The 49277-nt window shown below is 45.5% G+C and carries 50 protein-coding genes, 5 tRNA genes and 1 riboswitch (1 of these 56 running past the window's edge); of the genes, 52 read left to right on the top strand and 3 right to left on the bottom strand.

All coding sequences use genetic code 11. The features are described from left to right. Positions 1–436: 436 nt before the first annotated feature. The 11 genes from rpmH to AAH944_RS14505 all read left to right on the top strand — a co-directional run bounded on the left by rpmH (position 437) and on the right by AAH944_RS14505 (position 9231). Positions 437–571: a 50S ribosomal protein L34 gene (rpmH, locus tag AAH944_RS14555; protein WP_081580541.1), complete on the top strand. Its 135-nt coding sequence runs from the start codon at positions 437–439 to the stop codon at positions 569–571. Between the two features lie 60 nt (positions 572–631). Continuing rightward, positions 632–976 (top strand): ribonuclease P protein component, encoded by a 345-nt coding sequence (gene rnpA / locus AAH944_RS14550; protein WP_015045014.1) that lies wholly within the window; start codon positions 632–634, stop codon positions 974–976. Further along, positions 960–1187, top strand: coding sequence for a membrane protein insertion efficiency factor YidD (gene yidD, locus AAH944_RS14545; protein WP_015045013.1), 228 nt, complete (start codon positions 960–962; stop codon positions 1185–1187). Before rnpA ends, yidD begins: the two co-directional genes overlap by 17 nt. 11 nt (positions 1188–1198) lie before the next feature. After that, positions 1199–1918, top strand: a complete 720-nt coding sequence (locus AAH944_RS14540; protein ID WP_415535476.1) for a YidC/Oxa1 family membrane protein insertase — start codon at positions 1199–1201, stop codon at positions 1916–1918. Positions 1919–1930: 12 nt separating this feature from the next. Further along, on the top strand, positions 1931–2572 hold the full coding sequence (gene jag, locus AAH944_RS14535) for an RNA-binding cell elongation regulator Jag/EloR (protein ID WP_415535475.1): 642 nt from the start codon (positions 1931–1933) through the stop codon (positions 2570–2572). 97 nt (positions 2573–2669) lie between these two features. After that, positions 2670–4049 (top strand): tRNA uridine-5-carboxymethylaminomethyl(34) synthesis GTPase MnmE, encoded by a 1380-nt coding sequence (gene mnmE, locus AAH944_RS14530; protein ID WP_415535474.1) that lies wholly within the window; start codon positions 2670–2672, stop codon positions 4047–4049. A 7-nt stretch (positions 4050–4056) separates the two neighbouring features. Further along, positions 4057–5964, top strand: a complete 1908-nt coding sequence (gene mnmG / locus AAH944_RS14525; RefSeq protein ID WP_415537899.1) for a tRNA uridine-5-carboxymethylaminomethyl(34) synthesis enzyme MnmG — start codon at positions 4057–4059, stop codon at positions 5962–5964. Further along, positions 5957–6745, top strand: a complete 789-nt coding sequence (rsmG, locus tag AAH944_RS14520) for a 16S rRNA (guanine(527)-N(7))-methyltransferase RsmG (protein ID WP_415535473.1) — start codon at positions 5957–5959, stop codon at positions 6743–6745. Before mnmG ends, rsmG begins: the two co-directional genes overlap by 8 nt. Before the next feature lie 316 nt (positions 6746–7061). After that, positions 7062–7823, top strand: coding sequence for a ParA family protein (locus AAH944_RS14515; RefSeq protein WP_015045007.1), 762 nt, complete (start codon positions 7062–7064; stop codon positions 7821–7823). Continuing rightward, positions 7816–8673, top strand: a complete 858-nt coding sequence (locus tag AAH944_RS14510) for a ParB/RepB/Spo0J family partition protein (protein WP_415535472.1) — start codon at positions 7816–7818, stop codon at positions 8671–8673. The genes AAH944_RS14515 and AAH944_RS14510 overlap by 8 nt, the downstream gene beginning before the upstream one ends. 48 nt (positions 8674–8721) lie before the next feature. Continuing rightward, a complete protein-coding gene (locus tag AAH944_RS14505) occupies positions 8722–9231 on the top strand; it encodes a DUF4446 family protein (protein ID WP_415535471.1) in 510 nt (169 codons plus the stop codon). Between the two features lie 2 nt (positions 9232–9233). Here AAH944_RS14505 and yyaC read toward each other — a convergent pair whose 3' ends face one another. Next, a complete protein-coding gene (yyaC, locus tag AAH944_RS14500; RefSeq protein ID WP_415535470.1) occupies positions 9234–9803 on the bottom strand; it encodes a spore protease YyaC in 570 nt (189 codons plus the stop codon). Positions 9804–10097: 294 nt separating this feature from the next. Between yyaC and selB the strand changes: the two genes are divergently transcribed. Further along, a complete protein-coding gene (gene selB / locus AAH944_RS14495) occupies positions 10098–12011 on the top strand; it encodes a selenocysteine-specific translation elongation factor (RefSeq protein ID WP_415535469.1) in 1914 nt (637 codons plus the stop codon). On the opposite strand, the gene AAH944_RS14490 is transcribed toward selB, so the two are convergent. Beyond that, the gene (locus AAH944_RS14490) at positions 12008–12223 is read right to left on the bottom strand and encodes a sulfurtransferase TusA family protein (protein ID WP_415535468.1); all 216 of its coding nucleotides are present in this window, start codon (positions 12221–12223) and stop codon (positions 12008–12010) included. The two genes, selB and AAH944_RS14490, sit on opposite strands and share 4 nt — an antisense overlap. A gap of 574 nt (positions 12224–12797) precedes the next feature. On the opposite strand from AAH944_RS14490, the gene AAH944_RS14485 reads away from it, so the two are divergent. From AAH944_RS14485 to AAH944_RS14365, 25 genes are all read left to right on the top strand, one after another. Next, positions 12798–12895, top strand: a tRNA-Sec gene (locus AAH944_RS14485). 22 nt (positions 12896–12917) lie between these two features. Then, positions 12918–13583 carry a CvpA family protein gene (locus AAH944_RS14480; RefSeq protein WP_415535467.1) on the top strand — a complete coding sequence of 222 codons (666 nt, stop codon included), beginning with the start codon at positions 12918–12920 and terminating at the stop codon, positions 13581–13583. Positions 13584–13601: 18 nt separating this feature from the next. After that, entirely contained in the window at positions 13602–13805 is a 204-nt protein-coding gene (locus tag AAH944_RS14475) for a DUF951 domain-containing protein (protein WP_415535466.1), read from the top strand. A 27-nt stretch (positions 13806–13832) separates the two neighbouring features. Further along, positions 13833–14933: a redox-regulated ATPase YchF gene (gene ychF / locus AAH944_RS14470; RefSeq protein ID WP_415535465.1), complete on the top strand. Its 1101-nt coding sequence runs from the start codon at positions 13833–13835 to the stop codon at positions 14931–14933. A gap of 136 nt (positions 14934–15069) precedes the next feature. After that, the gene (rpsF, locus tag AAH944_RS14465) at positions 15070–15354 is read left to right on the top strand and encodes a 30S ribosomal protein S6 (RefSeq protein ID WP_415535464.1); all 285 of its coding nucleotides are present in this window, start codon (positions 15070–15072) and stop codon (positions 15352–15354) included. Positions 15355–15372: 18 nt separating this feature from the next. Beyond that, positions 15373–15777, top strand: coding sequence for a single-stranded DNA-binding protein (locus AAH944_RS14460; protein ID WP_019224913.1), 405 nt, complete (start codon positions 15373–15375; stop codon positions 15775–15777). A 20-nt stretch (positions 15778–15797) separates the two neighbouring features. Further along, the gene (gene rpsR, locus AAH944_RS14455; RefSeq protein ID WP_015044996.1) at positions 15798–16043 is read left to right on the top strand and encodes a 30S ribosomal protein S18; all 246 of its coding nucleotides are present in this window, start codon (positions 15798–15800) and stop codon (positions 16041–16043) included. 147 nt (positions 16044–16190) lie between these two features. After that, complete coding sequence (locus AAH944_RS14450) at positions 16191–16514, top strand: MazG-like family protein (RefSeq protein WP_015044995.1); 324 nt, start codon at positions 16191–16193, stop codon at positions 16512–16514. 15 nt (positions 16515–16529) lie between these two features. After that, positions 16530–17477 carry a DUF2232 domain-containing protein gene (locus AAH944_RS14445; protein WP_415535463.1) on the top strand — a complete coding sequence of 316 codons (948 nt, stop codon included), beginning with the start codon at positions 16530–16532 and terminating at the stop codon, positions 17475–17477. Further along, on the top strand, positions 17474–17920 hold the full coding sequence (gene rplI / locus AAH944_RS14440; RefSeq protein ID WP_415535462.1) for a 50S ribosomal protein L9: 447 nt from the start codon (positions 17474–17476) through the stop codon (positions 17918–17920). The genes AAH944_RS14445 and rplI overlap by 4 nt, the downstream gene beginning before the upstream one ends. Positions 17921–17953: 33 nt before the next feature. After that, positions 17954–19870 (top strand): Lon family ATP-dependent protease, encoded by a 1917-nt coding sequence (gene lonC, locus AAH944_RS14435; protein ID WP_019224916.1) that lies wholly within the window; start codon positions 17954–17956, stop codon positions 19868–19870. A gap of 19 nt (positions 19871–19889) precedes the next feature. Beyond that, positions 19890–21218 (top strand): replicative DNA helicase, encoded by a 1329-nt coding sequence (gene dnaB / locus AAH944_RS14430; protein ID WP_415535461.1) that lies wholly within the window; start codon positions 19890–19892, stop codon positions 21216–21218. A 154-nt stretch (positions 21219–21372) separates the two neighbouring features. Then, complete coding sequence (locus AAH944_RS14425; RefSeq protein ID WP_415535460.1) at positions 21373–22656, top strand: adenylosuccinate synthase; 1284 nt, start codon at positions 21373–21375, stop codon at positions 22654–22656. Positions 22657–22785: 129 nt separating this feature from the next. Then, positions 22786–22861: transfer RNA gene (locus AAH944_RS14420), tRNA-Lys, on the top strand. Positions 22862–23120: 259 nt separating this feature from the next. Then, positions 23121–23196: transfer RNA gene (locus AAH944_RS14415), tRNA-Glu, on the top strand. Positions 23197–23241: 45 nt separating this feature from the next. Beyond that, a tRNA-Phe gene (locus AAH944_RS14410) sits at positions 23242–23317 on the top strand. 129 nt (positions 23318–23446) lie between these two features. After that, positions 23447–24727 (top strand): M14 family zinc carboxypeptidase, encoded by a 1281-nt coding sequence (locus AAH944_RS14405; protein WP_415535459.1) that lies wholly within the window; start codon positions 23447–23449, stop codon positions 24725–24727. A 246-nt stretch (positions 24728–24973) separates the two neighbouring features. Continuing rightward, positions 24974–25048 (top strand) — tRNA-Gly (locus AAH944_RS14400). Positions 25049–25201: 153 nt separating this feature from the next. Continuing rightward, positions 25202–25753 carry a hypothetical protein gene (locus AAH944_RS14395; protein WP_415535458.1) on the top strand — a complete coding sequence of 184 codons (552 nt, stop codon included), beginning with the start codon at positions 25202–25204 and terminating at the stop codon, positions 25751–25753. Between the two features lie 14 nt (positions 25754–25767). Further along, positions 25768–25908, top strand: coding sequence for a six-cysteine ranthipeptide SCIFF (gene scfA, locus AAH944_RS14390; protein ID WP_415535457.1), 141 nt, complete (start codon positions 25768–25770; stop codon positions 25906–25908). A 144-nt stretch (positions 25909–26052) separates the two neighbouring features. Beyond that, on the top strand, positions 26053–27492 hold the full coding sequence (gene scfB / locus AAH944_RS14385) for a thioether cross-link-forming SCIFF peptide maturase (protein WP_415535456.1): 1440 nt from the start codon (positions 26053–26055) through the stop codon (positions 27490–27492). A gap of 113 nt (positions 27493–27605) precedes the next feature. Further along, positions 27606–28217 carry a tetratricopeptide repeat protein gene (locus tag AAH944_RS14380; protein WP_415535455.1) on the top strand — a complete coding sequence of 204 codons (612 nt, stop codon included), beginning with the start codon at positions 27606–27608 and terminating at the stop codon, positions 28215–28217. 87 nt (positions 28218–28304) lie between these two features. Next, on the top strand, positions 28305–29093 hold the full coding sequence (locus AAH944_RS14375) for an MBL fold metallo-hydrolase (RefSeq protein WP_415535454.1): 789 nt from the start codon (positions 28305–28307) through the stop codon (positions 29091–29093). 73 nt (positions 29094–29166) lie between these two features. Then, the gene (locus tag AAH944_RS14370) at positions 29167–30336 is read left to right on the top strand and encodes a S1C family serine protease (protein ID WP_415535453.1); all 1170 of its coding nucleotides are present in this window, start codon (positions 29167–29169) and stop codon (positions 30334–30336) included. A 304-nt stretch (positions 30337–30640) separates the two neighbouring features. Then, entirely contained in the window at positions 30641–35011 is a 4371-nt protein-coding gene (locus tag AAH944_RS14365) for an acyl-CoA dehydratase activase-related protein (protein WP_415535452.1), read from the top strand. Between the two features lie 85 nt (positions 35012–35096). Here the strand turns inward: AAH944_RS14365 and AAH944_RS14360 are convergent, their stop codons facing one another. Then, on the bottom strand, positions 35097–35306 hold the full coding sequence (locus tag AAH944_RS14360) for an alpha/beta-type small acid-soluble spore protein (protein WP_119775473.1): 210 nt from the start codon (positions 35304–35306) through the stop codon (positions 35097–35099). A 145-nt stretch (positions 35307–35451) separates the two neighbouring features. Here AAH944_RS14360 and rlmH point away from each other — a divergent pair, with 145 nt between their 5' ends. The 15 genes from rlmH to hemB form a co-directional block, all read left to right on the top strand. Further along, complete coding sequence (gene rlmH, locus AAH944_RS14355; RefSeq protein ID WP_415537897.1) at positions 35452–35931, top strand: 23S rRNA (pseudouridine(1915)-N(3))-methyltransferase RlmH; 480 nt, start codon at positions 35452–35454, stop codon at positions 35929–35931. 100 nt (positions 35932–36031) lie between these two features. After that, positions 36032–36226: riboswitch (cobalamin riboswitch) on the top strand. A 131-nt stretch (positions 36227–36357) separates the two neighbouring features. Continuing rightward, positions 36358–37098 carry an energy-coupling factor ABC transporter permease gene (locus AAH944_RS14350; RefSeq protein WP_021315929.1) on the top strand — a complete coding sequence of 247 codons (741 nt, stop codon included), beginning with the start codon at positions 36358–36360 and terminating at the stop codon, positions 37096–37098. Positions 37099–37115: 17 nt separating this feature from the next. Beyond that, positions 37116–37442: an energy-coupling factor ABC transporter substrate-binding protein gene (locus tag AAH944_RS14345; protein WP_193741898.1), complete on the top strand. Its 327-nt coding sequence runs from the start codon at positions 37116–37118 to the stop codon at positions 37440–37442. After that, positions 37426–38217, top strand: a complete 792-nt coding sequence (gene cbiQ, locus AAH944_RS14340; RefSeq protein ID WP_021315931.1) for a cobalt ECF transporter T component CbiQ — start codon at positions 37426–37428, stop codon at positions 38215–38217. Before AAH944_RS14345 ends, cbiQ begins: the two co-directional genes overlap by 17 nt. Beyond that, a complete protein-coding gene (locus AAH944_RS14335) occupies positions 38217–39095 on the top strand; it encodes an ATP-binding cassette domain-containing protein (RefSeq protein WP_021315930.1) in 879 nt (292 codons plus the stop codon). The genes cbiQ and AAH944_RS14335 overlap by 1 nt, the downstream gene beginning before the upstream one ends. Positions 39096–39111: 16 nt before the next feature. Beyond that, a complete protein-coding gene (gene cbiD, locus AAH944_RS14330; RefSeq protein ID WP_415535451.1) occupies positions 39112–40311 on the top strand; it encodes a cobalt-precorrin-5B (C(1))-methyltransferase CbiD in 1200 nt (399 codons plus the stop codon). After that, positions 40308–41009 (top strand): precorrin-2 C(20)-methyltransferase, encoded by a 702-nt coding sequence (gene cobI / locus AAH944_RS14325; protein WP_415535450.1) that lies wholly within the window; start codon positions 40308–40310, stop codon positions 41007–41009. The genes cbiD and cobI overlap by 4 nt, the downstream gene beginning before the upstream one ends. Next, complete coding sequence (gene cobM, locus AAH944_RS14320; protein WP_415535449.1) at positions 41006–41791, top strand: precorrin-4 C(11)-methyltransferase; 786 nt, start codon at positions 41006–41008, stop codon at positions 41789–41791. Before cobI ends, cobM begins: the two co-directional genes overlap by 4 nt. Next, positions 41788–42846 (top strand): cobalt-precorrin 5A hydrolase, encoded by a 1059-nt coding sequence (locus AAH944_RS14315; RefSeq protein WP_415535448.1) that lies wholly within the window; start codon positions 41788–41790, stop codon positions 42844–42846. The genes cobM and AAH944_RS14315 overlap by 4 nt, the downstream gene beginning before the upstream one ends. Beyond that, positions 42836–44077, top strand: coding sequence for a glutamyl-tRNA reductase (gene hemA, locus AAH944_RS14310; RefSeq protein ID WP_415535447.1), 1242 nt, complete (start codon positions 42836–42838; stop codon positions 44075–44077). The genes AAH944_RS14315 and hemA overlap by 11 nt, the downstream gene beginning before the upstream one ends. Before the next feature lie 8 nt (positions 44078–44085). Then, the gene (cobJ, locus tag AAH944_RS14305) at positions 44086–44814 is read left to right on the top strand and encodes a precorrin-3B C(17)-methyltransferase (protein ID WP_415535446.1); all 729 of its coding nucleotides are present in this window, start codon (positions 44086–44088) and stop codon (positions 44812–44814) included. Continuing rightward, positions 44811–46142 carry a precorrin-6A reductase gene (gene cobK, locus AAH944_RS14300; protein ID WP_415535445.1) on the top strand — a complete coding sequence of 444 codons (1332 nt, stop codon included), beginning with the start codon at positions 44811–44813 and terminating at the stop codon, positions 46140–46142. Before cobJ ends, cobK begins: the two co-directional genes overlap by 4 nt. A gap of 78 nt (positions 46143–46220) precedes the next feature. Further along, complete coding sequence (gene hemC, locus AAH944_RS14295) at positions 46221–47117, top strand: hydroxymethylbilane synthase (RefSeq protein ID WP_415535444.1); 897 nt, start codon at positions 46221–46223, stop codon at positions 47115–47117. Further along, positions 47118–48617 carry a uroporphyrinogen-III C-methyltransferase gene (gene cobA, locus AAH944_RS14290; protein WP_415535443.1) on the top strand — a complete coding sequence of 500 codons (1500 nt, stop codon included), beginning with the start codon at positions 47118–47120 and terminating at the stop codon, positions 48615–48617. Positions 48618–48645: 28 nt separating this feature from the next. Beyond that, positions 48646–49277: the 5' portion of a porphobilinogen synthase gene (gene hemB / locus AAH944_RS14285; RefSeq protein ID WP_415535442.1), read on the top strand. The gene runs 355 nt beyond the window's last position; only the first 632 of its 987 coding nucleotides appear in the window; it begins with the start codon at positions 48646–48648; its stop codon lies off the right edge, out of view.

Below are 49277 nucleotides of genomic sequence, written 5' to 3'. Positions count from 1 at the left end.
AGAGAACCCCCTTATTGATAGTGCAAAAGCATCAGTAAAAAAAAGTTATTCACAAATATCAGGTTATTTGTGGATAACACCCCAGATAAAGAAGAAAAATTATACACATCCAATCATCAAACTATGGGCCGAACATGTACATTTATCATAACAACTTTTCATTTCGTTATCAACAGTTAATTCAGAGTATCCAGGAAACTTCACAAACAATCCGGAGCTTCTCCATATTGTATTCACCGAGTTATTAACCAGTTATTTTCTTGACATAATAAAAATAATTGGAGTATAATTTTCTATAGTCTGTCTTTCGTTTTTATTAGCTCTATCAGAAATACTCTAACATGTTTCCGATAGATCTAAGTGCAGCTAAGGTTGCCGCTAATAGCTTGTCTCCAGCTGAGTTTTTAATTCTTGGAATTATAAGGGGGTGTTTGCTTTGAAAAGAACATATCAGCCTAAATCCCGTCGCCATAAAAGAGTTCATGGATTCTTAGAACGGATGAAAAGTACTGGCGGTAGAAACGTTTTAAGACGTCGTCGTTTGAAAGGTCGTAAGAAGTTAGCAGTTTAGGGCCGCAGGTTTGTGGCCTTTTTTGTACTGAACGCCCTTTAGCAAAGCAAGGAGGGCCATATGCTGCTGAAGTCTTACAGATTGAAAAAAAAGGCCGATTTTCAAAGTGTCTTTACTAACGGAAAAAGTTATACCTCAAGACAAGTTGTCATATATATCTTTCGAGGACATAACAAAAAATTTGGATTTATTGCTTCCAAAAAAGTTGGCAATGCAGTGAAGCGCAACCGGGCCAAAAGGCTTATGCGTGAAGCTGTCCGTTTGAATATAGACGGATTGAAGATGGATTGTGAGATGATTTTGATTGCCCGTGCGGCAATCAATAAAGCAACCTTGCAGGAAGTTGAAAAATCTGTACTATATATTTGGAGAAAAGCGGGAATTTATGATGGAAAGAATGCGTAAAATCATGGAAACGGTTTTTGTTTCCATCATCGTTTTCTATCAACGATTTGTTTCACCTCTGAAGGGACGAACCTGCAGATTTTATCCTACATGTTCGGATTATGCGATTCAATCAGTTAAAAAGTACGGGATCATCAAAGGGATTGGTAAATCGCTCATACGAATTGCCAAATGCCACCCTTTTCATCCCGGCGGATATGACCCAGTTTAAGGAGGGTTCTTGTGGATATCGTTTATCAGGGAATGGCCGCGATCTTAAAGTGGCTGTTTGATCTCTCGTCCATGATCGGATTGCCATATTGGGGTATGGCAATTATCATCTTTACCATCATCATTAAGATTGTTCTTTACCCGTTGACCTGGAAACAGATGCAGTCCATGCGCAAAATGACGGATTTGCAGCCAAAAATGAAAGTGCTGCAGAAAAAGTATGCCAATGACAAGCAGAAGATGAATCAGAAAATCATGGAACTATATAGTGAAGAAAAGGTGAATCCTTATTCGGGGTGCTTGCCGATTTTGGTACAGCTTCCTATCTTGTGGATATTTTATAGAACGTTGGCAAATTTCCCTTACGGCAATGATGCCAGTGTCTGGTTTTTAGGTTTCAATATTACTGTAGCATACGGCTTTCAATTGTCTTATCATTTAATCTTACCGATTCTCGCTGGGGTGACGTCTTTCTTAATGACAAAGGTCTCGATGGCAACAAGCCCCAACAAGAGTCAGCCTGGTGCGAAAAAAGATACAGCTGAGGCTACTGCCGAACAGACTCAGAAAATGATGTTGTATGTCATGCCGTTCTTTATGGCTTATATCGTAATTACGCTTCCTTCTGGCTTAGGTTTTTATCTTATAACGATGAACATTGTGTCGATCCTGCAAACTGTCTATATCAATAAGAAGTTGTCGGCAGAGAAAAAAGAAGCCTCTGTTGACTGAGGAGGTACACGAATGAAGGTTGCAGATAAAACTGCAAAAACGGTTGAAGAGGCTATTGAATTGGGATTAGCCGAACTTGGCGTCAGCAGAGATCAGGTTACTGTTCAAGTGCTGGAAGAACCGGGAAAAAAAGGACTCCTTGGACTTTTTGGCAATAAAATGGCCAAAGTCAGAATCAATTTTGAGGATGATCCGGGAGCACTGGCCTGTGAATTTCTCAAAGGGTTGACTAAGGCAATGTCCGTCGATGCTGACTTCGAGGTAATTAACCGTGATGAACAGGTCAAAATAAATATTACCGGTTTAGACCTTGGCATACTGATTGGCCGCAGAGGGGATACTTTGGAATCCATACAGTTTCTAACAAATTTGGCCGTCGCAAAAAAATTGTCTAATAAGACGAGAATCGTGATTGATGTTGAGGGTTATCGGAAGCGCCGGGAAGAAACGCTGATTGTTCTTGCCAAAAGACTGGCTGAAAAGGTTAAGAAAAGCGGCAATAGAATTGTTTTAGAACCGATGAGTCCTCAAGAGCGGCGGATTATTCATACGGCCCTGCAAAATGAATTGAAAGTAACGACTTTTAGTGAAGGGGAAGAGCCTCACCGAAGAGTTGTCATTGCTTTAAAACGGAATCATATAGAAAAGGCATAATTATGTAGAAGGGGGCAACCCCTTTTACTTTTCTGTCAGAAAGGTTTATTATTTTCAGATAGAGCGCTAAGTTTTACTATTTCTGGAGTTGAGAAAAATGGATGATACGATTGTCGGCTTGGCTACACCGGCCGGAGAAGGGGCCATTCATGTTATCCGTTTAAGCGGAAAGCAAGCCCAAAAAATATTGGATGTTTGTTTTTGTCCCGTCCATCAAGACAAATGGCTGTCCGACACAACATTTACGCTTCATTTGGGGGACTTTTATGATGGTGCGATGCAGCTTGATCAAGTCCTGATCAGCAGGATGAAAGGGCCTCATTCTTTTACGGGTGAGGATGTCTATGAAATAAATTGTCATGGTGGATTGATACCGGCAAGAAGGATCATTGAAGCCTGTCTCCGGCAGGGAGCGCGCTTGGCAGAGCCCGGTGAATTCAGCAAAAGGGCTTTTTTGAATGGGAAAATGGATCTTGTTCAGGCTGAAGCGTTAATTGACTTGATTTCCTCTAGGACAGAGCTATCTGCGGACTTGGCTTTGCTTCAGCTCGGAGGGAGATTGTCCTCCAGAATTAATGAAGTCAGACAGGATATTTTGGATATCCTATCCTATATTGAAGCAACCATTGATTTTCCGGAAGATGAAATTGATGATTTGGCGCTGAAAGAACTGTCTGAAAAAATATTAAATGCTAAAGAAAATTCTTTAGAAATTTTCAAAGGAAGCAAAACCGGTAAAATTATCAGGGAAGGTCTTTCCACGGTAATTGCGGGTAGGCCGAATGTTGGAAAATCCAGTCTGCTGAATGCACTTTTGCGCGAAGAAAGAGCGATTGTTACGGATATTCCGGGAACAACCCGGGATGAGATTCATGAATATATCAAGATTGGTGAAGTACTGCTGCACCTTACCGATACTGCCGGAATCCGAGAAAGTGATGATCCGGTCGAAATGATTGGCATTGAGAGAGCCTGGAAGGCGCTTAGTATGGCAGATGTCATTCTGCTCTTGCTCGATGCCTCCGAGATCCGTTCGGGGAGGCTCACGAACGAAGAAAGAATAATTCTTGAGGAATACGCGAATAAAACGATTGTTTTGATTAATAAAATTGATCTTTTGTCTTCTTATGAATTTAATGATACTTTTCTTCCTCCTGAAGTTTTTGCGCTGCCGTTTTCTGTAAAAAACAGGATTGGGTTTGCTGAACTAGAAAAGGAAATTCTAAATAGGGTTTTTGAAGGAGAGATATCCGTCACAATTGATCCGTTATTATCGAATATCCGTCAAATTCAAGCTCTGGAAAATTGCATTCACTCTTTGGAAAAAGCCCTTGAAGCTGTCTATGCGAATGTCCCATTTGATTTGGTATCGATCGATGTCCGTTCAGCCCTCGAAGAAATCTCTTTGATTACGGGGCATCAGGTTCAGGAAGAGTTGCTTCATAATATTTTTTCCCGATTCTGTATTGGAAAGTAGGTTAATTGTGGATTATTTTGCTGGAAAATATGATGTGATTGTTGTCGGGGCGGGACATGCCGGATGTGAGGCTGCTCTCGCCTCTGCCCGTATGGGATGCGATACACTGCTGCTTACGATTAATTTAGATAAAGTTGCGCATATGCCGTGCAATCCGTCCGTAGGCGGTCCGGCGAAAGGCCATCTGGTGCGGGAGATTGATGCGCTAGGTGGTCAGATGGGAATTGTTGCCGATGAGACAGCACTTCAGGCCAGGCTGCTGAATACGGGCAAAGGGCCGGCTGTCCATGCACTAAGAGTTCAATCAGATAAAAAAGCTTATCACCATCGGATGTTAAGCAACCTATACAATCAGGCCAAGATTACCTTGATACAGGCTTTGGTCGAGCGGCTCCATTTTGATGGGGATAAACTTAAAGGTGTTGTCACGCGTACAGGCGCAGTCTTTGAGGCAGGCAGTATTGTTCTGACGGGCGGAACATACCTCAGAAGCAGGATAATAATTGGGGAAGCGCTTTATGAAGGCGGACCGGCCGGAGAGATCACCTCGGGGTCCCTGTCTGAGGATCTGAAACTACGCGGCATAGAACTTGGCCGGTTTAAAACCGGAACGCCTCCTCGGATTCTGAAGAGCTCAGTAGATTTCTCTAAGTTCGTAATTCAGCCGGGTGACAGCGAGCCAAAATATTTTTCGTTTATGCCAACTAAAAGCATGTTTTGGGGAAATACCCCGGAAAATCAGCTTCCTTGCTGGCTGGGCTACACGACGGAAACAACGCATGGCATTATCCGCAATAACCTGCACCGCGCACCGCTGTATACCGGCGTGGTGGAAGGCGTTGGCCCGAGGTATTGTCCTTCTATTGAAGATAAGGTTGTGCGTTTTGCGCAGCGGCAGGCCCATCAGCTTTTTCTTGAGCCAGAAGGCAAAGATAGTGAGGAATTATATGTTGCCGGGCTGTCAACCAGCCTGCCGGAAGAAATCCAGCATATGTTTTTCCGTAGCATTCCCGGTTTGGAAAATGTTCAGATTTTGCGTCCCGGATATGCGATTGAATACGATTATGTCAAACCGTATCAGCTCTCTCTGACGCTGGAAGTACGAAATCTCCCGGGACTCTTTACAGCGGGACAGCTTAACGGAACATCCGGGTATGAGGAAGCGGCCGGGCAGGGCTTAATGGCCGGAATCAACGCAGCGCTTAAAGCTTTACGCCGAGAACCTTTTATTTTGAAGCGTTCCGACGGATATCTCGGTGTACTAATTGATGACCTGGTCAATAAAGAGATTTGTGAGCCGTACAGGCTTTTGACCTCAAGGGCGGAATACCGTTTGCTACTGCGCCAGGACAACGCTGATCTGCGTTTGACTGAGAAGGGTAGAAAACTGGGACTAGTTGCAGATGACAGGTGGAAGATTTTTGAGCAGAAGCTGAACAATCTGGAGAAAATCTTTCAGCAATGGAAGACGATTACTTTTTCTCCCGCCAATGCAGATATTCAGGAATTGCTGATCCAGGCGGGGTCTACTCCACTCCGAAGCGGAATTAAAGCAGAGGAACTTGTGAAGAGGCCGGAAATTATACCGGATTTGCTGCCACGTTTTATGCCGGAGATGGGGGCGTATGACGCTGAAGCATTAGAAGAAGCCTCAATCCAAATTAAATACGAAGGGTACATTCAGAAACAACAGGAAGAAGTAAACCGATTTATCAAACTTGAAGAAAAAGTTCTGCCTGTTAATCTGGATTATTTGAAAATCAAAGGTCTATCCAATGAAGCCAGACAGCGGCTTAACGGCGTGCAGCCGATCAACGTCGGACAGGCATCGAGAATCAGCGGAGTGAGTCCTGCGGATATTTCGGTTTTATTGATTTATCTGGAACAAAGGCGGAGGAACATTTCTGATGAATGATCAATTTCTGAAAATGGATCTTAAGGAACCGCTTAGCGTCTTGCACGATAAGGTCCGGGATGTCTTGAGTCTGGAACTCTCCGCCGAACATCTTGAAAAATTTGAACAATATACATTACTGTTACTCCAGAGGAACGAACAAATGAACTTAACAGCTATTACCGATCCGGCAGAAATAGTGATTAAGCATTATCTGGATTCTCTGGTGTTTGTCAAGTGGATAATGCATTATTATCCCAATGGACAAATTGTTATTGCGGATCTTGGTACCGGTGCTGGATTTCCAGGTATCCCCATTAAAATACTTTTGCCGCAAATTAAAGTCGTGCTTGTCGATGCGCTAGCCAAAAGAATTCATTTTTTGCAGGAGGTCTGCGATAGCCTTGGCTTGAAGGTCGAAACCTGCCATGCACGAGCTGAAGATATTGGCCGCAGCAAGGCGTACCGGCAGCGATTTGATATTACGGTGGCCAGAGCAGTCGCGGAGCTGCCGGTACTGCTGGAATATGCAACTCCTTTGCTGAAAGTTGGCGGAAGATTTATTGCAGCGAAGGGAATCGATCCTGAAAATGAAATAACTTTGGCTAAGAACGCCTTGCGGATCCTAAACTGTGAAGTTGAGCATGTCGAAAAATATTCATTGGCGGAAGGCGCGGATAACCGTTCTCTGATTATTGTTAAAAAAATATTGAACACACCTGCTCAATATCCGCGTCAAGCTGGGAAACCGAAAAAAACTCCTCTCAGTAATCATCCTGCTGAAATGATCAAGAATGATTAAATAAGTGGTTTTTAAATATTTTATAGTATAATTTTGTAGTATAATGATATAAATAAATTTTTTTTACAGGCCAAGTTCCATGTCAACCCTAAATCTTATATAACTGTCGGCATATTTCATGTAATACTGTGTTTTCTTGTAGCTTCGTGCTGTCCATGGCATCACTGCATTAGTTCATCCGTGGACGTTAATTGCCATATGGCTGGTATGCCTTAATTTTTCGCCTTGTCTTACAAAAATCTGCTCGTCAGTATATTATTATTTTAAGGTTGACTAGGTACTAATTGATCAAGTCTGTGAGGAAGGAGATACAAGATTGGCCAGAATCATTGCTATAGCAAATCAAAAAGGAGGAGTCGCCAAAACAACGACTGCTGTGAATCTCTCCTCCAGTCTGGTTGAGAAAGGAAAAAAAGTTCTCCTCGTTGATCTTGATCCACAGGGAAATGCCACCAGCGGTTGTGGCATTATGAAACATCGGTTGTCCCGCTGTATTTATGATGTAATTATCAATGAAGAAAACATTCAAAGTGTGATCGCCGATACAGAGCTGAAAAACTTAAAGGTTGCGCCTGCCCGTATTGAACTGGCCGGTGCCGAGATTGAGCTGGTCTCCCAGCTGTACCGTGAAGGAAAGCTTGCAACTGCTTTGCAGGGAATAAAGGATGAATTTGATTTTATAATTATTGATTGTCCCCCTTCCCTGGGACTTCTTACGTTGAATGCGCTTTGTGCGGCAACAGATGTTCTGATTCCTATTCAATGTGAGTATTATGCGCTGGAAGGTTTAAGCTTGCTGGTCAATACGCTTGATAAGGTCAAACGTTCCATTAATAGAGACCTTCAAGTTATCGGCGTACTTTTGACCATGTTTGATGCGAGGACAAATTTATCGATTCAGGTCGTCGATGAGGTCAAGAAATATTTTAGAGATAAAGTCTTCAGAACCATTATCCCCCGGAATGTTCGGCTTAGTGAAGCCCCAAGCCATGGTCAGCCGATCATTCTATATGATAGCAAGTCGCGTGGTGCTGAAGTATATCGAGATTTAGCCGAGGAGGTCTTGGAACGTGTCTAAAAAAGGTTTAGGCCGAGGGCTTGGCGCTTTGATTACGGAAAGAGAAACGGAAAGCAGTGAAATTAAAGAAATAATGCTGGCGGATATTGTACCAAATCCTGGCCAGCCGAGACGGGAGTTTGACCGTGAAAAACTTCAAGAGCTTGCGGATTCCATTCAAGAACATGGATTGCTGCAGCCTATCCTTGTAAAGCCTGAAGGAAACAGATACATCATCATTGCGGGAGAGAGACGTTTTCGGGCTACACAGCTTGCAGGGACCGACCGGATTAACTGTATTGTCAGAGACTGTACTGAGCAGGAAATGACGGAAAAGGCTTTAATCGAAAATATCCAGCGTGCAGACTTATCTCCTGTAGAAGAAGGCCTCGCTTATGCACGATTAATTCAGGATTATAGACTAACTCAGGAACAGGTTGCTAAGCGCGTCGGTAAAGGCAGGCCTACTGTAGCCAACTTACTTCGGATTATCCAGCTGCCTGCTGAAGTTCTGGAACTGATTAATAAAGAAGCAATTTCTTTGGGACATGCCAAGGTGATACTTTCTTTAGACAATAAAGAGCAGCAGATTTCCCTGGCGAAACGGGCCGTTGAGGAAGTATTATCTGTAAGGGAAACGGAAATGATAGCTCAAAATAGCGAAAAAAAAGTGCAACGTGCCAAAAATGCTGTGAAGACACCGAAAAACAAGAGCTATAGTTCTTTAAATGATATTGAAGAAAAACTGCGGCACAGTTTTCAGACCAAGGTAGCTGTATCAGGAAGTGAAGAAAAAGGAAAAATTGAAATTAATTATTATTCCCGGGATGAACTTAACCGGCTTTTAGAACGTTGGGAGATTGAAGTTTAATATGTTCCACGTGGAACATATTATTACATTCTTTAGGGGGGATCATTGTTGTTTTCTGTTTTAGAACCCGAGATGATTGTCGTCTTGGCAGTATCGGTTGTAGCCTTGATCGTTACCGTGATTGCGATTGTTATGACCAATGCTCTACGTGTCCGTATGAGTAAATTTGAAAAATCCTATATCAGCCTGCAGACGTTCTTATCCGGAACACAGCTGGAAGAACTGCTGAGCGCCAACTTAAAAGAAGTTGCTGAATTAAGCCGTATTGCTGCAGAGCATGGGCAAAGGCTTAAGCTTGCCGAAGATAAAGTCCGCAACGGAATTGACCGCGCGGAACTGGTCCGATTTAATTCTTTCGAAAATATGGGTGCCGACCTGAGCTTCGCCCTTGCTTTACTGAATCAGGAAAAGACCGGCGTCGTCCTTACAGGAATTCATAGTGTTGAAGAGTGCAGAATCTATGCCAAAGGGATCGAAAAAGGGCAGGCCAATGTTAAACTTAGCCCTGAGGAGAAGCTCGCTATCGAAAAAGCCTCGAAGAATGAGCTAACTATTTAAATTCACGATTGATTCAACAAGAAGTAAGTCCGCTGGAACAAATTACATAGTACTTCAGACATTTGCCATACGATACTCAATCTGGTGTTTTGCAGCACCATGTATTGCATAAAACCGTTGATATTGACAATGCCGGTAAGGTGGATTTCTCCTACCTCCGGCAGTTCTTTTTTTACGGCGGTTCCTGGTTTCAAAGGGCCTTCTGCCAGGCTGATGTAGCCGACGGAGTCAAGTTGACCCAGGCAGGCATCCAGGGCAATAATATAGGGATTGCAATACGTGGCAAACAAGTTTTTCAAGGTGGATTCAAGGTTTTCTGCATGAACAGGCTTTTCGAGCGTTCCGACAACCGTCAATCCTGAAAGACCTTTTCCATCTAGTTTTGTGCCGGTTAAAGGCCCCAGAGAATCGCCGGTAGAACGGTCCGTCCCTATACATAATAGAACCACCGGTCTACCGGCCGCAGCTTTCAGATATTTTTTCAACCTTAACTGAAGCAGGTAAAGGCCGGGACGGTCTGTGTAATGGGCGCGCAGATGCTCTTTTTCTCGAATTCCTGGCAATGGGTTCAATGCAGATACCTCCGGAGGCTAAATGAAATAGGGTCGCTGCAATTTCTATCCATGGCATTGCAATCGTATGATTGTTTATGTAAGTCAACATACAAAATAATAATTTTTAGAATACTTTGCTATTATTTCCACAATCAGTAATATTTATGCGTAGCAAATCAAAATCAGAATATGAAAAAATTCAAACCCATATTATAATTAGAGTCAGAAATATCCGCAATAAATATAAGGTACGAGTACCATGTCAACGCTATCATTAAAATATGGGGTTGACCTGTACTTTAGGTATTAGCTATGGAAAAATATTTAATTATTGGAACAGCAGGCCATGTGGATCATGGGAAAACCAACCTTATTCAAGCCTTGACAGGTATAAGCACAGACCGGCTCAAGGAAGAGAAGGAAAGAGGAATTTCGATCGAGCTGGGGTTTGCTTATCTGACACTTCCGGACGGCCGTAAAGCAGGAATCATTGATGTACCGGGTCATGAAAAATTTGTTCGCCAAATGTTAGCCGGCGCGAGCGGAATGGATATCGTTCTGCTGATTATTGCTGCCGATGAAGGCGTGATGCCTCAAACCCAGGAACATCTGGACATATTAAACATGTTAAATGTAGAGAAAGGAATTGTTGTACTGTCAAAAATTGACCTGGTTGATCAGGAATGGCTTTCCATGATTGAACAGGATACCAGAGAAAAACTTCAAGACAGTTTTCTGCGGGATGCTCCGTATTGCAAAGTATCTTCTGTCACTGGCCAAGGGATTCCGGAATTGCTGCAGACAATTATGACTGTGCTCCAAACAACCGAGGGGAGACGTTTGGATCTTCCGTCAAGAATGCCGATTGACAGGGTTTTTACGATTCGGGGGTTTGGAACAGTGGTCACAGGGACGTTAAACACAGGGACGATTCAGAAAGGACAGGAAGCATGTCTGGAACCGGGAGGACAAACCGTGAAAATTAGGAATATTCAGGTTCATGGCGAACAGGCCTCCGAGGCTTATGCCGGACAGCGGGTTGCGATAAACATAGCCGGACTGGCTGTAAGTGATATTCCCAAGGGGGCAAGCCTTGTTGATCCCGGATATTACAACGCAGGACAAATTTTAGACGTAGAACTGTTCAACCTCGCGTCAGAGCAAAGAACGATTAAACAAAGGCAGAGGATACATTTTCATTTAGGAACGGCCGAAACACTGGGACGGGTTCATCTTCTGGCTCAGGAAGAATTGGCTCCCGGCGAGAAAGGGTTTGCCCAAATCATTCTGGAGGAACCGGTTGTCGCAGCAAAAGGGGACCGGTTTGTAATCAGGTACTATTCACCTGTCGCGACGATCGGCGGAGGAGTTGTGCTGAGCCTGGCTAATGCCAAACAAAAACGTTTTCGAGAAAAGGTCATAACCGAATTTCGGTCTAAAGCAGAAGGCGGCTTAACCGATCAAATAAAAAAAGAGCTTACTATCCCTTTATCTTCCGATGAAGTCAGGAAAAAGTCTGCTCTTGGGCAGGACGAAGTTCAGCTGGCTTTGGATCGTCTCAAAGATGATCAGACTGTTGTAATCTTAGCTGAGGATGGATTATCATTATTCTGGCTTAAAAGTACAGCAGAAGAATGGGCTCTTAAAGCAAATGCGGAAGTAATGAAATATCAAAAGACATATCCGCTGCGCGGAGGAATTGGCAGAGAGGAATTAAAAAGAATCCTGAAAACGGCTGTCTCCCATAAACGCTGGCAGTTGATCTTGGAATGGGGAGCAGATCATCAGTATTTCAGGCTAAGCAGCAGTCTGGTCCAGGCAGTATCTGAAATCGGGCTGCCTGAGGATATCAGGCAAAAGCTTGACGCTTTGCGAAAAATCTGGGAAAAGGCAGGGCTAAATCCTCCGGGGCAGGAAACTGCGGTTGTAGAATGCGGGGTACCCGCTGCAAAATTTCTGGAATATGCCGAATATCTTAAAACAAATAACGTTTGGAAACAGGTAGGAGAATTCTATATTGCAGCAAGTGCAATAGAAAAAGCTAAAATAATATTGGAAAAGCACCTGCAAGAAAATGGACAGATTACGGTTTCTGAAGCACGGGACTGCTGGCAGACTAGCCGTAAATTTGCGGTGCCTTTACTGGAATATTTTGATTCAATTCATGTTACGGAAAGAAACGGAGACATCAGGGTAAAACCAGGATCTGCCCAAAATCCAGGCTAAGCTTTCTTTATTCCCTTTAGAGAATATTGATTTGACGGCTCATGATCAACTTCGACCTGATATCCGGCAACTCTCAAAAACCGTTCAACGTTAATTTTGGATGTCTCATTATCGACAATGACCATGATTTCTGAAGGATCATCCGCTAAAGCTCTTTTGGTAAAAATTACGGGTTCCGGACAGGAATATCCTCTGGCATCAACAAGTTTCAAGAGATCTAGCCTCCTTTTATATTCTATCCTATTGTACCATAAGTAGAGATCTCAACAATATCATATAAGTTAAAATAAGAAATACAGAATATAAATATGTTAAATATATAACGCAATATTTACACAAAAATTGTAATTATATTTTATATAATATTTACATTAAAACATACATGTGAATATACATGAAAATGCAAATGTAATTACGCATGTAAATGGTGATGTAAATAATATAAGATTCTTCTTTGTGTTTATATTGCTTATTGGATTGGACACGACGCTCAGCATCCGCAGCAGGTGCATAATATTTATATACACAGTCTTTTTGATTGTATTACTGATAAATTTAAGGGCAGTACTATTTAATAAAACTATAAAGAACAATATATTTACATGAAAATATTAATGAATAAAGACATTAATATTTTTATTGGCATTTAAGTGTAAATATTATAATGAATTTGGATGAACAAGAAAAATGATTTTAAGAGCGTCAAAGAATTGCCAAAGAATAAGACAAAGGTTCACATTCGAAGCATTAAGTGTTAAAATGATTCAGCAGACTCTAAAAGGTCTTGGGGATATATAGCGGCTGGTGTCGTTCCCGGACTTCAAATCCGTGTGTCGGGACGCAGAACGTTCCGAGGTGTGTTCGATTCGCACATATCCCCGCCATTCCTGTAAAGGAGAGCGTAGCGTGAATACATTTGATTATGTAATGCTGGCGCTGCTGGTTCTGGGAGGCCTGATCGGGTTTCGGAAGGGCCTTATTACCGGTTTATCAAGATTTATCGGAAAGATCGCTGCGATAGGCATTGCGGTGTTTTTTTACAAACCATTTCTGAATCTATTGGAACCCGTTTTAGGGCTTGAAGCAAAACTGGAGCCCAAAATCGGAAATTTTTTGACCAAAATTGCTGAAAGCAAAGCATCCGGGACGGATCCCTACGGTGCCGCTGACAGCATCAGGCAATCCATGATTGGTCAGGCCACACCTGTTTTGACAGATTACGTCCTGAAGATTGGTGCTGTCCTGCTCTTGTTTATTTTAGCAGCATGTATTATTAATCTTATCATCGCTTTGGTCATTACCCCTATAGCAAAAAACTTAAGTTTTATCAATAGAGGGGGAGGACTGCTTTTTGGTTTACTGAGTACCTTTGTCGTGATTTCTCTGGTCCTGGGGTTGTTTTCACCGTTGTTAAGCACCGGTGACTCCGGATTGCTTAAGACGGGTAGCTCCTTACTTTATCCATGGTTTATGCAAGGATATGATCTGATTTTATCAGGGATTTCTGTTTTTGCGGGGGATATTCTGAATAATCCTCTGAATTCTATACCGTTGCTGAATGGGCTGGTTTGAAAGAGAGGTTGAACGACCATGGATCTTAATGTAGGAGATATTGTCAGGCTCAAAAAGACTCATCCCTGCGGCAATACAGAATTTAAGATCATGAGAACAGGTATGGATTTTCGGATTGAATGTCTGAAGTGCGGACATCAGACCTGGATAACCAGGGCAAAGCTGGAAAGGAATATTAAAAAAATCCTGACGGCAGAAAACAGTCAGGGGATCTCGGACTGATTTAACTAGAATTTGAGGGGGAAAAACATGTCTCTGCATGTAGGAATAGTTGGGCTGCCCAATGTCGGCAAGTCAACACTATTTAATGCGATAACGAAAGCCGGAGCAGAATCGGCCAATTATCCGTTCTGTACTATTGATCCGAATGTCGGAATTGTACAGGTACCGGATTTTCGGTTAAAAGCACTGGCTAAAATTGTGAACCCGCAGCAAATCGTTCCGGCAGTTGTCGAATTTGTCGATATTGCCGGTCTGGTAAGGGGTGCAAGTAAAGGTGAAGGACTGGGCAACCAATTTCTTTCCCATATCCGGGAAGTGGATGCCATTGTTCATGTTGTACGTTGTTTTGAAGACGATAACGTTGTTCACGTCGAAGGTAAAATTGACCCGGAACGGGATATTGAAACGATCCGGATGGAATTGATCCTGGCAGATATGGAAACCGTATACCGCCGCCAGGCCAAGCTGGTCGGAATGATCAAATCCGGAGATAAGAAGGCCAAATTCGAAGCTGAGGTATTGGAAAAGCTCGTGAAAAAATTTGACCAGGGGATACCGGCTAATTTGGTTGGTTTCTCTGAAGAAGAAAAAGAATTGCTGAACAGTGTCAGTCTGTTGACCCTAAAACCGGTGATTTATGCCGCGAATGTTTCTGAAGCGGAAGCTTCCAACGGGGAAAATAACGCCAATGTCCAAAAAGTACAGGAAATAGCCAGACTCGAAAATGCTGAAGTCATTCCTGTTTGCGCCAAGATTGAAGCAGAAATTGCAGAACTTGAAGAAGATGAGAAAGAAATCTTTATGGAGGAACTTGGGCTCGCGGAATCTGGACTTGATCGGCTGATCAGGAGCGCGTTCAAGCTGCTTGGACTGATAACCTTCTTTACGGCAGGTCCTAAAGAGGTAAAGGCTTGGACGATCCGCCGGGAAACCAAAGCGCCTCAGGCGGCAGGTACGATTCATTCCGACTTTGAGCGGGGCTTTATCCGGGCAGAGGTCGTCAAATATGAACATTTTATGGAGAATAGCGGTCTGAATGGGGCCAAGGACAAGGGCTTGGTTCGGTTAGAGGGCAAAGAATATATCGTTCAGGACGGCGATATTATGCATTTCAGATTTAATGTCTAGATGAAAGATTCTCAGAACTAGCAAGATCATCATTATTTGCAAATGACATGAGGAAGTGTTATAATATCGTGTTGTAGCATAATAACCCTGCTCCACACTCGAGGTGGGGCCATTTAGTCCGAGGGGAGGTGCATTTATGCAAGCGTACGAAGTGATGTACATTATAAGACCGGATCTCGATGATGAGGCTTCAAAAGCAAATGTTCAAAGATTTGAAGAGATCGTCAATGCCAATGGTGGTACAGACCTCAAGGTTGATATTTGGGGTAAAAGACGCCTGGCTTACGAGGTTAAGAAGTTCAATGAAGGTGTTTACATCCTGATGAACTTCAACGGTGAAGCGCGTACGGTTGATGAACTGGAAAGGCTGATGAAAATTTCTGATGCTGTGATCCGGTTTATGACAACCAAGAAGGAATAACGATGCGGAGGGTTTAAGATGTTGAATCGTGTAGTACTTATCGGGCGATTAACGAAAGACCCTGAGCTACGCTATACACCAAATGGTGTAGCTGTTGCATCTTTTACGCTAGCCGTCGACAGGAATTACAAGAACAGCCAGGGCGAGAAAGAAACGGATTTTATTCCATGCGTTGTTTTTCGCCAGTTAGCTGAACTCTGCGCGAACTATTTGGCGAAAGGAAGACTGGCTGCAGTAGATGGCAGGATTCAGGTCCGCTCTTATGACGGTCAGGATGGGCAAAAAAGATGGGTGACAGAGGTCTTGGGAGAGAACGTCAGATTTTTAAGTCCCAAAGACAATAATGCCGGAGCATCTTCAGCTCAAAATGATTTTGGTTCTTTTGCTCATGAAGTTAGTCTAGATGATGATATACCATTTTAGTTTGAAGGGAGGAGCGTTCATTGGCAAACGCTGCCGTAAAAAAGGAACGGGGACGCCGTCCGCGTAAAAGAGTATGCAGTTTTTGTGTTGATAAAGTTGAGAGCATCGACTACAAAGATACACAAAAATTACGTAAATATATTACTGAGAGAGGCAAAATTCTGCCCCGTAGAATCTCAGGCAATTGCGCTAAACACCAGAGGCAAGTCACGATTGCCGTTAAACGGGCTCGCAGCATCGCGTTGCTGCCCTACATGATTGACTAGTAAAAAGGGAGCAACGCTCCCTTTTTTTATTTCATTTCCTTAATTTAGGCAACAGGGCAAGTTTTCTTTGTTCTGAGAAAAGTAGAAGAAGGAGTTTCAGCTTGATTTCGCGAAATCTTACATTACTTTTTTGCAGGAGGTATTGTTGTGGAGTCTGTTGCTGCGATCAATATTGATATCGTAAAATCCTCGAAAGCCATAGAGGAATTAAAAGTGGAGCTTCTCAAAGCTCAGTGGCTGGTCCAGCAGGGGACTTTAAGTGCTTCCCAGGAACAGCTTCTCGATAGTATGGCCGGCCTGGTCGGTTTAAGCTATTTGCTTACCCGCAGGCTTGGCTTTGACTATTCCCGTTTGGACAGGGTTTTGTTTAATAAAATGTCCCGGTGGCAGCGGGAAGATTTCCTTAGTCTCGAAACTGAATGGGGTGACCTGAGTCTTTTGCTTGGTTATCTTGTTCCCGAGGAAGACTGAACAGGAGAAAATTAAATGGTTATAAGTGATAAGGATGAACTTCGGTATGTATCCGGATTGATCGTATTGTTTCTTCCCTTACTTGCGTCTTTATTTGACTTCTGGAGCTGGATCGTCGAGGTATTATTGATTTTTTCCGTTTTATTTCAGACCAGAAGTACCGGTTGCCGAAGAACGGCTATTTTTTTAGGAATTGGTTATATTTTAGCTTTTATTCCAGTTGGAATCAGTGGAATCTCCCTGATTGGATTTACTCCCTGGGCAGGAATTTTGTTGGTTGTCATAAAAGAAAAAGGGCTCTCTACCAGTCAGAGTATATTCTGGAGTTTGCTGCTGGCTGCGCTCATTGGGGCGTTACCGGTCATTCCTTCAGTCAACCAGGCCCTTCAGCCCGAGAATCTGGAAAAGAATATTGTTACAGTTCTTCAGTTCTATGAGCAGCAAGGCCTGTTCAGTGCTTTTCAGGAGCAGGGGATTTCAATTGAGCAACTTGAAAGCACTCTCCGCACCATGGTTCCGGTCTACTATCAGTTAATGCCTGCTTTTGCCGGGATATTTGCGATGCTTGAGGTTGGACTGGTCTACCTGTTTTTCAGGATATTTTCTTTTGGGAACAAACTTAAGCCTTTTTCTTTATGGAGGATGCCCTGGTATGCGGTGTGGCTGGCAATTATCGGGATTGCTGCCTATTTGGGCGGAGACTACTTTGCCAACAGTATTCTGAGAATAACCGGAATGAATGTGATGGCGGTTGCAGCTTCGATAACCAGTATGATTGGGCTGTCCTGCCTGGCTTATTTGATCAAAAGCTTGAAGTTTTCCCATCTGCTGATCTGGATTGTTGTAATTATAGTGGCTTTCGTTTCACCGTTCTTTTTCATATGTCTAATATTTACGGGGCTTTTTGATTTAGTATTTAATTTCCGAAAGATCCCCGAAAAAATGGAGGAACAAAAACCGTGAAGGTAATATTAAAAGAAGATGTCAAGGCACTCGGTAAAAAGGGTAAAGTATGCGAAGTCTCAGATGGCTATGCCCGTAATTTTCTGATCCCGCGCGGACTCGCAGTTGAGGCAACTCAGGGAAATGTTCAGGACCTGGTGCATAAACAAAAACAGGAAGAACTGCGCAAACAGAAAGAAAAACAAGCGGCGCTGGAGCTTTCCCAAAAAATCGAGAACATGGATATCATTGTCAAAGTCAAAGTCGGTGAAAAAGGCCGTTTATTCGGCTCGGTAACGAATAAAGAGATCGCCGAGGTATTGGAAAAGGAATATCAACTCAAACTAGATAAAAGAAAAATTGAAGTCAAGGAACCGATCAAAGGATTGGGAGAATATCAGGTTACCGTAAAGCTTCATTTTGAAGTAACAGCAAATCTGAAGATAAAGATAGAAGCTCAGTAAGACCGAAGAGTAAAGCACAAGGATGTGACCAGCGTGAAAGGCTTATTTAAGAAATTTTTACAACAGGAGGGGCAGGAAAATCACGAGAAATATACTGCGGAGATTGCGGACGGACAGTTAAAACTGGAGATAGACGCGCTGTATGTCGTGCTTTCCAACCTATACGGAACAGATAAATTAATTTTAAAGGCGAGCAAGCTGGAGGCTCTTACCCTGATGCGTTCCGACAAGCTGGAGGAACGAGTATTGGGCTTACAAAAGCTTGTCAACGATGATCCCACGGACAAACCGGCGCCGGACCTGCAAGATATTCCGGCAATTCTGACGGAGGTTGAAGAGCAGATTGCGGAGACGGTTGCGAAGCGTTCCGTAGAAGACCGTTTAAATCAGGCGGTTGCTGAGAAAATGCAGGAGCGACACGAAGAATATATCAAAGAGATCAAGACCCAGGTTCTGAAAGAGACAGGAGGTCCTGAGAATGCGCAAACACTTCGAAAGCTTGCGCAGCTGGAAAAGATGAAAGCAACAAAGCCGGTATCCTCAGCAATTGAAATCCTGAGACCGCAGACGACGGAAGAAATTGTCGGACAGGAAAGCGCCTTGCAGGCCCTGCTGGCAAAGCTCGCGACGCCTTTCCCCCAGCACATCCTGATTTATGGTCCGCCGGGAGTTGGCAAAACATCAGCAGCCAGGGTTGCACTGGAAACCGTCAAAAATTTTCCGGATTCTCCTTTCAGTAAGGATGCGCCGTTTATTGAAGTCGACGGTACGACGCTGCGCTGGGATCCGCGAGATGTCACCAATCCTTTGCTTGGTTCAGTTCACGATCCGATTTATCAGGGTGCGAAAAGAGATTTGGCTGAGACCGGTATTCCCGAGCCCAAACTGGGTTTGGTCAACGATGCTCATACTGGCGTTTTGTTTATCGATGAAATTGGAGAGATGGATCCAACGTTGCTGAATAAGCTGCTGAAGGTCCTGGAAGATAAGCGGGTTCATTTTGAGTCTTCTTATTATGATCCGCATGATCCTCAGATTCCTTTATATATCAAGAAGATTTTTGATGAAGGAGTTCCCGCAGATTTTGTACTGATTGGGGCCACTACGAGAGAGCCGCAGGATCTGAACCCGGCCTTGCGCTCCCGCTGTGCCGAAGTCTATTTTGAGCCTTTGGAGCCGGCCCATATCACCCATATTATCAGACAGGCAGCTCTGAAACTAAATGTGCAGTTGGAAGAGAATGTACCGGAAATTATCAGTGAATATATGATTGAGGGACGAAAAGCGAACAGCATCCTTTTGGATGCGTATGGTCTGGCCAGGTTTAGGAATCCCGGCAAGAAGGAAGTCTTGATTTCGGAAGACGATGTCAGAGAAGTGCTCAGGTCAGCCAGACTGACTCCTTTCGTTCAAAAACGGGTAACCGCCGGCAAGGATACCGGCAGAATACTCGGACTGGGGGTATCGGGATTCCTTGGCTCGGTTCTGGAGATTGAGGTGAAAGTATTCAACGGGGAGACCGGCAAAGGAAGTATCCGCTTTAATGAGACGGCAGGTTCAATGGCCAGGGACGCGGTGTTTAATGCCGCGGCTGTGATCCGAAGCCTGACAGGAGAAGACTTGAAGAACTATGACCTCCATGTCAATGTGGTTGGTGGTGGCAGAATAGACGGGCCCTCGGCCGGACTTGCTACGACCATGGCGATTTACAGCGCCTTGAAGCAACAGCCTCTGAGAGGAGATGTAGCCGTGACCGGTGAAATCTCAATACAGGGAAAAGTCAAACCGGTTGGTGGCATTTACGAAAAAATATTTGGTGCCAAACAGGCCGGTGTAAAAACAGTGATCATTCCGACGGAGAATCGCGGAGAAGTTCCTGCGGGATTAAAAGGAATTGAAGTCCTTGCTGTTGAAAATATAGAGGAAGCTATAAAAATTGCACAAGCCTAGCAAACGAGGAGAAATGAGCATGGAACTTTTGAAAGTTCCTCCCCATAATCTTGAGGCTGAACAGGCTGTTCTGGGCGCGCTGATGCTTGATCCCCAGAAGGGCAGTACTGTATTCGAGATTCTACGTCCGGAGGATTTCTACCGCGATAATCATAAAAACATTTACCTGGTCATCAGGGATATCTTTGAAAAGGGGGACCCTGTTGATCTGGTTACAGTGGCTGAGAACTTAAGGCAGGCAGGTAGGCTGGAGAGCATCGGGGGAATTGGAACAATCTCTCAGATCGCCGGATCTGTGCCTTCAGCGGCCAACGTGGAACATTATGCCCGGATTGTGGCGGAAAAAGCCCTGCTCCGTCAGCTGATCCGCATTGCCGGCTATATTGAAGAAAAAGGGTACGAAGCGGGAGAAGAAGCCCTTAGTTTATTGGAGGAAGCCGAAAGACTGATCGTAGAAATCTCTCAAAGACAGTCCAAGGAAGGTTTCGTTACGATCCGAAGCATTCTCCTGAAGACATTTGACAAGATCGAATACCTCTATTCCAATAAAGGAAACCTGACAGGGGTTCCGACCCATTTTCGGGAGTTGGACCGGATCACTTCCGGCTGGCAGGCTTCCGACCTGGTTATTATTGCCGCCAGACCATCGATGGGCAAAACGGCACTTGTCCTGAATATGGCACAGAATGCTGCGGTAAAATCCAAGGTCCCTGTAGCGTTATTCAGCCTGGAAATGTCCAAAGAGCAGCTTGTCCAGCGTATTCTTTGTTCGGAAGCGATGGTAGATCAGCAGCGGGTCAGGACCGGCGAACTATTGGACTCAGACTGGCCAAAGCTTACCCAGGCTGTAGGTCCGCTGTCCGAGGCACCAATGTTTATTGATGATACCGTTGGGATATCCCTCGCAGAGCTTCGGTCTAAAGCTAGAAGATTAAAAATGGAACAAGGACTTGGACTGATTATTATTGATTATCTGCAGTTAATGACCGTCGGCAAGAAGGTAGAAAGCCGCCAGCAGGAAGTCGCCCAGATTTCCAGAGGCTTAAAAGGCGTTGCACGTGAACTATCCGTGCCGGTTATTGCTCTGTCTCAGCTTAACCGCGGTGTTGAGCAGCGTCAGGACAAGCGGCCACTGATGTCCGACCTTCTGGAATCCGGATCGATCGAGGCTGATGCCGATCTTATTTCCTTTATTTACAGGGATGAATACTATCACCCTGATTCGGAGAAAAAAGGTATTGCTGAGATTATTATTGCCAAGCACCGCAATGGTCCTGTAGGTACAGTTGAGCTTGGGTATTTGAAGGAATTTACGAAATTTGTTAACCTCGATAAGAATTATGGTTAATACACGGTAAGATTATTGTTTATATTTGGTTGTATCAAATATTCGAACGTTTGGCCTAGGAATACAGCAAATGTTCGGATTTTATTGACAAACAGGGGTGATCGTTGTTAAGATGAAGTTTGGATTGAAGTCGTGATGGAATGGGGGATTTGCATTGGCGGCAGTCATACTGATCGGCACCCAGTGGGGTGACGAAGGAAAAGGTAAAATAACAGACTTTCTGGCCGAAAAAGCCGACATGGTAGTCAGATATCAAGGAGGAAACAACGCCGGACATACGGTTGTAATTAATAAGGAGACTTATAAACTCCATCTGATCCCTTCCGGGATTTTTTATCCTGAAAAGGTCTGCGTAATTGGCAATGGCCTGGTTATTGACCCGAAGGTATTGATTGAAGAACTTGAGTATCTCAAGGACAAGGGCGTAAGCACAGACAACCTTAGAGTCAGCGGTAATGCTCACGTGATCATGCCCTACCATCGCATTCTCGATGTGCTTGAGGAAGAGTATAAGGGAGACCAAAAAATTGGAACAACCAAACGCGGTATCGGCCCCGCTTACAAGGATAAAGCTTCCCGTACTGGAATCAGGGTGTTGGATTTCCTGGATAAGGACGAGCTGACAGCGAAGCTGCAATATAACCTTAAAGAAAAAAATTTGTTGATTACAAAGGTGTATGGACAGGAAGCGCTCAGCTATGAAGCTGTGCTTCAGGAATGCCTGGAATATGCGGAGAGGATCCGGCCTTATGTCGGCGATTCTTCTCTGGAAATTAACCATTTCTTAAGTGACGGGAAAAAGGTCCTGTTTGAAGGCGCTCAGGGAACGCTTTTGGATTTGGATCATGGAACGTATCCGTATGTCACTTCTTCCAACCCTGTGGCCGGGGGAGCCTGCATTGGTGCAGGAGTAGGACCAACCCGGATCAACAAGGTTGTCGGGGTTGTTAAAGCCTATACGACCAGGGTCGGCGAAGGACCGTTCCCAACGGAATTGACCTGCCAGACAGGGGAACTTATCCGGGAAAAAGGCGGAGAGTATGGGACAACAACAGGACGGCCGCGGCGCTGCGGCTGGTTGGACGCTGTCATTACCCGTTATGCGGTGCGGATCAGCGGCATTTCTGATTTTGCATTTACCAAACTGGATGTCCTGACAGGAATGAACACGTTAAAGATATGTACAGCTTATCGCTACAAAGGTGAAGACCTTCATGATTTCCCGCAAAGTCTGAAAGTCCTCTCCGAATGTGAAGCGATTTATGAAGAAATGCCGGGCTGGCAGGAAGATCTGACGGGAATCAGCGAATATAGCCAGCTGCCGGAGCAGGCCAAGAATTATATCCACCGCTTGGAAGAGCTGACCGGTGTTCCGGTTACCATGCTCGCTGTCGGGCCTGGCCGCAATCAAACGATTACGCGGGGTAATATCTTTTAAGGATTTTGATAATGAATCTGAATTTACTTTAATTTTTCAGATTAATTCCTGGTTCTTGGATGTCAAGGATTATTAAAGTTTTGCTTGACATCCAAGGGGCCGAAATGATAGAATCATGAATTGTGGCCTGGGCCATTAGCTCAGTCGGTAGAGCACCTGACTTTTAATCAGGGTGTCCCGCGTTCGAGTCGCGGATGGCTCACCAATACTCGATTAAAACGCTTGTGTCTTAACGGATGCAAGCTTTTTTATTAGCCATCAAAATACCATACAGTATAATGTAATACCGGCAATTGAAGAAAATACACTATCTTTGAAATAAAAGTTTTGAAATAAATTGAAATAAAAGATAAAAAATCTAAAAAAGTTCTTTACTATTTGTCGTGTTATCTGTATAATACAGAAACGTGAGCAAAAAAATTGAGTGAAACCATCATAGCATGGTTCACTAACGCATCGCCTATGGCCCGTTGGTCAAGCGGCCTAAGACACCGCCCTTTCACGGCGGTAACACGGGTTCGAATCCCGTACGGGTCACCATGTTTTTAAATTAAGCTGAGTTTCGATAGATTGGTAATCGATCACGCCTCGGTAGCTCAGTCGGTAGAGCAGAGGACTGAAAATCCTCGTGTCGGCGGTTCGATTCCGTCCTGAGGCACCATACGTCCTGTAAAACGAGTTATTAACGGTTTTTGCTGTTAGGACTCGTTTTTGTTTTTGCCGCAAACTTTACACACATCCTTTCCGATCCCCATAGATTATAACAACGAACATAGATGGGGGGATTTAGGTGCGCGTACTTAAGATCGGAGTTAGAGGAAACGATGTAATGGAAGTTCAGGCTTTACTCAAAAAGCTGGGTTACGATCCGGGGACGGTAGATGGGGTATTCGGAACAAATACAGAGCAAGTGGTCAAACAGTTTCAGGCGGCCAGTGGTCTCCAAGCAGATGGAATCATTGGTCCAATTACTTATCAAAAGCTTCTGCCGTTATTGAACGGCTACATCATGGTTACAGTTGCTGCGGGAGATACATTGTACCAGATTGCCAACCGTTATAAAATCAATACCCAGCGGCTTTTAGCAGCAAATCCCGGGATCAGTTCTGACAATATAAGAGCAGGACAACAGTTGACCGTGCCCTATGCTTTTGATATTGTCGATACAAACCTCAATTATACCTACGAAATCTTGCAGCGGGATATTGCCGGGTTACAGAAACGCTATCCTTTCTTGGAAACCGGGGTTGCCGGGAAAAGTATTATGGGACGGAATCTTTACTATCTGAGGCTGGGTAATGGACCGAATCAGGTATTTTATAATGCGTCACATCATTCACTGGAATGGATTACGACAGTTGTGCTGATGAAGTTCTGTGAAAACTATCTGAAAAACTATGTGGATGGAACTTCGGTCAGGGGATACAACATAAGAGAGATATGGGGTCAAAGTTCAATTTATTTAATCCCTATGGTGAATCCAGATGGTATTGATCTGGTCTTAAACGGACTTCGGATAAATCATCCATTCTACACATCTCTTCTAAAATGGAATGAAGGCCGGATGGATTTTGGCCAGGTCTGGCAGGCCAATATTCGTGGCGTAGATCTAAACCACAATTATGATGCATCCTGGCAGTTGTCGAAACAAGCGGAAGCCAGTCACGGAATAACCGGGCCTGGCCCGACCAGATTTTCAGGGACAGGACCGGAATCCGAACCTGAATCCAAAGCAGTTGCAGACTTTACGAGAAATCATAATTTTAGACTTGTTCTGGCCTACCACAGCCAAGGTAGGGCGATCTACTGGAATTACAGAGGTCTGGCGTCGGCCAGGGACCGGCAAATTGCACTCAGTTTGGCAGAAAAAAGCGGCTATGTGCTGGAAGAAGCGACCGGAATAACATCGTATGCAGGCTATAAGGATTGGTTTATCGAAAAATACCGGAGACCGGGCTATACGGTTGAGGTTGGATTTGGCCGAAATCCCCTGCCAATTTCCCAATTCGCGCAGATCTATCGGGAAAATGAGGGAATGTTGTTACTGGCGGCACTTGCTACTGCGGGCTAAGAAAAAGGATGACAAAGTGCTGAAACTGGTAGTGTAGGAGGGATACCCAAAAGTGTATTAACCACAAAATAAAACCTGTACCAAATTTGGGGTAGAGTCAACTGAGCTAGTAATATCGTTGAAATTGTAAAAATTGAACTTATAATCTTGCCTAGTATTAAATTTTGAAGTATAATAATGCTTACCCGACAAAGGTATGCCATGGTCCTAGAACATGCTAGGAAGTCTAAAGCCTTGAAATATCATGCGGAAGTGGCTCAGTGGTAGAGCATTGGCTTCCCAAGCCGAGGGTCGCGGGTTCGAATCCCGTCTTCCGCTCCAATTTAAGAATATAAGGCCAGTTTTAAGCTGGTTTTTTTATCGCAAAAGCTAATTAATGGTTTTTTGCGGGACGCATATCACATGAGGCTTTAGTGAGGCGTTAAGCCGAAAGGAGCTGAAAGAAAAAGGATGTTATCTGACTCTAGCAGCCGAATGTTTCGCAAGAAGGGCAAGCTGAAGAAAATTGCAGCAATTTTGGCCATTGTGATCATGACAGCAGTATTAGGCGGATGCAACTCATTGGATGATGCGGTAGCGAAAGCGAAGCCGCTTATTCCCAAAGGATATGACTTGGTAAAAGTTGAACAAGTCAGTGACAATTCAGGAATTGTGTTTTACACGTTTGAAGAAGAACTAAGCACAGGGATATTTACGAAAAACAGTTTTGGCTGGAAATGGACAGGAAGTGCGGTTGGTAAGCTTGTCACTTATCCTGATGGCCTGCAGTGGCGATATGCGGATCTTGGAGAAGACGGCACCCAATATTCGGTCTATTACGGCAAGATAACGAATAAGAATATTGTACGTGTAACCGTTACGACGATCGGCGGGGAAAAGGTCCAGGGGAAAATTGTTAACACTGATCAGCTGAGATTATGGTATGCGTTTGTCAGTGAACCGCAGGTCCCATCGGTAAGCGCGGATATTACCGGGTACTCCGCTGAAGGAAAGGTTATCTACTTGTTCAGTCAGCCTAAACAATAATAAGGAGGATACGCATGGCTACACATATTCAGACAATCATTAAGGGGAGCTTAGCCTCAACAGCCAAAACCGGAGGGTGCGGAAAATGCCAGACATCTTGCCAATCGGCTTGTAAGACTTCTTGTACAGTTGGCAATCAAGTTTGTGAAAAATAACAGAAACATCATAAAGACAGACGGTTATCTATAAAGGGGTTCTGTAAAAAAGCTTGGCGTCAGCCAAGTTTTCTTTTTTCACAAAGGTATTTCAATGGTATAATTGTTCTAAATACGATTACGATGGGCAGAGGAAACAGAAGCATGAAATTAACGAACTACAATATATCAAAAAATGTACATGTGTATACGCAGGGGAAACTTCAGATTGCTTATGATGTCAATTCAGGGTCGCTTCATGTGATTGATGACAAGACATATGCTTTTATTCAGGAATTGATAACATATCAGCAGAAAAACAGCCTGGAAAATTCAGAAGAATTGCTGGAAAAATGTGGGCATAACCTTTCTTCTGAAGAAAAACAGGAAATCCTGGCAGAATTGAAAGTGCTTCAGGATCAAAAGCTGTTATTTTCCTGCGAGCCCGAAGAGACAGTACTACCGTTTTCTGACCGGCCGGTGATCAAGGCGATGTGCCTGCACGTTGCACATGACTGCAACCTGCGCTGTAAATATTGTTTTGCGGGAACAGGACCGTTCGGCGGCAACCGCGAGTTGATGAACGTTGAGACCGGTAAGAAAGCGTTGAAATTTTTATTGGATCACAGCGGAGAGCGGGGACATTGCGAGGTTGATTTCTTTGGCGGTGAACCGCTGATGAATTTGCCGGTTATCAGGGAATTGATTGTTTACGGCCGGGAAATAGCCGCTCAAGCGGGCAAAAAGGTCAAGTTTACGCTGACAACGAATGCGGTCTTGCTGGATGAAGCGACAGCAAGATTTTTGGAAGACGAAGGAATCAGTGTTGTACTGAGTTTGGACGGACGCAAAGAAGTAAATGACAAAATGCGGCCTTTCCTGAATGGATCTGGAAGTTATGACCGGATTATGCCACAGATTCTTAAATTTACGGAAATGCGGCCGGAGACATCGCGTTATGCTGTTGGCAATTATTTTTATGTCCGGGGAACCTATACACATTTCAATAAAGATTTTTATAAGGATGTCCTGCATATGGCGGACAGCGGCATCCGAAGGATCTCTGTGGAACCAGTAGTAGCTTCTCCGCAGGAAGAGTATGCTTTCAGAGAGGAAGATCTGGCAGAAATCAAAGAAAGCTACGATATTTTAGGAGAAAAAGTGCTGGAATATCGCGAGGCAGGGAAAGAATTTGTCTTTTTTCACTTCAATACAGGTCTCGATGAAGGACCTTGCCTAATTAAGAGGTTGTCGGGCTGCGGGGCCGGACACGAGTATGTGGCCGTTTCGCCGGAGGGGGACATTTACCCCTGTCATCAGTTTGTCGGAAAGGAAAAATATAAAATGGGATCTGTGAATGATCCGAACTGTGAACTGAAGGAAGAAATTGTTCAATCCTTCCGCCAGGCGCAGGTCTATGCAAAGGAAGAATGCCGCGCCTGTTGGGCACGCTTTTCATGCAGCGGCGGATGCCATGCAGCCAATGAAGCTTTTAGCGGGGAACTGATTAAAGTGTATCCGATGGGATGCGAGCTGCAGAAAAAAAGGCTCGAAGTCGCATACTACCTTAAAATCATAGAAGCCAGGCAAAGGGTTCTCGTTTAACAAGAGAATCCTGGTACATAAGGAAGAGTTTTTTTGACGCTTTTGTTTCTAAGGAAAGATTAATCAGACCTTCCTATTATTGGTAATAGCAAGGTCGCAAGTTAGGAGAAAAAATGCGAAAAAAAGTTCAAAAGATCACTGTAGGTATTATCATAGGGATCATCTGCATTTCCCTTATTGGATCAACATTTTATGCAATTTCCCTTCCAGGGTCTGATAATACGGAAGATACCCAGGGCCAGGAAGCGTTGGAGCAGGAATACAATCAGCGGAAGCAAGCCATCGTGGAACTCAGCGCAGCACTCGAAAAAAGCCCGGAGGACGTCGAAACGCAGCTGGCCCTGGCTGACGCTTATTATAGTAAAGCGAGTATAACAATTCAGCTTAACGATGAAGAATATCAGGAAGATCTGCAGAATGCGATAACGTATTACCAAAAAGTCCTGACCCAGAAAGACGACAATGATGTAAGGTTAAAACTTGCAATATCTGCATTTCTTTCACGAGATTCTGATCTTGCGGATGAAACATACAAGGAATTAATTGAAAAAGAACCGCAAAATGTGGATGTGTTGTATTGGTATGGGATGTTCCAGTTTTATAGCAAAGAAGATTACAAGCAGGCTGAGCAGTACTGGCAGACAGCGTTGAAATACAATACCGATGGAGAGATGAAGACCAAGCTTGAGGAAATGATAGCAAGAGCTCAGGACATTAAACCTTAGATAAATGAACCTGAGACAAGTAACGGCAGACATTTCCGACAACAGGATGAGTAAGCACTGAGAATCACAAATCGGGAAGGTGAACAGATGTATTTTGCAACACTGGCCAGTGGCAGCTCCGGTAATGCCATATGTGTAGGGGAAGGAAACAGGAGTTTGCTTGTGGATTGCGGCATTACAGCCAAAAGAGTGCTTACAAACCTCAAAATGATTGATATTGCCGCTCCCCAGCTAGAAGGTATCATCATTACCCATGAACATTCCGACCATGTCAAGGGGGCTGGCATTCTGGCTCGCAAGTTGAAGATTCCCATCTATGCGACAGCCGGAATCTGGCAGGAAATTGAAACGGTGCTTGGGGATATTAATTCTGAACAGAAAAGAATTATTGACCGGGACATCTATCTTTCGGGTATGGATGTGAAGCTCTTCCCGACTTCCCATGACAGCAGGGAGAGCTACGGTCTTAAAATAACAGGCAAAACACATACGCTTGGCATAGCGACTGACAGTGGCATTGTCACAGAAGAGATGCACCGTAATCTTCGGGGCTGTGATGCCTATGTCGTAGAGGCAAACCACGACCTGGAAACACTATGGCACGGAAGGTATCCGTACTATTTGAAGAAAAGAGTCAGCGGAGATGCAGGACATCTAAGCAATGTCCAGCTTGCTGAGGCCTTGACGGAATGGCTTGGTGAAAACACGCAAAAAGTCGTGCTTGCTCACTTAAGTGAAGAAAACAATACGCCGCAAATGGCACTCAGTACAGTTGTGGAGATGCTCCGGAATTCGCAGGTTAAGAAAAAATGCGCGAATCTAAAAATAAGAGTTGCGCCGAGACATTATCCGCACGAACTTATTACACTGGGATAGTATGTCATGAGAGCATAACTGACAGACTAAATTTAAGGTAGACATGATACATACTGGATAGGAGGGATGTCAGATGGATGATTATAATGACCGGGACAATTTCGGACGAAGGAGCGGAAAACCCCGGGTTGTTTCGACGGTTTTGCTTGCTGTCATCAGTGCAATTCTGGGCGGCTTGATTGCTGTCGTCCTTGTTCCTGCGGTATATCCTGGAGGCAATTATTTGGAAGGTGGTAATAAGGTTGTCATTCAGCAGGGAGAAAATCCCCCAATTTCAGCCTCAGGTATTACCGGTGGGGAGTCACCGGTGATTAATATTGCCAGCACGGTAGGGCCTGCTGTCGTAGGTGTGGCCAACTTTCAGTATAGCGGGAATATTTTTGCCGGTAGCAGTGATGGACTCAGTGAAGCAGGAAGCGGTTCTGGCTTTATCATCAATGCCACCCAGGGTTATATTGTTACTAACTATCATGTCATTGGAGATGCTGAGAAAATTATGATTTCGCTTGCTGATGGTCGGGATGTTCCTGGAACGCTTGTCGGCGGTGATCCGCGGACCGATCTTGCCGTGCTCAAAATTGACGGTACGAAGGGACTTGCGGCTGTCCAGCTCGGAGACTCCGCAGCCTTAAAAGTCGGAGAATCCGTCGTTGCGATTGGGAATCCGGGAGGCCAGGATTTTGCCCGTACAGTCACAGCCGGTGTGGTATCAGCGACAGACAGGTTTCTTCAGCTGCAGGGGGAAGCCAGCTTCAATCTGATTCAGACGGATGCGGCGATTAACCCAGGCAACAGCGGTGGGCCGCTCGTCAATTACAGCGGCCAGGTTGTCGGAATTAACTCAGCTAAAAATGATACCCAGGGCTTTGAAGGTATGGGGTTTGCGATCCCCATTTCCGATGCGCTGCCTGTAATTCAGCAGCTCATTGAAAAAGGGTTTGCGAGCCATCCGGCTTTGCAGATCAATATCGACGACCGCTACACGGAGGAATATGCTTCATTTAAAGACTGGCCGGCAGGCTGCTATATCGCCAGTGTTGAAAACGGTGGGGCGGCAGCTAAAGCCGGTATCCAGGCCGGAGATATCATTACGGCCATTAACGGAACAGCCATAACCAATTCTCTGGAGCTGACACACGAACTCTTTAAATACAAGCCGGGAGACAAAGTATCTGTCAGCTATTTCCGGGGCGGCAGCACGTATAAAACAGATGCGATCCTCGGAGAAATTAGATCAGAATAGCGTAATCAGAAACTAGAAAGGTCGAACGAATCAGCTATAGGAAGACATTCGCACTATATCAGCTAAAGACTGCCGCCAAAAGCTTGGCGGCAGCCACATTTTCTATAGGGATAGGCGCTTTTCCCTGCATTCTCATACAATAATAAGGACGAGATGCTAAGCAGGACGAGACAAAGGGCCGGACAGAAAAAGTTACTATTTTGTTACACAGATGAAACCTGATATAATAAAGTTTGATGCTAAAGGATTAAAACACTGTTTTTTATAGATTGAGCAGGCTGTTTAAATAGAAGGAGACAGGTGAATGACAAAACAAATGCATATCGGACTCGATGTTGGTTCGACCACCGTAAAAATTGCAATACTTGATGAAAAAGATAACTTGGTTTTCAGCAGCTACCAAAGGCATTTTTCAGATGTCCAGCATACAGTCAGCAACCTTCTGCAAAAGATTTACAGTCAGTTCCGCAATGAAAAAGTCACCATGAACGTGACAGGTTCAAGCGGTATGTCCACTTCCGAACAGATTGGGATTCCTTTTATTCAGGAGGTCATTGCCTGCCAAAAAGCTGTTGAACGATTTATTTCGGATACGGATGTCGCGATAGAACTGGGCGGCGAAGATGCCAAGATCACATATTTTGGGGAATCGCCCGAACTCAGGATGAACGGTACCTGCGCCGGCGGGACAGGTGCGTTTATTGATCAAATGGCCATCTTGCTGAAAACCGACGCTGCGGGTCTCAATGAACTGGCTTCGCATCATCAGGAGATTTATCCGATTGCTTCGCGCTGCGGGGTTTTTGCTAAAACAGATATTCAACCGCTCTTAAACGAAGGCGCGGCCAAGGAAGATATTGCCGCCTCGATTTTTCAGGCTGTCGTGAATCAGACCATTGCGGGTTTAGCCTGTGGCAAACCAATCCGGGGCAATGTGGCATTTCTGGGCGGACCGCTTTCTTTCCTGCCTGAACTGCGCCAGCGCTTTATTGAGACCTTGAAGCTTAAACCGGAAAATATTATCGTGCCAGATAATGCTCAGTTTTTTGTGGCGATTGGGGCAGCCCTGGCTTCGAAACAGAGTGAAGTCTGCGATCTTCACGTGATCTATGAGAACATCCCGAATCTGCATAATTCGGATTCGGCCACTACCCTCCTCCAGCCTTTGTTTGCCAGTGAAGAAGAGTATGAAGCCTTCAGTCAAAGGCATCGAGGAAATTCCGTCGCGAAGAGACCGCTGGCAGAAGCCAGGGGAACCTGCTTTTTGGGTATCGATGCCGGATCGACCACGACGAAACTGGCTCTGATCGATGAAGATGGCAATTTACTTTATTCCCATTATGGAAGTAACGGAGGAAGTCCGTTAAAATCTACGGTTTCTGCTCTGCAAAAGCTTTATCAGGCTTTGCCGTCCGGAGCCACGATTGGCGGTTCCGTCGTGACCGGCTATGGAGAAGCCCTGCTAAAGGCTGCCCTCAAAGTTGATCACGGAGAAATAGAAACGGTTGCCCACCTTAAGGGCGCCGAATATTTTCTGCCCGGTGTTGACTTTATCCTCGATATCGGTGGCCAGGACATGAAATGCATGCAGATCCGCGACGGCGTTATTCACAATATCATGCTGAATGAAGCATGTTCTTCGGGCTGTGGGTCATTTATCGAGACGCTGGCCCAGTCCCTGAGTTTATCTCTCTCGGAATTTGTGCAAAGAGGTTTATTTTCAAGGACCCCGGTCGATTTGGGTACCCGCTGCACCGTATTTATGAATTCCAAAATCAAACAGGTCCAAAAAGAAGGCGCGGATATCGGCAGCATCGCGGCCGGGATCTCGTATTCAGTCGTCAAAAATGCGTTATACAAAGTCATCCGCCTGCACAATTCTTCCGAAGTTGGCAAGAAAATCGTTGTTCAGGGCGGAACGTTTAATAATGATGCTGTTTTAAGAAGTTTTGAACGTGTCACCGGCCGCCAGGTCATTCGTCCGGACATTGCCGGTATCATGGGCGCGTTCGGAGCGGCTCTTATTGCCCGCGACCATTATCAGGCCGGAGAACAGACTACCCTGCTTGGTGAAAATGAACTGGAGGATTTCCTTACGGAGACCCGTACGCGCCACTGTGGCCTATGCGGCAATAATTGCCTGTTGACGGTCAACCAATTCTCGGACGGCAGGGAGTTTCTGACAGGAAACCGCTGCGAGCGTGGAGCCGGACTGGAAAGCACCTCTGAGGATATTCCGAACCTTTTTGCCTATAAATATGAGCGTCTTTTTGCCTATAAACCACTCAAGAAGGAAGAAGCAGTCCGTGGCGAGATCGGGATTCCACGGGTCCTGAATATGTATGAACATTATCCGTTCTGGTTTACGCTGCTAACGGAGCTCGGTTTCAGAGTTATTTTGTCCGGCCGCTCCTCGAAAAAGATATTTGAGCTCGGCATGGAGACCGTAGCTTCCGAGTCGCTGTGCTATCCGGCCAAACTGGCCAACGGGCATATTAAGGACCTTCTGAACAAAGGGGTCAAGCGGATTTTCTATCCGTGCCTTCCGAGAGATGAAAAAGAGCTGGCTGGCGCGAATAATAATTACAACTGCCCGATTGTCACTTCTTATCCGGAATCCCTTCATGCCAATGTGGATGAAATAAGGAACAAAGAAGTTGCGTTTATTTTCCCGTTCCTGCCGATTGATGATATGGCGCGTTTAAAAGTTCGGATCTATGAAGAATTTAAAGCGATGGGTATAACACGACAAGAGGCAGCAAGTGCTGTAGATAAGGCTTTTGCCGAAAGAGATGCTGTTCGCCAGGACCTCAGAAACAAAGCGGAAGAAGTATTGGACTATTTGCAAAAGAACAACCTGAAAGGTATCGTACTTGCTGGTCGGCCGTATCATACCGATCCGGAGATCAACCACGGGATTCCAGAGATGATTACCGGTCTGGGGATCGCTGTGCTGACTGAAGATTCTGTCGCTCATCTTGGTCAGGTGGAAAGGCCTCTGCGCGTCCTCGACCAATGGGTCTACCACTCCAGGCTGTATGCGGCAGCAAGTTTTGTGGCAACCAGGGATGACTTGGAACTTGTCCAATTGAATTCGTTTGGCTGCGGACTGGATGCCGTCACCACGGATCAGGTTCAGGAGATACTGCACCAGTACAGAAAGACCTATACCTTGGTTAAAATTGATGAGATCAATAATCTGGGTGCTATTCGTATCCGGATACGGTCATTGCTCGCTGCAATGAAGGAAAGAGACAAAAAAGAAATTCATGCGCATAAGCTTTTTGAGACACCAAAAAGAGTCATGTTTACAGAAGAAATGAAGTATGAGTATACGATTCTTTCTCCACAGATGGCACCGATCCATTTTGAACTGATTGAAGAAGCTACCCGTTTGGAAGGCTATAAGATAGAGATTCTGCCTGATGTCGAGATGGATGTTGTCGAACAGGGACTTCTGCATGTGCATAACGATGCCTGCTATCCTTCAATCCTGGTTGTCGGTCAGATTATGGCGGCGTTGAAATCAGGCCGTTATGACCTGAACAAGACGGCAGTCATTATGTCGCAAACAGGCGGCGGCTGTCGGGCCAGCAATTATATCGGTTTTATCCGTAAGGCCCTGAAAGATGCCGGCATGGAACAGATTCCGGTTATTTCCCTTAATGCCGGCGGTCTCGAATCCAATCCCGGGTTCAAACTTTCTATGAAGATGATCAAGCGTTGCGTGATGGCTACGGTTTATGGCGATCTGCTGATGCGCGTAACCAATGCCATACGACCCTATGAGAAAAATAAAGGAGAAACGAATGCCCTCCTGGCTAAATGGCTGAAGGACCTGAAGCCGACTCTCGCGGCGATGAGCTTGCGGCAATATCACCGGAATATCCGCCGGATTATCCAGGACTTCGATCGTATCGAGATCCTGGATGTTAAGAAACCAAAGGTCGGGGTGGTTGGGGAGATCCTCGTCAAATTTCATCCATTTGCCAATAATTTTATTGTGGATGTTCTGGAAAAGGAAGGCGCCGAAGCCGTTCTGCCGGATCTGATGGATTTCTTTATGTACTGTGCGTATGGAACAATATTCAGAAGAAAAGAACTCGCTGGCTCACTGAAAAGCGAACTTATCAGCCGCTATATTATCTGGCGGTTGGAAAACTACCGCCGGGTAATGAAACGTACTCTGGCAAAGAGCAACCGTTTCCATCCTCCCAAATCGATTTATGAGTTGGCCGATATGGCCGGCAAAATCATGCATCTTGGACATCAGACCGGCGAAGGCTGGTTCCTAACCGCGGAAATGCTGGAACTGATAGAAAGCGGAGCAACAAACGTCGCCTGTCTGCAGCCGTTTGCCTGCCTGCCAAATCATATCACGGGTAAAGGGATGGTCCGTGAACTTAAACGGCACTACCCGCTGGCGAATATTGTGCCAATCGATTACGATCCGGGTGCCAGCCAAGTGAATCAGATTAACAGAATTAAACTGATGCTTTCAGTCGCTTTCAAAAATATGGAGAAGGCGGAAGCAGTCAATAATGCCAATACAAACAATAGAAATAAAATAAATAACAATGCCGGGCAAATGCAATCTGCACCCGGCGAGGGAGCGGCAGCTTCGCATAACGCTGAAGAAGGTAAAGAGCCGTATTCCGAACAGAAGATTATTTAATAAAAAAACCCCTTCAGTATTGTACGCTGAAGAAGTTTTGAATATTTATTGAAGTAGATTAGGAATACTAAATGAGTCCGTTATTCTATTTCATCTGCTGTTTGGCATAGGCGATCATTTTTTTGACCATCTGGCCGCCGATCGGGCCTCCTTCCAGACCATTCTGTCTGGCAGTGACATCGCCTTTATAGTGATCGTTATTTTCCCTTACAAAATCAAGATGGCCGATTTCAGCCGCAGCCTCCATTTTTAGATTCTGCAGCAGCTTTTTTTTGCTTTCACTTGTTTTGCTCATTTTTTTTCACCTCCATCAATATTATTGACACTTTTGAAAAAAATCTTCATTGTAAATAATCCAATATCAGAGAGATTTAACCTTCAAGTTTTTTAAATGCAAATGTTTGGACGCAAACATAGTGACTGGAGTTGGAGAAAACATGCTGCAGATCAAAGTTCTGGCAGTAGGGAAAATCAAAGAAAATTATTTAAAAGAAGGGCTGAAGGAATACGCCAAGCGTCTTGGTGCGTACATTCGGCTTGAGATGATTGAAGTTGAGGACGAACCATGCTCCGAAAGGGCATCAGCTGCCGACGAAGCAAGAGTAAAACAGAAAGAAGCTGAAAAGGTTCTTAAATTAATTTCACCTCAGGATTATGTAGTTTTGCTGGATCTTCTGGGAAAGGAACTTTCTTCACCCGAACTTGCCGTTTTGTTTGATGAAAAAGGGCTTTCAGGCCAGAGCCGGATCACTTTTGTGATTGGCGGATCTCTCGGTACGGCAGATGAAATCCGAAAACGGGCCGATTACCGGTGGTCGTTCTCGAAGCTTACCTTTCCGCACCAGATGATCAGGCTTATCCTACTGGAGCAGATTTACCGGGCGTGCAAGATCAGCAAAGGGGAACCCTACCACAAATAGAATTGATGGAGGTAAAGATACTTCAATTAATATGTTCAAGGCTAAAGTAAAAATAATATTGATTCCTTGTCGAAAGAGCGATATAATGAATCAGGATTAAAACTGAATAGGCAGAACAGGTGTTGAATGAAGCTGATAAGCGTATCATTCAATGAATAAGGAAAGTCGGGTAGAAGCCCGCGCGGTCACGCCGCTGTGAAAGTGGAGTTCTTCAGGTATACCACTGGGAAACTGGGAAGGTCTGAAGATCGATGATGCTTAAGCCAGAAGACCTACCTGTTTTAGTGTCTCACCATATACTCTACGAGTGATAGAGAGGGGGATGTATGTGCAAGACTACCGAGGAAAACTTCCTAGCATATGAGCCTCTCGACGTAAGATGTTGAGAGGTTTTTTGTTTCATATCTTATATAGGAGAGTTTGACGATGATAAATAAAAAGATTTGGATAATGGGTCTCGTACTTATGTTTATGTTCTTGCCCCAGCAGACATATGCCATGCATATCATGGAGGGCTTCCTTCCTGCGGGTTGGTGTATTACTTGGGGTGCTTTGGCAATACCTTTTGTTCTGGCTGGTTTTTTTTCTATCAGAAGAACTGTTGGAGAGCATCCCAAAACATTAATGCTTTTGGCGATGGCAGGCGCCTTTGCTTTTGTTTTGTCTTCCCTGAAGATTCCTTCCGTTACAGGAAGCAGTTCGCACCCTACAGGGGTTGGCTTTGGCGCTATCTTGTTCGGACCGACCGCAATGGCCGTAATTGGCTTGATCATACTGCTGTTTCAGGCTGTCTTACTGGCCCATGGCGGATTGACAACATTGGGGGCAAATACTTTTTCGATGGGCATTGTGGGGCCGCTGGTAGCTTTTGCTACATATAAAATTGTGAAGAAAGCAAATGGACCGCAGTGGCTTGCTGTGTTTCTCGCTGCCGCACTTGGGGATTTATTGACTTACGTCACGACATCGGTGCAGCTTGCACTGGCGTTTCCAGCTGAAACAGGCGGCGTTATGGCATCACTTACCAAGTTTCTAGGTATTTTTGCCTTAACGCAAGTACCATTGGCGATCAGTGAAGGTATTTTGACTGTGCTGATATTTAAGGCGATTTCATCCTATGCAGGGGATGAGCTTAAAGACTTAAAAATACTTTCAAAGGAGGTCTGAAAGTGTCTGTAGAAACGATGAAACCGAAGAATAAAAATCGGGTTATCATCACAAATATTATTTTAATTACGATTGTCATAGCGCTTGCCGTTATACCCCTGATTGTGCAAAAGAATGCGGAATTTGCTGGGGCTGACAGCCAAGCTGAACAAGCTATAACAGAACTTAACGGGAATTACCAGGCCTGGTTCTCACCGATTTGGGAGCCGCCCAGCGGAGAAATTGAAAGCTTGTTGTTTGCGCTTCAGGCAGCTGTCGGAGCAGGTGTTTTGGGCTACGGGTTAGGTTATCTGCGGGGTCGTAAGAAAAAGGAAGAACCGGTAAACAATGATTTACATCGATAAATACGCTTATTTATCCAGGCTTAAACAAACGAATCCATTGAAAAAGCTGGTCTTAGCCGTTTTGGTTTTGGGGATCTGTCTCTGGGCTGATTCCGTTGCGGTGTCAATCTTGACGCTCCTGATCATGGGTTGGTATACCGTTTGCAAAGGCGGTACACCTGTTGGAATTTTTATTAGACTGATGCTTGTCCCGCTTTCCTTTTTAGTGATCGGCGTTTTAACCATTGCGGTCAATGTTTCAGGGGACAAAGATGTTTTTGTATTCTCTATATATGCATTTGGCATGTATATTGGGGTGTCGCAGTCCGGTATTCTAAGTGCGGCGAATCTGTTTTTTAAAGCGCTTGGCGCGGTTTCCTGTCTGTATTACGTATCGCTGAGTACGCCGATGGTAGACCTGCTGGCGGTTCTTCGGAAGCTTAAAGTTCCAAGACTAATGGTTGAATTGATGGGACTAATCTACCGGTTTATCTTTGTATTTTTGGAAATGGCAGAAACCATGTTTACGGCGCAGAATTCCCGCTTGGGCTATGCGGGGCTTTCCTCCGGATACCGTTCATTGGCGGGTCTGGCTTCTTCGCTTTTTATCCGGTCTTATCAGAGGGCGGATGAACTGTATATTGCGCTTGAGGCCAGGGGATATGACGGTGAGCTCAGTGTGATCCATGAGCAGGCGGAGACTCATTGGACGGAATATATTCCGATTGTGCTGATTAACCTATTCCTGATTGCAGTTGCGCTGTTTTCCAAACAATGGACAGGAGGCTTGCTATAATGGCCAAAAATGGCTTGATTGAAAATGTGGAGGCTAAAAATATCTTGGAAGTCAGAAATCTCCACTACATCTACAGTGATGGAACCCAGGCCTTAAAGGCCCTGTCACTCGGGATTAAACAGGGGAAAACGACAGCAGTCCTCGGAAGCAACGGTGCTGGAAAATCAACGTTGCTGCTTTCCTTTAACGGCATCAATAAGCCTTCAGGCGGCGAAGTCCTATTCAAGGGCCTGCCGCTGGATTATTCAGTAAAAGGTCTCAAACAGCTTCGAAAATCTGTTGGCATTGTTTTTCAGGATCCGGATAAACAGTTGTTTTCAGCCAGTGTCTATCAGGATATCTCCTTTGGAGCGATGAATCTCAAGCTGCCTGAGGAGGAAGTCCGCAGAAGGGTGGATCTAGCCATGAAGAGAACCGGGATATCCCACCTGAAAGAGAAGCCCACACACAGCCTCAGTTTTGGCCAGAAAAAACGTGCAGCCATTGCCGGCGTTCTGGTGATGGAGCCGGAAGTGCTTATTCTGGATGAACCGACTGCAGGGCTTGACCCACTTGGAGTCAGCGAGTTAATGAAGCTGCTCAGAAAACTGCAAATTGAGCTGAATTTGTCCGTTGTGATCTCAACGCATGACATCGATATTGTCCCGCTTTACTGCGATTATACGTATGTCATTGATGACGGCAGGCTTGTAATGGAAGGTACGCCACAGGAAGTGTTTTCGCATCCGGAGGAAATCAGAAGGATCAATCTCAGACTTCCAAGAATTGGGCATCTTATGGAAATCTTGCACGATAAAGATGGCTTTGAATTTGCCCAGCCTGCCAATACCATATCCGAGGCCAGAAAAGCTTTAATTAACTGGAAAGATACAAACTGATTGAAGGAATATAAAAATGATAAATCATGACATCCACCATCTAAACGATGAACAAAACAGTCCACAAAACAGTCAATCCGGTGAACTCTTTGTCATCAAACAGAATAAAAGACTGAGATGCGGCTTTACTACGGGATCCTGTGCGGCTGCTGCTGCCAAGGCTGGGGCGGTAATGCTGCTCTCGGGAGACCTGTGCACAGAAATAGCCATTGCGACACCGAAAGGGATACCGGTTGCGATGCAGGTGCTGGAAGTTCGGAGAGACTTGAACCAGGTGACGTGTGCCGTAAAAAAGGACAGCGGCGATGACCCGGATGTGACTAACGGCATCCTTATTTTTGCGACGGTCACCAGAGCGAACCATAATAATATTCAGGTCGATGGCGGCCAGGGCGTCGGCAGAATCACTAAGCCCGGGCTTGCCTGTTCTATAGGAGAACCGGCCATCAATCCTGTTCCCAGAAGTATGATTATGTCGGAAGTGGCGAAAGTCTGTGCCGAGTACGGTTATGAGGGAGGCCTGGAAATTACGATATCAGTTCCGGAAGGGGAGGCCATTGCCAGAAGAACCTTTAACCCACGGCTGGGCATTGTTGGCGGAATCTCTATTCTGGGAACAATAGGAATTGTGGAGCCGATGAGCGAAAAGGCCCTGATCGATACGATTCGACTGGAGATGAATCAGCAGAAAGAAAAGGGCTGCAGAGATCTTCTGGTCTGCCCGGGAAATTACGGTGAAACTTTTGTCCGCAGTACGCTGGGGCTGGAGAGTTCTCTGATTCACTGCAGCAATTATATCGGTGAAATGCTGGATTTTACCGTGGAATTAGGCTTTGACGGCCTGCTGCTGATTGGACATGCCGGAAAATTGGTCAAGCTGGCAGCGGGCATTATGAATACCCACTCCCGCTATGCGGACTGCCGCATGGAAGTTATCGCCGTACATGCTGCCTTACACGGTGCCGGGAAGGAGACAGTCAAAGAAATTATGGCTAGCCTGACAGCACCGCAGGCCGTTACGGTATTAGACCGGCACGGGCTTAGAAGCCAGGTATTTGAGTCCATCATGTTAAAAATTGATGAATATGTGAATTACCGCCTGCAGAATAAGGTGAAAGCCGGTGTGATCCTGTATTCCAATGAACAGGGTATCCTGGGCAAAACACCGCAGGCGGATGAAATAGTCAATAAAATAAGAAGGATGAAGCCATCATGAAAGCAGCATTATACGGAATAGGCGTAGGTCCGGGAGACTTTGAACTGATGACCTTAAAGGCCGTCCGAATCATCAGCGAGGCAGATCTTATTGCTGTTCCGCGGACGGATGAAAAAGAAATGACCGCCTGGAATATTGCCAAACAGGCTGTGGACCTCTCCAAAAAAGAAATACTGGAACTTTACATGCCGATGACACGGGATGCCCAAATGCTGGAGCAAAGCCATCAGGAAGCAGCTGAACAGATCATCGACCAGCTCAAACAAAACAAATCTGTGGCTTTTCTTACGCTGGGGGATCCATCAATCTATTCCACATATATTTATCTGCATAACCGGGTTTTGGAAGCAGGCTATGATGCCCGGCTGATTCCGGGGGTCCCGTCCTTCTGTGCTGTAGCAGCAAGGCTCAATGTGCCTCTCTGCGAGGGTGCCCAGCCACTGCACATTATCCCCGCATCCTATGAAGGATCCTTTGATTACCTGGACTGGGGCGGAACCAAGGTGCTGATGAAATCAGGAAGGGAATTTGGCAAGGTTAAGGAAGAGCTTATCAGCAAAGATCTGGTTAAGCATACCCAGATGGTGGAATGCTGCGGGATGCCGTCAGAGAGAGTTATAAAAGATATCAGTGTAGCCGAGGGGAAAGCAAGCTATTTTTCCACGATCATTGTGAAAGAAAAGGAGATTGTCAGATGATTTATTTTATTGGGGCCGGTCCGGGCGCGGTAGATTTAATCACGGTTCGCGGAAAGACGCTTTTGGAACAGGCCGATGTTGTGATTTATGCAGGCTCGCTGGTCAACCCGGAGCTATTGAATGTTACGAAGAAGGAATGCACCGTTTACGACAGTGCCGGGATGACACTGGAAGAGGTGCTTGCTGTGATGGTTCCTGCCACCCGGGCAGGTAAACTGGTCGTGCGTCTGCATACCGGCGATCCAAGCATTTACGGAGCGATCCGTGAGCAGATGGATCTGCTTGATGCCGAGGGCCAGTATTACGAAGTCGTACCTGGAGTCAGCTCGTTTTTCGGAGCTGCTGCCTCCTTGAAGAAGGAGTATACATTGCCGGATATCAGCCAAACTGTAATTATTACTCGCATGGAAGGAAGAACCCCGGTACCGCCTAAGGAAGACATTGCTCTCCTGGCGTCGCATCAGGCGACCATGGCAATTTTCTTAAGTACAGGGATGCTGGAAAACTTAAGTGCCAAGCTTATGGAAGGCGGTTACGCCGCTGACACTCCGGCAGCGATTGTTTATAAGGCAACCTGGCCGGATGAGAAGCAGTTCCGCTGTACGGTAGGGACATTGGCGAGAACAGCTAAAGAGAACAATATCACCAAAACGGCCTTGATTCTAGTGGGCAGATTTTTGGGAAACGACTTTGAAAGATCTAAACTTTACGATCCGGCATTTACGCATGAATTCCGGGAAGGAAACGATCCACTGCCTTCTTGGACCGAGGATTTGAAATGAAGATAAGCATCCTGGCTTTTACCGCCAATGGAGTCGCTCTCAGCCTGAAAATAAAAGAGATGTTGGATGCTCAAGGTAATCATACCGCCTGCTATCAGCCGGAAAAACTTATCGTGGCCGTCAATACAGCCGGCATGGCAGAGCCCATTGCCCCGGATTTAAAGGTGTTCACAGGCAGACAGTTTGCAGAAAAAGATGCGCTAATTTTTGTTGGGGCCTGCGGGATTGCCGTCAGGGCAATCGCCTCCTTTGTTCAGGACAAGACGAAAGATCCGGCCGTTTTGTGTATTGACGAAAAGGGACGGTTCGTTATACCGCTCCTCTCCGGCCACATCGGCGGCGCCAACATGCTGGCGGACAGGATATCCGAAGCGCTAAACGCAATCCCTGTGATAACGACTGCAACGGATATAAACAGGCTTTTTTCGGTCGATGAATGGGCAGCTTTCCATAACGCCTGGATTTCGGATCTGAAAGCAGCGAAAGAAATTTCGGCACGACTATTGGCAGAAAAGCCGGTCGGGTTTTATAGTGAGCTGGACATAGAAGGAGAGATGCCGCGTTTATTGGAGAAGAATGAAAACAACATGGGTATTGGCATTTGTGTTTCTCTGAATGACAGATTAAAACCCTATCCCATAACGCTGAATATCGTTCCCCGGACGGTGTATCTCGGAATTGGCTGCCGAAGGGGTACGCCGCTACAGCGTATTGAGGATCTTGTCCTTGAGCAGTTGAGCAGGAACAGCATCAGCTTTCAGGCCATCGCGGGCATTGCCAGTATTGACCTCAAAACAAAAGAACAGGGGCTGCTTGATTTTGCCGCAAAAAATAATCTGCCACTGCATTTTTTTAGTTCAGATGAACTTCTTTCCGTACCAGGCAAGTATACAGAATCGGAATTTGTAAGTAGTATTACCGGTGTCGGCAATGTCTGCGAGCGGGCTGCCTTAATGGTAAGCGCAGGCGGAGGGCTGATTAGCCGAAAAGTATCCGGGAATGGGGTAACAATAGCTCTTGCTCAGAAGGAATGGAGGGTTAGCTTTGAATATTAGAATGATCGGGATCGATCATGAAAAAGCATCATTAAAGGAACGCGAAATGTTTGCCTTTACACCGATTCAAAGCAGACAGGCCATGGAAGCTGCTGTAAATAATTATGGTGTGGAAGGCGCAGTAATTATATCCACCTGCAACCGTACGGAGCTATGGGTCAGCGAAAATGAAGGATCTCTAGTTAATTTGAAAGAAATTCTCTACGGTCTGAAGCGAATTGAGAAGGAAGACAGGGATAAATATGAGCGCTTATTTGTTATTCGGCAGTCCCGTGAGGCCTTTGTTCACCTCTTTCAAACTGCCTGCGGATTGAAGTCTCAGATTTGGGGAGAAAGCCAAATTTTATCCCAAATTAAAAAAGCCATTGAAGAGGCCAGAGAGACAGGTACTGCTGACCTTTATCTGGAAAAACTTTTTCAGATGGCCATAACCTCGGCGAAGAAAGTAAAAACACAGATTCAGCTGACGACGACGGACGTATCGGTAGCAACGAAAGCTCTGGAGCGGATCCAGGAAGTCTTTCCTGACTTGGGGGAAAAGCGGTGTCTGGTCATTGGCAACGGCGAGATGGGAAAGATTGTCGCCGCACAGCTTGCAGATTGCGGGGCGGAGGTTTTGATCACCTTAAGACAGCGTAAACACGGAGCTTATTTATTGCCGAAACAATGTACGGGCGTGGATTACGAAAAACGCCATACGGTGCTAGCCGACATGGATGTAGTGGTAAGCGTGACGTCCAGCCCACATTATACGATTAAAGCTGATGCCTTAATTTCAGCTCTGGCGCAGAATCATAGGCCAAGAATCTTTTGTGATCTGGCAGTACCCAGGGATATCGAACCAAAAGTCGGAGATATGGAGAATATTACATTACTGGATATGGACAATTTGGGTCTAGGGAAGGCAGAGCTCAGAAACCAGAATGCTTTAGCAGCGGCTTATGAAATTATTGATGAACATATTGACAAATTTATAGAATCATTTGAAATCCGCAGTTATCTGCCACTACTGCAAAGCATATCCAATTCAACATCGGAAAGGATATGCCGGAATTTGCAAAAAGATCTTGCGTACCTGAATTTAAGCGACCAAGACAAAGTATTCTTTGAAAACAGGCTGGCGCAAGTGGCAGAAAAGGCAGTAAGTTCGGTGCTGTTTGGGTTTAGGGACAGTATTGACCGGGATCTGTGGGATGAATGTTTTACAAATTTAGAGAAAGTAGTTAGGTAAGAAGGGCAATGAAAATATATGTCGTGGGATTAGGACCGGGCGGACCGGAGCAAATGACAAACCGTGCGCAGGAAGCACTTAAGGCCAGTGATATTTTAGTCGGATATACGCTTTATATCGATTTAATCAAGGATCAGTTTCCAGATAAAAAGTTAATTGCTACGCCGATGAAGAAAGAGGTGGATCGCTGCAGGACCGCGGTTGAAAAGGCGCTGGAAGGCGCAACGGTTGCTGTGGTCTCGAGCGGGGATGCCGGGGTCTATGGCATGGCAGGAATTGTGCTGGAGCTGGCAGAGCCGTATCCTTTCCTCGAGGTCGAAGTAATACCAGGAATCACAGCGGCCTGCAGCGGTGCAGCTGTTCTCGGAGCGCCGCTCATTCATGACTTTGCAGTCATCAGCCTCAGTGATCTATTAACGCCATGGGAGAAAATCGAAGCCAGGCTTGCAGCGGCAGCCCAGGGAGATTTTGTCATTGTACTATACAACCCATCGAGTATCAAAAGGCACGATTATTTGAAAAAGGCTTGCGATATTGTGATGCGCTATCAGAATGCTAACCTGCCGTCCGGTATTGTCCGCAGCATCGGCAGAGAGGGCGAGAATTATGAAATTGTCTCCAGCCTGACTGAATTGAGAGAGAAGAAAGTTGATATGTTTACGACTGTCATTATCGGGAATTCACAGACAAGGGTAATCAACAACAAACTGGTCACACCGAGAGGATATAGAAAATGATGAAAATGCCGGTATTTTGGATCATTGCCGGGACAACTGAAGGCAGGGAGCTGATTGATGAGCTGCGGCGAAGTAACGCAAAAGTGTATGTTTCAGTGGCCACGGATTATGGCAGGGAGCTGATTGAACCGGATCAAAATCTTCACATCCAAGCGCGACGTTTGGGCCGGGAAGAAATGGCCGCCTTCATTCGGGAGGTTCAGCCGGACTGTGTCATTGATACAACACATCCTTACGCCCAAATTGTTACGGACAATATCTGCGAAGCTTGCCGCGAAACCGCAACGGACTATATCCGTCTGCAAAGGGAACCGGGCAGATTGGTCTCGAATAATCCGTCATTTAACACGAATATATTGGAAAACATGATTTATGCGGACAACAGCGAGGATGCGGTACGGGTATTAAATGATAAGACCGGGAACGTCTTTCTGAGCTGCGGAAGCAAGGAGATTGAAACGTTTACTAGAATCAAGGACTATCAGGAGCGGGTATTTGCCAGGGTCCTTCCGATGCAGGATGTAATGGATAAGTGTGAAAAGCTGGGCTTTAAGAAGTCTAATATAAGCTATATGCAGGGCCCATTTTCCAAAGAGCTGAACATTGCCATGCTGAAAGCATCCCAAGCAAGATTTCTGGTGACAAAAGACTCCGGAGAGACCGGAGGATTCCAGGAAAAAATTGAAGCAGCACGCGAGCTGGGAATTACAGTGATTCTAATCAGGCGGCCGGAACAACTGGAGATATTGGAACGTTCGGGTAAAATAGATGAGAAAGAAGATGCGCAACAGCATACGTTTTACAACAAGGAACAGGTTTTGCACAAGCTTGCCTGGGACTATTCTCTGAAACAGCGTCCGAATCAGCCTTGGTTTCCGCTTTTTGTTTCTCTTCAGAATAAAAAGATTGTTGTCTTCGGGGGCGGAAAGATTGCGGCAAGAAGAATCAGAACATTACTGCCGTTTGATGCCGACATTACCGTGATTACGCCTGAACTTGTCCCGGAACTTAAACAAGAATTGGCAGGTAATGAAAAAGTCACTTTGCTCTGTCGCAAGTATCAGGAAGGGGACTGTAATGGGGCTGACTTGGTTCTAGCAGTAACCAATGAAACACAAGTAAACCGTCAAATTGCCGAAGAATGCACCCGGTATGGAATCCCTGTCAGTGTCGCAGATTGTAAGGAGCTATGTACATTCTATTTCCCGGCAGTGGTCAGGAAGGGAAATGTGGTGATCGGGCTCACGGCCAGCGGGGAAGACCACACGAAGGCTAAGAAGACAGCAGAGAAGCTGAGGCTATACGTGAATGAACACTTGGACGAATAAATAATGACAAATAAATAACGTAATGAAATAAACAAACAATAAAAGTAACTTTGATTAAATGAGAATAGAGGTAGCCGAATGGGAAAAAGGAAAATAATTGTCGGCAGCCGGGAAAGCAGGCTGGCGGTGATCCAGTCACAATTTGTTATGGAGCAGATCCGAAAAAATCATCCTGAATTGGAACTTGAGCTTATTACCATGAAGACCACAGGGGACGTCATTTTGGAACAGACGTTGGACAAAATAGGAGGAAAAGGCCTTTTTGTGAAAGAACTGGACAGGGCGCTCTGTCAAGGTGTAATTGATATCGCTGTTCACAGTTTAAAGGATATGCCGGCAGAAATACCGGAGGACCTGCCGATTACGGCATTTTCTAAAAGAGAAGATCCTCGGGACGTACTGGTTCTGCCGCAGGGGACAGGATCTATAGAAAATCTAGACAAAGAAAAGGCTGTTGGCTGTTCCAGCGCACGCCGAACAATCCAGTTTTTAGATCTGTATCCCGGTTTAGACGTCAAGCCTGTGCGGGGCAACGTACTTACCCGGCTCAAAAAGCTGGACGAAGGTGAATTCAGTGCTCTGCTGCTGGCTTTCGCAGGACTTAAGCGGCTGTCACTGGAAAACCGTATCAGTAGGGTGTTTCCCACTGAGGAAATGATTCCCTCTGCCGGACAGGGAATCCTGGCGATTCAGGGCAGAAAAGGCGAGGATCTCAACTTTTTGGCGTGTATCAATGACAAAGATGCTCAGACAGCAGCCCTGGCTGAAAGAGCCTTTATTCAAAAACTTGACGGCGGGTGCAGTTCACCTGCTGCGGCATTTGCCGAAGTGCATGGTACAGAAGTCAGGATCACCGGCCTCTATGTCGATGTTGAAACCGGTGAAAAGGCCAAAGGCAGCATGACCGGCGACCGCAGGGATGCGGCGGAAATAGGATACAGGTTGGCAACGAGACTACTTGCGGAGGTAAGATAAATGGAGCAAAAGAGAACGGGAAAAGTTTGGCTGGTTGGGGCAGGCCCGTCTGATGCAGGACTGCTCACCGTAAAAGGGCTGCGTGTTCTTCAGAATGCAGAGGTTGTCATCTACGACAAGCTCGTAGGTATTGAAATCCTCAATTTAATCCCTAAAGACGCAAAAAAAATAGATGTCGGCAAGCTGCCGACCTATCATCGTATCCCGCAGGACGAGATCAACCGGATTCTGCTGGAAGAAGCCCTGGAAGGCAGGACAGTCGTTCGTCTGAAGGGCGGAGATCCGTTTATGTTCGGACGTGGCGGAGAGGAATTGGAACTGCTCCATGAACATCAGGTTCCGTTCGAGGTAGTGCCGGGGGTAACATCGGCTATCGCGGTTCCTGCTTATGCAGGAATCCCGGTAACCCACAGGGACTTTTGTTCTTCCCTGCATATCATTACTGGACATACAAAAGAGGGAGAGACTCCGAATATTGATTTTCAGGCTGCTGTAAACATGAAAGGAACGCTGGTATTCCTGATGGGAGTATCGGCGATCAAAAGTATTTCCGAAGGGTTGCTGGATGCTGGAATGGCTTCGGATATGCCGGCGGCGGTCATCGAAAGAGGGACGACAGCAAGACAGCGCAAGCTTCTGACGACAGTCGGCAACCTGCCGGATGACGCTGCAAAGGCGGAAATCCGCAACCCATCTGTTATCGTAATCGGCCAGGTCTGTTCCTTGTCCGAGAATTTCGAATGGGCAGGGAAGCGTCCGCTTGCAGGTAAACGTGTGGTGGTAACACGTCCGGAAAAACTTAATTCCGTCCTTAGTCAGAAGATCAGAGATCTCGGCGGGGAAGCTTTGGAATTCCCATGTATCCAAACCAGACCAATAAGCGACAATAAAGCATTTAATGCTGCACTGGAGCGGATCAAAGAATATAACTGGCTTGTTTTTTCCAGCGCGGCCGGCGTAGAGGCTCTCTTTGACAGAATGTACGAAATGGGGAGAGACATCCGTGACCTGTACGGGATTAAGATCGCGGTTATCGGAGCCGGGACGGCCAAGGTGTTTACCCAGCGCGGCATTCGCATTGAGTATATGCCGGAAAGCTATAACGTCGTCAGCCTTGCCAGCGGCCTCGTCAACGTTCTGACACCTGGAGAAAAAGTGTTGGTCTTACGGGCCAGGGAGGGCTCGGAAGATTTGAACCGTATTTTTGATCAAGAGGGAATCTGCTATGAAGATATTCCGGTTTATGACACGTTCTACGAATCGGACAGCAACATTTTTGCGAAAGAAGCGATCTTATCTTATGATTTTGATTATGCTGCATTTACAAGTGCTTCGACAGTAGGAGGATTTGTCAGCGCCCTGCCGCAGCTGGATTTTACAAAGGTGATGGCAGTTTGCATTGGTGAAGAAACAGCCAAAGCCGCCCGAAGTCACGGGATGAAGTGTATTATTGCCGAAAAAGCTACTTTGGACAGTATGATTGAGGCAATCTCGCAGTAGCAGTAAATGGCAGCTAAAGGAGGTACCGATGGAAGCGATCAGACCGAGAAGATTGAGAAAAGACAACGTTACCCGGGAGTTGGTACGTGAAACTCGTCTTTCTAAAAGTGCCCTGATCTACCCGATATTTATCAAGGAAGGCAGTGCAATTGAAGAAAATATCGCAGCGATGGACGGCCAGAAGCGCTACAGCCCGGACCGGGTTGAACATGCGGTGGAAACCGTCATCAAGGCTGGTATCGGCAGTGTTCTGCTTTTCGGGGTACCGGAGCACAGTCGCAAGGATGAGACCGGAAGTGAGGCCTATAACGAAAACGGTGCCCTGCAGCAGGCTGTTCGGAAAATCAAGTCGAGCTTTCCACAGATTAATGTCATTACAGATGTATGCCTTTGCGAATATACCAGTCACGGACATTGCGGCCTATTAAAAGGCAAGGAAGTGGATAATGACGACACTTTGTCAATACTGGCCAAAGTGGCAGTATCCCATGCCCAGGCCGGTGCAGATATGGTAGCGCCATCCGATATGATGGATGGACGGGTACAAGCCATCCGCGAAGCGTTGGACCAACACCATTTTACGACCCTACCGATTATGTCCTATTCGGCCAAGTATGCATCCTCCTTCTATGGACCTTTTCGGGAGGCAGCCGGATGTGC

Source organism: Dehalobacter sp. CP (assembly GCF_047652685.1).
GTDB lineage: Bacteria > Bacillota > Desulfitobacteriia > Desulfitobacteriales > Syntrophobotulaceae > Dehalobacter.
Note: the sequence above shows the minus strand (reverse complement) of the source record. Positions and strands in the feature narration are given on the sequence as shown.

Coding starts and splice junctions, on each gene's coding strand:
- AAH944_RS14365 (WP_415535452.1), top strand. CDS start 30,641: ATGACAAAACAAATGCATATCGGACTCGATGTTGGTTCGACCACCGTA.
- jag (WP_415535475.1), top strand. CDS start 1,931: ATGAAGGTTGCAGATAAAACTGCAAAAACGGTTGAAGAGGCTATTGAA.
- selB (WP_415535469.1), top strand. CDS start 10,098: ATGGAAAAATATTTAATTATTGGAACAGCAGGCCATGTGGATCATGGG.
- AAH944_RS14370 (WP_415535453.1), top strand. CDS start 29,167: ATGGATGATTATAATGACCGGGACAATTTCGGACGAAGGAGCGGAAAA.
- ychF (WP_415535465.1), top strand. CDS start 13,833: ATGTCTCTGCATGTAGGAATAGTTGGGCTGCCCAATGTCGGCAAGTCA.
- AAH944_RS14395 (WP_415535458.1), top strand. CDS start 25,202: ATGTTTCGCAAGAAGGGCAAGCTGAAGAAAATTGCAGCAATTTTGGCC.
- cbiD (WP_415535451.1), top strand. CDS start 39,112: ATGATAAATCATGACATCCACCATCTAAACGATGAACAAAACAGTCCA.
- AAH944_RS14350 (WP_021315929.1), top strand. CDS start 36,358: ATGATAAATAAAAAGATTTGGATAATGGGTCTCGTACTTATGTTTATG.
- scfB (WP_415535456.1), top strand. CDS start 26,053: ATGAAATTAACGAACTACAATATATCAAAAAATGTACATGTGTATACG.
- rpsF (WP_415535464.1), top strand. CDS start 15,070: ATGCAAGCGTACGAAGTGATGTACATTATAAGACCGGATCTCGATGAT.
- AAH944_RS14460 (WP_019224913.1), top strand. CDS start 15,373: ATGTTGAATCGTGTAGTACTTATCGGGCGATTAACGAAAGACCCTGAG.
- AAH944_RS14335 (WP_021315930.1), top strand. CDS start 38,217: ATGGCCAAAAATGGCTTGATTGAAAATGTGGAGGCTAAAAATATCTTG.
- cobI (WP_415535450.1), top strand. CDS start 40,308: ATGAAAGCAGCATTATACGGAATAGGCGTAGGTCCGGGAGACTTTGAA.
- AAH944_RS14380 (WP_415535455.1), top strand. CDS start 27,606: ATGCGAAAAAAAGTTCAAAAGATCACTGTAGGTATTATCATAGGGATC.
- AAH944_RS14475 (WP_415535466.1), top strand. CDS start 13,602: ATGGATCTTAATGTAGGAGATATTGTCAGGCTCAAAAAGACTCATCCC.
- AAH944_RS14375 (WP_415535454.1), top strand. CDS start 28,305: ATGTATTTTGCAACACTGGCCAGTGGCAGCTCCGGTAATGCCATATGT.
- scfA (WP_415535457.1), top strand. CDS start 25,768: ATGGCTACACATATTCAGACAATCATTAAGGGGAGCTTAGCCTCAACA.
- hemC (WP_415535444.1), top strand. CDS start 46,221: ATGGGAAAAAGGAAAATAATTGTCGGCAGCCGGGAAAGCAGGCTGGCG.
- AAH944_RS14345 (WP_193741898.1), top strand. CDS start 37,116: ATGAAACCGAAGAATAAAAATCGGGTTATCATCACAAATATTATTTTA.
- cobK (WP_415535445.1), top strand. CDS start 44,811: ATGATGAAAATGCCGGTATTTTGGATCATTGCCGGGACAACTGAAGGC.
- cobM (WP_415535449.1), top strand. CDS start 41,006: ATGATTTATTTTATTGGGGCCGGTCCGGGCGCGGTAGATTTAATCACG.
- AAH944_RS14315 (WP_415535448.1), top strand. CDS start 41,788: ATGAAGATAAGCATCCTGGCTTTTACCGCCAATGGAGTCGCTCTCAGC.
- rsmG (WP_415535473.1), top strand. CDS start 5,957: ATGAATGATCAATTTCTGAAAATGGATCTTAAGGAACCGCTTAGCGTC.
- cbiQ (WP_021315931.1), top strand. CDS start 37,426: ATGATTTACATCGATAAATACGCTTATTTATCCAGGCTTAAACAAACG.
- mnmE (WP_415535474.1), top strand. CDS start 2,670: ATGGATGATACGATTGTCGGCTTGGCTACACCGGCCGGAGAAGGGGCC.
- rnpA (WP_015045014.1), top strand. CDS start 632: ATGCTGCTGAAGTCTTACAGATTGAAAAAAAAGGCCGATTTTCAAAGT.
- cobJ (WP_415535446.1), top strand. CDS start 44,086: ATGAAAATATATGTCGTGGGATTAGGACCGGGCGGACCGGAGCAAATG.
- yidD (WP_015045013.1), top strand. CDS start 960: ATGGAAAGAATGCGTAAAATCATGGAAACGGTTTTTGTTTCCATCATC.
- AAH944_RS14360 (WP_119775473.1), bottom strand. CDS start 35,306: ATGAGCAAAACAAGTGAAAGCAAAAAAAAGCTGCTGCAGAATCTAAAA.
- dnaB (WP_415535461.1), top strand. CDS start 19,890: ATGGAACTTTTGAAAGTTCCTCCCCATAATCTTGAGGCTGAACAGGCT.
- cobA (WP_415535443.1), top strand. CDS start 47,118: ATGGAGCAAAAGAGAACGGGAAAAGTTTGGCTGGTTGGGGCAGGCCCG.
- AAH944_RS14445 (WP_415535463.1), top strand. CDS start 16,530: ATGGTTATAAGTGATAAGGATGAACTTCGGTATGTATCCGGATTGATC.